The following is a 57415-nucleotide window of genomic DNA, read 5'->3' as shown; positions in this document are numbered from 1 at the left end:
TAGCCCTCGCTGCCGTCCTTGGTCGCAACGGAACGTTTCGTGGCCTGCAGCAGCGGGTCGGCCGGCCGCGCCGGTGTCCGAGCCGATTGGGGCTGCTTTTCCAGATTGCCGAAAAGATCGTTGTTGTCGTCCATGCCTGCCATAGAATCCGGTGCCGCGAATCACCCGTCGATACTGCCACGCTTTTCGGCGCCAAGCGACGGAAGTTCCTGTTACGTTCGGGGATTAAACCCTTCTTATCCTAAAACCTTTCGATAACCAAGCCGGCGGAAATAGGTCCTGCGAGAGCGGCCGCGATTCCTGAATCTTTAACAAAGCGGCCTAGCGTCGCCTCAACAAAACAAAAGACCACGAATGTCAGGGGTTGGTTGTGAGGGGCAAGGCCATAACGATGATTGGCATCGCTGCCGTCTTCGGCGCGATTTCAATCTTTGCCGCGGATTTCTGGGTGAAAAGCCAGGCCAAGGCCGATGCCGAAGAGAAAACGGCGTCGATCCCGGCGCCCGCCGTCCCCAAGGTCGTCTTCAAGACCATAGTGGTGGCCAACGCGCCGCTGCGTTACGGCATGGAGCTTGACCGGGCGCAGCTCAGCGAAATCCCATGGTCCGAGGATTCGGTGCCGCAGGGCGCGTTCACCACAGTCAATGCATTGCTCGCCGAAGGCAGCCGCGTGGTATTGTCGCCGATCGAGGTCAACGAGCCGGTGCTGATCAGCAAATTGTCGGGGCCGAACGGCCGCGCGACGCTATCAAACATGATGACGCCCGGCATGCGGGCGGTGACAATCCGCACCGACGAGATCGCCGGTGTCGGCGGCTTCGTCATGCCGGGCGACCGGGTCGACGTGGTGCTGACACGCGATGCGGGCGAAATCCAGGAAGTGGCCAAGAACGCACAGGGCGCTGCCGGATCGACCGTTACCTCCGAGATTGTCGTCTCCGACGCCAAGGTGCTGACCGTGGGGCAGGGCGCCGACGAGCGCCAGACCGCACCGCAGATCGCCAATTCCGTCACCATCGAGGTGACGACCGAAGGCGCGCAGAAAGTGGCGCTTGCCCGCACCGTCGGCACCTTGTCGCTGTCGCTCCGCTCGGCCGCAGACGGAGGGGCCGCCAAGGACGGCGTCACCACCATCTCGTCCTTCGGCGGATCGGTCGCCTCCGGCGTCCAGGCCGCTGCCGGCGCGCTGTTCACTGCCGCGACCAAGGAGCCTGAGAAGCCGAAATTCAAGACGATCATCGTGACGCGCGGCACGCAGGTCGAAGAATACCAGGTTCCTGCGCGGGACCAGCAATAACTGCCGGTGGGGACCGGGCGAGGGACGGGACAGATGTCGGGACTTCATGCATTTCGAACTACGAAAGGGCTGCGCCCAATGCGGGCGCTTGCGGTGGGGGCTTGCCTGGCCGCGGCCGCAATGCTCGGCCTCAGTGCGCCAGCCAAGGCCGACAACGATATCGTCCATGTCTCGTCCACAACGAATGCGTCGATCAAGGTAGCCAAGGGCAAGCCGAAGACGGTCATGACCAATGCCGCCTTCTACCAGATCGTCATCGGCGATCCGGAGATCGCCAACGTCAATCCGCTGACCGACAAATCCTTCTATGTGCTGGGCAACAATCTCGGCACCACCGGCATCGCGCTGTTCGACGAGAACAAGCAGTTGGTCGGCACCGTCGACATCGAGGTGACGCTGGACACCGACCAGCTGGCCAGCACCATTCGCGCCAGCGTGCCGGACGCCAAGATCAAGGTCGGCTCGGCCAATGGCCGCGTCGTGCTGTCGGGCGAGGCCGATGACGCGGTCGCCGCCGAGAAGGCAAGCAAGATCGCCAGCCGCTTCTCCGGCAATGAAGAAGTGATCAATTCGGTCAACATCTCGTCCTCGCAGCAGGTTCAGCTCAACGTCCGCTTCGTCGAGATCAATCGCCAGGCCGGACAGGATCTCGGCGCCAAATACAGCGCCAATTTCGCTTACGGCATTGGCGGGCGCGACGTCACCCTCGATCCTGGCACGGTGCCGGGAGCCGGCAATGGCGAGATCATCGGCCGGCTGCTGTCCAACGGCCTGTCGATCGACGTCGCCATCAAGGCGCTGGAGGAACGTGGTCTCGCCAGGCGGCTGGCCGAGCCGAACCTGATCGCCCGCTCGGGCCAGACGGCAAGCTTCCTCGCCGGCGGCGAGTTCCCGATCCCGGTCTCCGAGGACAATGGCAAGATTTCCGTCAGCTACAAGAAATACGGCGTCAGCCTCGACTTCACGCCGACGGTTCTCAAGGACGGGCTGGTGAGCCTCGACATCGCGCCGGAAGTGTCCTCGATCGACGCTTCGGCCTCCTACAATATCGGCAATATCTCGGTCCCGGGCTTTATCGTGCGCCGCGCCAAAACATCCGTCGACCTGAAGAATGGCCAGAGCTTCATGATCGCCGGCCTGCTGCAGTCACAGAACGACATTACCACATCGCGTCTACCCGGCCTCGGCAAGCTGCCGGTGCTCGGCTCGCTGTTCTCCTCCAAATCCTATCAGCGGCGCGAGACCGATCTGGTGATCATCGTCACCCCCTATCTGGTCAAGCCGGTCGATCCGTCGAAGAAGCTGCTCGAGCCGACCGACGGCACGCAGCCGGCCAGCAATGTCGACTATTTCCTCAACAACACCGAGGAAGTGAAATCGTCCGAAGCCAATCGTGCAGTGGCAATGGCCAGCGGCAGTACGGCACAGCCGGCCGCGGTCACCACCGTCGGGCATTTCCTCGACCTGCCGAAGGATTGAAGCCATGCGCGTGGAATCATGCATCGCCCTGCTGATCGCCGGCCTCGCCGGCGGCTGCACCAGCGACGACTATGTCCGCTCCGAGGGACCGACGATTGCCGCCGGCAACGCACAGGCCGCCAATACGGCCATGCAGATGGTCGATCCCTGGAAATACGGCGTCCAGAACACCAGGCTGCTGGTGCCGGCGCAGCGCAGTGAGGCGGCAGTCAACGCCGCCGACCAGGCTGCTGCTGCCAAGGCCGTGCAACCGACAGCGACAACCGATTGATTTGCCCCGGTGATTTGACCGGGAATGACCTGACAGGCTGACAAAATGGCAAGCGGCATCAAGACCAAGAAGATCCTGCTGGTGTCCAGCGACCGGACCTTTGCGCAGGATACGCGCACCGCGTTCGCGGCCTCGGAGGTGATCCAGCTTTCGACCGTCGAGAAGAACATTACCGAACTGCGCGGCGAGGTCCAGGAAGCCGATTTCGGCGCGCTCATCGTCGACATGGATGCGGCAAAGCTGGAAGAGATCGAGTCGCTGCAGCGCATCATGCGCCGGCTTGAAGGCCGCGTTCCGGTGGTCGTCGTCACCCAGGAATTCAACGCAGCCGCAGTGCGTATCCTGGTGCAGCTCCAGGTCGCCGATTTCCTGGTCAAGCCGATCACCACCGCCGATCTGGTGCGGTCGGTCGTGCGCGCGCTGCAAGGGCCGGGGCGCGAGGAAAACACCGAGTCGCAGATCTATACCTTCATGCCGGCCGCCGGCGGCGTCGGCACCACGACGCTGGCGCTGCAGACCGCCTTCCAGCTGCATCATTCGGTGACGCGCGGCGCGTCGACCTGCGTGGTCGACCTCAATTTCCAGCAAGGCGCCTGCGCCGAATATCTCGACCTCGAGCCGCGCTTCGACATCACCGAAATCGAGAACCAGCCCGAGCGCCTCGACCGTCAGCTGCTGGATGTGATGCTGTCCAAGCATGCGAGCGGGCTCTGCGTGCTGGCGGCGCCAACGCATCCGTCGGAAATGCGCTCGTTCAAGACCGATGTCGTGGTGCGCATGCTCGATCTCGTCTCGGCCTATTTCGATAACGTCGTCATCGACATGCCGCGCACCTGGTTTCCGTGGACGGAGACGGTGCTGCTCGGCTCCAACAAGCTCTACATCGTCGCCGAAATGACGGTGCCATGCCTGCGCCACACGCAGCGGCTGATCCAGGCGGTCTACGAGACGGCCGGCAAGGAAGTGAAGCCGAACGTCATCGTCAATCGTTTCGAGCAGAAGATGTTCGACAACGGCATCAAGCAGGCGGATGTCCAGGAAATCCTGGGCGAGCATTTCGTCGGCGGCATCTCCAACAATTACCGGCTTGTGCGTGAAGCGGTCGACCGCGGCGTGCCGCTGCATGAGATCGACCCGAACGCCAATGTCGTCAACGATCTGAAGAGGATCATCCTGCCGGAAGAAGCCGTGGTGACGCCGGAGAAATCGCGCTCGCTGTTCGGCATCGGCAGGGGCCTCCTGAAGAGGAAAGCCGGATGACCAGCCGCTTCTCGACCCTGCAGAACCGTGACGTCCGCGCGCTGAAGCCGGCCGAGGCGGCGCCGGTCGCGCATCACGCCGTGGTCATCCCGACGAACCGCAAGGCCTTGCCGCCGAAGCCGGAGACAACACCGGGAAAAAGCGCCAACAAGGTGCTCGATGCCCGCGTGCGCATCCACCGGCTGCTGCTCGAGGAAATCAACCTGGTCGCGCTGGAGCGCCTGCCCAAGGATGAGATGCGCCGGCAGGTGCAGGAGTTCGTGTCGGAAAAGACCCGCCAGGAGCGTATGGCGATCAACACCGTCGAACTTGAAGCGCTGGTCGATGACATCGTCGATGAGATGGTCGGCCTCGGCCCGCTGGAACCGCTGCTCAAGGACCCCGACATCAACGACATCCTGATCAACGGCCACCAGAACTGCTTCGTCGAAAAACGGGGCAAGCTGCAGCAGGTCCATATCCCGTTCAAGGACGAGGCGCACCTGTTGCGCATCGTCAACAAGATCGTCGCCGCCGTCGGCCGCCGGGTCGACGAATCGCAGCCGATGGTCGATGCCCGCATGCTCGACGGCTCGCGCTTCAACGCCGCCATTCGCCCGGTCGCCGTCGACGGGCCGCTGGTGTCGATCCGCAAGTTTTCAAAGAACAAGCTCGGCCTGCACAAGCTGGTCGAGTTCGGCGCCATCACCCAGAACATGGCCGAGGTGCTGGCGGCTGCAGTCCACGCCCGCAAAACGACCATCATCTCGGGCGGTACCGGCACCGGCAAGACGACGATGCTCAACGCATTGTCAGCCTTTATTCCGGAAGACGAACGGTTGATCACCATCGAGGACGCGGCCGAACTGCAGCTGCAGCAGCCGCATGTCGCGCGCATGGAAACGCGCCCCGCCAACATCGAAGGTCATGGCGAGCTGAAGCAGCGCGACCTGGTCAAGAACGCGCTGCGCATGCGCCCTGACCGCGTCATCCTCGGCGAGTGCCGCGGCGAGGAGGCCTTCGACATGCTGCAGGCGATGAACACCGGCCATGAAGGCTCGATGGCGACCATCCACGCCAACACGCCGCGCGACGCCATTTCGCGCCTCGAGCAGATGCTGGGCATGACCGGCATGCCGATGACGGTGCAGTCGATCCGCAGCCAGATCGCCAGCGCGCTCGACCTTATCGTCCAGCTGACGCGACTGTCGGACGGCAAGCGCAAGGTGACCAGCGTCGCCGAGGTGACCGGCATGGAAGGCGACGTCATCCAGATGCAGGAGATATTCCGCTTCGTGCGCACCGGCATGGAAGCCGACGGCAAGATCCTCGGTCACTACGAGGCGACCGGCATTCGCCCGCGTTTCCTCGAGGACCTGCGCAATATGGGCATTGAATTCCCCGGCAAATATTTCGAACCCGGCCGGCCGCAGGAGTAGCCGGGTGTTCGAGAATTTCAGCCCGATCTATGTCGTGTATGCCGCGGCAGCGCTGACCGGCATCATGATCGCCGAAGGCTGCTATCTGCTCTATGCCGGCCGCAGCGACAAGCGCCTGGCTATCAACCGGCGCATGAAGCTGCAGGAAAACAAGATCAGCCAGGAACAGGTGCTGATCCAGCTGCGCAAGGAACGCGGCCTCGATTCCGGCACGTCATTCTTCTCGCCCGACCGTTTTCGCGCGCTGCGCACGCAGTCTGGCATGGTGATGCCCTTGCCGAAATTCCTGACGATGACGACGGGCGTGGCGCTGGCGATGATGCTCGTCGCGCTCTGGTACGGCCTGCCGCTGTTGCTCGCCATTTTGCTGTTTGTGGTGCTGACAGCGCTGCTGCCGGTAATTGTGCTGCGTTCCAAGCGTGCCCGGCGGGTGAAGCGTTTCGGCGTGCAGTTGCCGGAGGCGCTGGAATTGATCACGCGCGGCTTGAAGGCCGGGCATCCGGTTCCGGTGGCGATCTCCATGGTGTCGCGCGAGATGCCCGATCCGATCGGCACCGAATTCGGCGTTATCTCCGACGAGGTGACTTATGGTTCCGACCTGGTTTCGGCGTTGAATTCACTGTTTGATCGCGTCGGCCAGGAGGATCTGCCGCTGTTCGTCACCGCGGTTTCCATCCAGACGAGTTCGGGCGGCAATCTGCGCGAGATCCTCGACGGGCTGTCGACGACGATCCGCGAACGCGGCAAGCTGCGCCGCAAGGTGCGCGCCATTTCGACCGAGGGTCGTATGTCGGCCTATATCCTGACGGCGGTGCCGGCGCTGCTGTTCGCCGCCATCATGGTGATGATGCCGCAATTTTATCAAAGCGTCTGGGATGTGCCGAAGACCTGGTATCTGCTGGGCGGTTCGGTGACATGGCTGATGCTGGGCAACATCATCATGTTCAAGATGTCGAACTTCCGGTTCTGAGATGGAGCAGGTGATCCAGTTTCTTGCCTCGCTGGCGCCGACGTCGCTGATGCCGGTAGCCGCGATGCTGCTGGCATTGGGCGGCAGCGCGGTGGCATGGCCGCTGGTGGTGGCCAAAGGCGACCGCAACGATCTCAAGCGCCGGCTCAAGATCGACGACAGCAAGACTCCCCAACAGGCCGAGGTGGCGCCGAAGAAGAACCAGAGCGTCGTGCGCGAGAAGGCGGTGAAGCGGGCGCAGGAATTCTACGCCAAGAGCGATCCGGAAAATGTCGCCCGGCTGCGTATGAAGCTGATCCAGGCGGGCTATATGGAGCCGCGCGCGGTCGGCACATTCTTCCTGATCCGCTTCGCCTGCCTGGTGGGCGCAGCGATCGGCGCGTTCCTGGTCAACCATTGGATGGGCAGCGCCGATTCCACCGCGACCAGCCGCTGGACCTTCATCATCCTGTCGGGAGCCGCCGGCTATTTCGTGCCCGGCCTGGTGCTCAGCCAGAAGGTGCGGGAAAAGATGCGCGAATACCGCAACGGCTTTCCCGACTTCATGGATTTGATGATCGTCTGCTCCGATGCCGGCATGAGCATGGAGGCCGGCATCGAGCGCGTCTCGAAGGAACTGGCCAAGACCTATCCGTCGCTGAGCCAGAATCTGCAGCTGGTGTCGCTGGAACTCAGGGCCGGCCGCAGCCTCGACGATGCATTGAAGGCGCTCGCCGACCGCCTCAGCCTGGACGAGGTGCGCTCCTTCGCCACGCTCTTGCAGCAGTCGAAGGAACTCGGCACCAGCCTCGCCGGGGCGCTGCGCGTGTTCTCTGACGAAATGCGCCACAAGCGCATGTCGTTGGCCGAGGAGAAGGCACATGCCTTGCCGGCCAAGATGTCGGTGCCGGTGGTGGTGTGCATCCTGCCGGTGGTGCTGATGATCGCCGTCATCCCGATCATCGTCAAAATGACGGCGGTTCAGTAGATACCAAGGCAGTAGATACCAAGTGGCCGCCCGGCGGCTTTCTGCGGTTACTCACTTCAACTACGCTTCGCCTGGATGTCATATCCGGCCGGTTTGGCCGCTCTCCTTCGGCAAAATCCGAAAAAAGCAAAATGAGTGAGCCGTCCATGCGAATAGTCTTGTGCACCGCCTTCCTCGGCCTCGCCGCGGCCAGTCTGTCGCCGGCCTCGGCCGCGGCCGACGATTGCGGCGACGCTGCCGCTCTGGTGCAGCAGGCATATCCCAAGGCCCAAAAGAGTGCCGATGGCGCCTCCTTCACGCTCGAACCTCATACCAGCATCGCCCAGACGCTTTGGGATGGCGATGCGCCATTCGGCGTGGTCTGCAAGATCTGGCCCGCCCATGACGACCTGTTGTTGGTCGCCGTGCCGCTGATCGACAGCTCCCAATCCAGCGACGACGGGCATGTCGGCGATGTCGAGCTTCTGGTCGTCGACAGGAAGACCCGGCAGGTGCGCCAGCGCCTGCTCCAACCCGGGCTGATGACCGATGATGCCGTCGGCATCCGCGGGATCGACTTCGATACCGGGCGCTACAGATTGGCGCCCGATGTCGGCGCCTTCGGCCTGCGCATCGACATGGCAAACCATTCGCAGCCGAATCCTTTCAGTGAAACCGACCTGCGGCTCTATGCCCTTGACGGCGGTGCTCTGCGCCTGGTGCTCGACGGCATCATCGTGGCCGGCTTTGGCGGCGAAGGCGACACCAATTGCGCAGGATCCTTTCAATCCAGCCGGGTCAGCCTGGCGATGAGCCCGGCGAGACATCACGGCTATCACGACATCACAGTGTTCGAGCGGTTGGACACCGACAATCCGTCTGTCGACAAGAATGGCGAGTGCCAGTCCCATCCCGGCAGGTCCATGAAACGAACCTACCGGCTGCGCTACGACGGCAGGCGCTATCAGTTTCCGGCGGGGCTCAAGGCGCTGGAGCCGGAATAGGCTTCGGTTGGTTAATGGCTTCTGTGCCCGAAACCAAATTTTAGGCGCGTTTCCGCACTGAAGTTTAATCGCCCTGTTGTAGTCTGCTTCCTCAGAGAACGACCCGGTAAATCGGGCGATTGGGGCCAGGGGCATGCGTCACAGAAGTTTCACGGCAATGGCCGCGCTAGCGGCGGTCTTGATGGTCGGCGGCTGCACGACCGACAACGTCGACAAGACCAAGACCACATCGATCCAACCGGTGGCAAAAGACGTCAGCACCTCCGACCTTGCGCAAGGCAAGGCGCAGTTCCGCGAGGCCAATTACGGCCTTGCCGAACAGCATTTCCGCAAGGCCGTGGAACTGAAGGCCGACAGTGCCGAGGGATGGATGGGGCTTGCCGCCTCCTATGACGAACTCGGCCGCTTCGACTTCGCCGACCGCGCCTACGACCAGCTTTTGAAGGTTGCCGGGCGCAAGCCGCAGATTGTCAACAATATGGGCTATTCGCAGCTGCTGCGCGGCAACAAGAAGAAGGCGAGGGCGCTGCTCATGGAAGCAAGGGCCGGAATGGCCGACCCGAGCGTGATCAACGCCAATCTGGCGCTGCTCAACAAGGGCTGAGACTAGGGACACTCGCGTGCCGAGCTTCGCGGGACGGCAGTCGACGCTTTGTAAACCCTGTCGGCAGCTTGCTTTGAAAACCGGCCGAAAACGGTATCTCCGGCCGGTTGCATGCCTATGATGCGCCACAAATCGATGATCCCAAAGGTTGCCGCTCATCCATGCTGGATTTCAGTTCGCTATTGCTGGCGGCTGCGCTGTCGGGCACATGCCTGAGCGTCACCATGTTTGTGATCTGGTTCACGGCGCCGCGTGGACGCTTCGTGCTGACGGTGGCGTGCGGCATTCTCGTCCTTGTCGCCCACGTCATCGTCTTCTGGCGCTACACGAGGGAGCCCAGTCCGTTGCTTTGTCAGGCAGCGTTGGCGCTGCTCAGCCTCGGTTTCCTGGCGCTTTCACTTTCGGCCATGCAATATCTTGGTGTGCGCAATTACAGCCGCCCTGTCCTGCCGGCCATGCTCGCGATCGCTGTCTGCGCCGGCGTGACCTATCTCGGTTTCGATGGTGTCGGCTTCATCCTCACCTATACGACGGTAACAGTGCTGCTCGCCTCGATCGGGGTGATGTTCTGGATCAAGGGCGGTCAGGATCGCGGCATTCTGCTGGTCTTTTCGGCGCTAAGCGGCGTCTGCGGCGTATCCTTCGGGCTCTGCGGCGCCGTGCTTCTGGTCAAGGGCCAGTGGGTGCTCGGCGTCGCACCCGACAATTGGGCCGAGCGGTTGAATTCGGTCGTGGCGGTCGCCTGCATGACGGCTCTCGGCGCGCTGACGCTGTCGCTGCATCATCTGCAGGCACAGATCGAACTGAAGGCCGAGACCCTGACCGACCCGTTGACCGGTCTGATGAACCGGCGGGCTTTGAACTCGCTCTATCGCGAGCGCGTCTTCGGCCCGTTCATGTCGGTCGCCATGTTCGACCTCGACCACTTCAAGCGAACCAACGATGTCTATGGCCATCCCGTCGGCATCGGGTGCTCTGCCGTTTCGCCCCAGTCATCAAGAAGTATGACAGGGTTGGCGTCGACGCCTTCCGGCTGGGCGGCGAGGAGTTCGCGTTGGTCATGTCTCGGATGACCGAAGACAAGGCCTACGATTTCGCCAGCAGGACCGGCGTCGCCTTCGGCACGGAAGTGGTGCCGACGCCGCGCGGGCCGTTGCGCAGCAGCGTCAGCGGCGGCATTGGCTTTGGCAAGGAAGACGGCAGCAGCCTGGATGAAGTGCTGGCCGAGGCCGACCGGGCGCTCTACGCGGCCAAGAACGCCGGGCGAAATCGCGTGCTTGTCCTCAACGGCAAAGCCGACGGACCGGCCCTGCGCTCAGCCTGACAGGCCAGAGTGTTATTCGGCGGCGCCGAGATATTCCGACAGCGGCGGGCAGGAGCAGACGAGGTTGCGGTCGCCGGCGACATTGTCGATGCGCGAGACCGGCGGCCAGTATTTGGCCGCTGTATCGACATCGCCGGCGGGGTAGGCCGCTTCCAGCCGCGAATAGGGGTGGGTCCACTGGCCGGCAAGGGTTTCGGCCGCCGTGTGCGGGGCATTGACCAGCGGGTTGTCCTCGAGCGGCCATTCACCCTTCGCCACTTTCGCTGCCTCGCCGGCAATGGCGATCATCGCCTCGCAGAACCGGTCGAGTTCGCGCTTGGGCTCGGATTCGGTCGGCTCGACCATCAGCGTGCCGGCGACAGGGAACGACATGGTCGGCGCGTGAAAACCGTAATCGATCAGCCGCTTGGCGATATCGTCGACGCTGATGCCAGCGCTCTCCTTGAGCACGCGCGTGTCGAGGATGCATTCATGCGCGATGCGATCGTGCCTGCCTTTGTAGAGAAGCGGGAAGTGCGGCGCGAGCCGCGTCGCCACATAATTGGCCGAGATGATCGCCGTCTCCGTCGCCTGCTTCAGGCCGGCGGCGCCCATCATGCGGATGTACATCCAGGTGATCGGCAGGATGGAAGCGCTGCCGAACGGGGCAGCGGACACGGCATGCGCCGAATCTTCGGTGACATGACCCGGCAGATAGGGTTTCAGATGCGCCCTGACGCCGATCGGACCGACGCCCGGACCGCCGCCGCCATGCGGGATGCAGAAGGTCTTGTGCAGGTTCATGTGGCAGACATCGGCGCCGATATCGGCGGGCCGCGCCAAAGCAACCAGGGCGTTAAGGTTGGCGCCGTCGAAATAGACCTGGCCGCCATGCTCGTGAATGAGAGCGCACAGGTGGCGCGCGCCTTCTTCGTAGACGCCGTGCGTCGAGGGATAGGTGAACATCAGGGCTGCGAGATTCTTCGAATGCTCGTTGGCCTTGGCCCGCATATCGTCCATGTCGATATTGCCGTCCTCCAGGCAACGCACGACGACGACGCTCATGCCGGCCATCGCCGCACTCGCGGGATTGGTGCCATGCGCGGACTGGGGGATCAGGCAGATGGTGCGATGGCCTTCGCCACGCGAACGGTGAAAGGCGCGGATGGCGAGCAGGCCGGCATATTCGCCTTGGCTGCCGGCATTGGGCTGCAGGCTGACGGCGTCGAAGCCGGTGATCTCCGCCAGCCAGCCTTCCAGCTCGCCGACCATGGCGCGATAGCCGGCCGAATGGCTGGCCGGCGCGAAGGGATGGAGGTTGGCGACAACAGGCCAGCTGACCGGCATCATTTCGGCCGCCGCGTTGAGCTTCATGGTGCAGGAGCCCAACGGGATCATGGTGCGGTCGAGCGCCAAATCCTTGTCGGCTAGCCTGCGCAGCAGGCGCATCATGTCGGTCTCGGAGTGGTTTTCGCGGAAAACCGGCTGGGTCAGAAACTCCTTGCCGCGCGGCTTGCCGGGCATCGCGCCGGCCTCAGTAGCGCCGGACTTGGCGCCGAACAGGGCGGCGATAGCCTCGAGATCCGCCTCGGTCGAGGTTTCGTCGAAGGCGATGCCGATGCGGTCGGCATCGACGACGCGCAGCAGCCGGCCACCTTTTTCAGCGGCAGCGGCGATCGAAGCTGCCTTGCCCTTCACTTCGGCCGTCACCGTGTCGAAACGGCTTGAGCCGAGCACGGAAACACCAGCGGTTTTCAGGCCTGCTGCGAGGCCGTTGGCGAGCTCATGAATTCGGGCTGCGATCGCCTGCAAACCAGTGGGCCCGTGCCAGATCGCGTATGCGGTCGCCATGTTGGCAAGCAGCGCCTGCGCGGTGCAGATGTTGGAGGTCGCCTTGTCGCGGCGGATATGCTGTTCGCGCGTCTGCAGGGCGAGGCGATAGCCGGGACGGCCTTTGCTGTCTATCGACTGCCCGACGAGGCGGCCGGGCATCAGCCGGGTCAGCTTGTCGGAGACGGCGCAATAGGCGGCGTGCGGGCCGCCAAAGCCCATCGGCACGCCAAAGCGCTGCATCGCGCCGACGGCGATGTCGGCGCCAAGCCTGGCCGGCGCGTCGGTCAGCGTGAGACCAAGCGGATCGGCGATGAAGACGACCACGGCGCCGGTGGCGCGAGCCTTCTCGATCGCCGCCTTGTGGTCGCCATAGACGCCAAACGTGTCCGGCCAGGAGACCAGCAGGGCGGCGGTGTTGTCGTCGATGGTCTCGCCATCGATCTCGATGCCGAGCGGCTCGGCGCGGGTGCGCACGACGTCCAGCGTCTGCGGATGCGGCGTGCCGGCCAGCGCTACCTTGGTGCGCTTGTCGCGATGATGGCGCAGCGCGATGCCGACCGCTTCGGCCACCGCCGTCGCTTCGTCGAGCAGGGAAGCCGAAGCCACCGGCAGGCCGGTCAATTCGGTGACCAGGGTCTGGAAGTTGAACAGCATTTCCAGGCGGCCCTGGCTGATCTCGGCCTGGTAGGGCGTATAGGCGGTGTACCAGGCCGGGTTCTCGAACAGGTTGCGCTGGATGACCGGCGGCACGTGGACGCCGTGATAGCCGGCGCCGATGAAGCTCTTCAGCACCGTGTTTTTTGCCATGATCGCCGACAATTCGGCCAGCGCTTCGGCTTCGCTCGCCGGCGCGGGAAGGGTCAGCGGCAGATCGAGGCGGATCGACTGCGGCACAGCCTGGCTGATCAGCGTCTCGACAGAGGGAACGCCGATCACGGCAAGCATGGCTCTGACATCGTTTACATCAGGACCGATGTGGCGGGCCGAGAAGGGGGTAAGTGCTGCGCTCATGGCAATAGGTCCTGATATCAACCGATATGGGCTTTGTAGGCGGCCTCATCCATGAGGCCTGCGAGTTGGCCTTCGTCGGCGAGCATCATCTTCCACAGCCAGCCGTCGCCGGTCGCAGCGGAGTTGACCAGCGACGGGTCCGAGGACAGCGCGCCGTTGGCGTCGGTGATCTCGCCATCAACCGGCGCATAAACATCGGATGCCGCCTTGACGGATTCGACGACCACGGCGGTGTCGCCCTTACTGAGTTTGGTGCCGATTTGAGGCAGTTCGACGAAGACGAGATCGCCAAGCTGTTCCTGCGCATAGTCGGTTATCCCGACGGTGGCGATGCCTCCCTCGACGCTCAGCCATTCGTGATCTTGTGTGAAATAGGTTTTTGCCATCGGAATTATCCTTTGCGGTAGCGATGAGGAGTGAAGGGCAAGGAACTGATATCGACCGGGATTTTCGTCCCGCGAACGTCGGCGAACAGTTTCGTGCCCGGCTTGGCCAAGGCCGTTGACACATAGCCCATGGCGACGGGATGGCCGGCCGACGGGCCGAAGCCGCCTGATGTCACGTAGCCGGCCGGATCGCCGTCGGCATCGAACAAAGCAGCGCCGGCGCGCACCGGCTGGCGGCCGTCCGGCTTCAGGCCGACGCGCTTTTGCGACGGCCCGCGCTCCAGGATGGACCGCAGCGCATCGGCGCCGATGAAGGACCCGCCGGCGCGGAGATCTTTGGGGATCGCCCACATCAGGCCGGCACTCGCCGGATCGATCTCCGGCGTGATGTCCTGGCCGTGCAGGCACAGGCCGGCCTCCAACCGCAGCGAGTCGCGGGCAGCAAGGCCGATCCACAACACACGCTCGTCCTCGAGCAGTTTCGTGACCAGAGCGCGCGCATCCGCCTCCGGCAGGCCGATCTCGAAGCCGTCCTCGCCGGTGTAGCCGGAGCGGCTCATGAACCAGTTTTGCTTCGGCTCGATGCCATGCATGAACAAGAGTGAGCCGGTCTCGATGCCGGCGCGGGACAAGGCAGCCCAGGCTTCCGGCCCCTGGATCGCCAGGAAGACGCGGTCGAGCGCATCGACTTTGACGTCGAAGTCCGCGGCCAGCGCACGCAAATGCTTCTCGTCCTCGACCGCATTCCCGGCGTTGGCGACCACCATGAAGCGCTCGGCGCCGAGCCGGGTGACGATCAGATCGTCGATGATCCCGGCGGCCTCGTTGAGGAAGAAACTATATTTGGACTGTGAAATCTCAAGCGCGCCGGCATCGAGCGGACTGGCGCGGTTGAGCAGTGCCGCAGCGCCCGGTCCGCTGACAGCGAACAGCTTCATATGCGAAATGTCGAACAGGCCGGCATGTTCGCGGGTGTGAAGGTGCTCCTTCATCACGCCGGCCGGATAGGTCAGCGGCATCGACCAGCCCGCAAAGGCGCCAAAGCGTGCGCCGGCGGCGGTGTGCAGATCTTCGAGAGGAAGGTGTTTGGTGTCGTCGCCCGTCATGTCATCTCCAGAGTCGCACGCAATCGGCCGCTGCTGGCGACCAGTCCGTGCCCCTCTGTCTGAAGCCTGAGAGACTCGCGCAACCGGAACTCTGTCGGCGACGCTTACACCTTCGGCGCGGGGGCAAGCCCCGACTTTCCAGAGTGTCTTTCCCGTCTACGGTTCTTTTGCCTGAGAGATTTCGGGCGATTTCCCCTTCGGCGGCAGCTCGCGCTGCTCTCTCCCGCAAACAGGTAGGACTCAAAACTTAAGCCCTCGACGCGCCATCCATAGCTTGTCGGCGACACCTTGTCACCTGCCAGCGACACGTAAAGCGCGTCGTCTTTACAGTCTTCGTTAACCACGCCGTTTGCCGGTTTTTCAAGACAATGGCGATATTCTGGGCTGACGGTTTGGCCGGCAATTGCGTTGGGCACGGCGGATGGGGATTGACAGATGGGCGAACGGATCGGGAGCGCGCCGGTGGCGGGGCTGGCCTCGAAGGACCGCATCACGGCGGAAGATGTCTTGCTGCGTCGCGAAGTGTTCGCTGACGGCGTGGTGACGCGCGGCGAGGCTGAAGCACTGTTCGCGCTCGATGCGACAGCGACGGACAAATGCCCGCAATGGCCTGAATTCTTCGTCGAGGCCGTTACCGACTACATCGTCTACCAGGAAAAGCCGGCAGGCTATATCTCTGAAGACAATGCCGGTTGGCTGATCCAGACCATCTCGCGCGACGGAATGGTCGACAGTGTGACCGAACTGGAGCTGCTGGTGCATGTGCTGGAAAGGGCGAAATCATCGCCCGGCCGGCTCTCCGCCTATGCGCTCGAGCAGGTCGCCAACGCGGTGGTCGACGGCAAGGGACCACTGATGCTCGGCGGCGCGCTGGTTCCCGGGCTGGTCGCCAAGGCAGAGGTCGATCTGTTGCGCCGCATTCTCCATGCCTATGGCGGCGACGGTAACATCGCCATCACACGGGTTGAGGCCGAGGTGCTGTTCCAGATCAACGAGCAGACCGCAGCGGCCCACAACGACCCGTCCTGGAACGACCTGTTCGTCAAGGCGCTCGCCAATTTCGTCATGTGTTCGGCCGGCTACGAAGCGCCGACGCGCGATGTGGCGCTGCGTCGTGACAGTTTCTTGGACCAGGCCGAGCCCGAAATTGGTGGCTTCTTCAGCCGCATGGTGTCGGGCGGACTGGCCGGCATCATGGAAGCCTATCGTTCGCCCGGCGATATCGAGGCCGAATGGGAGTCGAAGAACCGTGCCGCCGAGGCACTCGCGCGCCGTGCCGAGACGATCGACGCCAGCGAGGCGAAATGGCTGGCCGATCGCATCGGCACAGACCGCCCGCTGCACGAGAACGAACGCGCCCTGCTGGCGCTCATCATACACGCGTCGCCGGAGATACATCCGGCGCTCAAGCCGCTGCTCGACAAGGTTGCTTAACCCGCGCCGTTTTCTGCGACCGTTTTGCAGAGGACGATATTGGAGTGTCTTCAGGCCAATCGCCAAGTTCGGCCACGCGCTCGAAACCGGCTTCCTCAGGCAAGCTCGGTTCGGTCGGAGTCAGATCGTGCTCGGTCAGAATGCGAGGCCTATCAAATCCCGCCATACCAGTCATAGCCATTGTCTTCCCAATAGCCGCCGTGGCCGCCGCCGATATTGCCAAAACTGTCGACGAGCTCGATCTTGTAGAGATACTTCGGCATCTTGTAGCCGAGCTGTCGTTCGACGCGCACGCGCAGCGGCGCGCCGTTTTCGACCGGCAGCGGCTTGCCGTTGAGGCCGTAGGCGAGGATCGTCTGCGGGTGGCGGGCATCGATCAGGTCGATGGTGCCATAATATTTGATTTCCCCGGAGAGGCTACGATCGATCGTGTCGAGGCAGTGGAACATGACATAGCGGGCCTGCGGCTTGACCACAGCCTGGTCGAGCACCAGCGACAGCGGGGTGCCGGTCCATTTGGCGATGCAGCTCCAGCCTTCGACACAGTCGTGGCGGGTGATCTGCGTGCGGCTCGGCATGTTCTCCAACTGCTCGCGGCTGAGCGACAGCGGCTTTTCGACCAGGCCCGTTACCTCCAGCCGCCAGTCGGCGAAATTGTTGGCGAGCAGGCCCTTGTAGGTGTCATCGTCGGGCGCGGTGACGCCGTTCGGCCGCTGCGGCTGGCGGATGTCGGCCTCGGTGAATTCCGGCGCCAGAGCATCGCGGCCGGCAAGCCAGCGTTGCGCGCGGTAGGTCAGGCCATTGGCGTTTTCGAGGAAACTGCGCAGGCCGTCGCCCATGCCGAGCTGGCTGTCGAAGGCATCGCAGCCCGACAACATGATGCCGGAAACGCCGAGGCCGGCGCCCGTCAGGAACTTTCGGCGGCTGATCTGGAATTTGGCCATCTCACGCACTCCTCTCGGTGTCGCCATGCCTTGGCGGATCGGTGCGGTACCAGCCGGTGATGATCGAGCGCAGTTCGTTGATCGGGCCGGCGGCGAGGATCATCATCATATGGACGATGAAAAAGCCGACCAGCAGCACCATCACCGTGAAATGGATGGTGCGCGCCGTCTGCCTTCCGCCGAGCAGTTCGTTGAGCCAGGGCAGCACCGAGTTCATGCTCGGCGACATGGCAAGGCCGGTGATGATCATGAGTGGCAACAGCACGAACAGTACGCCGCCATAGGCCATTTTCTGCAGCGTGTTGTATTCGCGTGTGTGGTGGAACCTGAGCTTGGCGTGCTCGATGATGTCCTGCGGCAGCCGCTTGAGATCGTCAAGGCGCGGCGCCAGATCGCGGCGCAGATGGCCGTTGACCAGGCTGGCGACCAGCCAGACGACCAAGGTGGTTGTCAGTATCCAGGCGAAGAAGAAATGCACAACGCGGGCGGTGCCGAGATCGTAATAGGACGGGATTGTCGCCCAGGACGGGAAGGCACGCGACGTTTGCTGCCGGGCCGGGCCCGACCAGCCGAGCACGCCTGTGGTGTCGAAGCGATGGCCGAAGATTTCGGTATAGCCGCGCGGGCCGGTGGCGGTGTTTTCGGCGCCGATGGCAAAGACGGTGTTGTTGTACTCGAAGCCGGATTGCTTGCCGATGTAGAGCTGCGGCCGGGCATTGAAGATCTGCAGGCCGGACAAAAGCAAGAAGAACAGCGAGATCGCCCACAGCCAGTGCGTCAGGCGGGTCCAGCGCGATTGCCGGTAGATCAGCGTCGCATCCTTCGTTGAGGCGGCATCGACGCCTGCGCCGGGCTGACTCATGGTAATGGTTTCCATCTTTTCCTCGCCTCCGGCTGCGCGATCCTGGGATGGCCGCGCTCGTCCTTGTCCTCCCAATACGTCGCTATCGAAAGCGATGTTTCATGCGGTCACGTTTTTATTACGGGCACGGGTTTATCGCGGGCACGGATACTCAATTGCCGAGGCTCACCGCGAGATTGACGACGGCGGCGACGATGACGGCGTTGAAGAAGAACGACAGGATCGAATGGACAAGCACCACGCGGCGCATATGCGAGGTCGTGATCGCGGTGTCGGCGGTCTGCGCGGTCATGCCGATCACCGTCGCGAAATAGAGAAAGTCCCAACCGTCCGGCCGTTTGCTGCCGGGAAAATCGAGGCCGCCGACCGGTATCTTCTTCTTGGTTTCGGCATCGATCGCGTCGCCGTCCATCCAGTAGACATGCGCATAGTGGAGGGCGGCCATGGCATGGATGGTGAACCAGCCAAGCGGGATCGACAGCATGGCGAAGCCGAGTTCGATGGGGTCGCGATCCTTGTGATTGATCAAAAGGAACAGCAGGACAATGGCCATGGCGACGATGCCGAGCGTGATGGCAAAGATGCCCAGCACTGGGAGGTCCAGTTCGCGCGCGTTCTTGCTGAGATAGCGGCCGGACAGCAGCGGCATCTTGGCGATGACGAGCGCGATGAAGACGACGAAGAAGGAATCGGCGGCAATCGAGATCGAATAAGCAAGCCGCGTGGAGACGGGGAGCGATCCAATCAAAGGCAATACCGCGGCAAATACGACCAGACCGACGGCTAGCGACACAAAGAACTGCTTGTGCCGCTGCAAGGGGTTATTCGGCGATGTGTCGGCCATAGCCCGACCTCGGATGATGCTTCACGTCTGGTCGGGTGTGACGGATTTCAGAGCCCGCCGCAAGATACGGTCGAGCTCACCCAGGAAACGCGAGCGATCCTGTGGCGCAAAGCTGGCATTGTAGCCCTTGCTCTCGCCGGTTTCGCGCAGATGCTGCTTCAAATCGCGCATTGCAACCGCCATGCCGATGGTCTCCGGCGTGAACGGCCGGCCGGTTGGCCCAAGCACATGCGCGCCGAGCGCCACGGTGCGAGCGGCAAGCGGGATGTCGGCGGTGATCACGATGTCGTTGGGTTTTGCGTTCTCGACGATCCAATCGTCAGCGGCATCGGCGCTTTTAGAGACGACGACGTTGCGAATCATCGGATCGCGCGACGGACGCAGCCCGCCATTGGAGACGTAGGTGACGACCACGCCATGGCGCTCGGCGACCTTCTCGACCTCGGCTTTCACCGGGCAGGCATCGGCGTCGACGTAGATGGCGGGTGCCGGCATTATCTCTCCAAAACGGACATGGGGCCGGCATGTTACCCGGCCCCATGCCAGAAATCTCGTACTGTCAGGCCGGCCGCGCGCCCGACTTCTTCGCCGTCCAGGTGGCAATGTAATCCATCAGGCCGGGGTTGAGACAGTCATAGGGCTCGAGGCCCATCGACTTCAACTGGCCGCGGATGCCGTCCATGCGCTTGGGGTCGACACCGGATTCGATGATCGACGAAACGAAAGCGGTGAAGCCCGGCGGTGACCAGCCGTCTTCCTGGAAGCGCTCGGGATGGATGAAGGACAGACCCTTGAACGGATGGTCGCGCTCGACCGGTCCGTGCATGTGGACGCCGCAACCGGTGCAGGCATGGCGCTGGATCAGCGCCGAGGGGTCGACCACCTTCAGCTTGTCGGCATTCTCGGTCACGGTGACATCGCCGGTGCCGGCGACCGCCACGACCGAGAACACCGCGCCGTCTGGCTTCCAGCATTTGGTGCAGCCACAGGCATGGTTGTGGGCGATCTGGCCCTTGACCTTCACCTTCACCGGCTTGCTGGTGCAGGCACAGACCAGCGTGCCGCCGGCAAAGCTTGCGCTTTCCTTCGGCAGGCCATTGTCGATTTTCGGATGCAGTTTCTCAGGCATTATCTTCCTCCCTTGTTGAACCTGTGCAACTTCAGTCGCTGGCCCTTCGGTCGGCGGCTTGTTCTTCCTCCGTTTGGTGTGCGATCGGACGCAAAACCGGGCGCCACTTTTGCTGATCGCACTTAGTAAACGACGACGCTCCTGATCGACTTGCCCTCATGCATAAGGTCGAAGCCCTTGTTGATGTCTTCCAGCTTCAGCAAATGGGTGATCATCGGGTCGATCTGGATCTTGCCGTCCATGTACCAGTCGACGATTTTTGGCACGTCAGTGCGGCCGCGTGCGCCGCCAAAGGCGGTGCCCATCCAGGTGCGGCCGGTGACCAGCTGGAACGGCCGGGTCGAAATCTCCTGGCCGGCGCCGGCCACGCCGATGACGACCGACTTGCCCCAGCCGCGATGCGAGGCTTCCAGCGCCTGGCGCATCACCTTGGTGTTGCCGGTGCAGTCGAATGTGTAGTCGGCGCCGCCGATCTGGTCGGCGCCGCGCTTGGTCAAGTTGACGAGGTGAGGAACGATGTCGCCGTCGATCTCCTTCGGATTGACGAAATGCGTCATGCCGAAGCGCTCGCCCCATGCCTTCTTGTCGTTGTTGAGGTCGACACCGATGATCATGTCGGCGCCGGCGAGCTTCAGGCCCTGGATGACGTTGAGGCCGATGCCACCGAGACCAAAGACGACAGCAGTCGCGCCTTGCTCGACCTTCGCGGTGTTGATGACCGCGCCGATGCCGGTGGTGACGCCGCAACCAATGTAGCAGATTTTGTCGAAGGGCGCGTCCGGGTTGACCTTGGCGACGGCGATCTCGGGCAAAACGGTGAAATTGGAGAAGGTCGAGCAGCCCATATAGTGGAAGATCTTGTCCTTGCCGATCGAGAAGCGCGAGGAGCCATCGGGCATCAAGCCTTGGCCCTGCGTGGCGCGGATGGCGGTGCACAAATTGGTCTTGCGCGACAGGCAGGATGGGCACTGCCGGCATTCCGGCGTGTAGAGCGGGATGACGTGGTCGCCCTTCTTGACCGAGGTGACGCCCTTGCCGACATCGACGACAACGCCAGCGCCTTCATGGCCGAGGATTGCCGGAAACAGGCCTTCGGGATCAGCGCCCGACAGGGTGAACTCGTCGGTGTGGCAGATGCCGGTCGCCTTGATCTCGACCAGCACCTCGCCTTCGCGCGGTCCGTCGAGGTCGACCTCCATGATTTCCAACGGCTTTCCGGCGGCGACAGCGACAGCGGCGCGGGTTTTCATTAGGCAATTACTCCCAAGGCGATTGGTCTTCAGGCTTTCAGGGTTTTTATACTGTTTCAACCCGATTTGGCGACCAAATATGGCGCAAATCTTGGCCCAGTCGTCGGCGAGCCCAACCTTCGCCCCTCGGCACGGCCCTGGCGGGCAGGGAGTGTCTTGATGGGTGCGCTGCCGGCGGTGCTTGAGCCCGGCTGCCGAAGCCCATAAGAAGGACGAAAGACCGAGGAAACGCCTTCGATGTTCACGAAAATCCTGATCGCCAATCGCGGCGAGATTGCTTGCCGCGTCATCAAGACGGCGCGCAGGATGGGGATTGCCACCGTAGCGGTCTATTCCGACGCCGATCGCGACGCCGTGCACGTCGAAATGGCCGACGAAGCCGTGCATATCGGGCCATCGCCTGCCGCGCAAAGCTATCTTCTGCCTGAAAAGATCATCGCTGCCTGCAAGGAGACGGGCGCGCAGGCCGTGCATCCCGGCTACGGTTTTCTGTCGGAGCGGGCCGCCTTCTGCGACGCGCTTGAGGCTGAGGGCATTGTCTTCATCGGTCCGAAACCCAAGGCTATCAAGGCGATGGGCGACAAGATCGAATCGAAGAAGTTCGCCAAGGCCGCTGAGGTGTCGACGGTTCCCGGCTGGCTTGGTGTCATCGAAAATGCCGACCATGCCGAAAAGATCGCCGGCGAGATCGGTTATCCCGTGATGATCAAGGCCTCGGCCGGCGGCGGCGGTAAAGGCATGCGCATTGCCTGGAGCCAGTCGGAAGTGCGCGACGGCTTCGACCGGGCGCGCTCGGAGGCGAAAAGCTCGTTCGGCGACGACCGCGTCTTCATCGAAAAGTTCGTCGTCGATCCGCGTCATATCGAAATCCAGGTGCTGGCCGACGCGCATGGCACCGCCCTCTATCTCGGCGAGCGCGAATGCTCGATCCAGCGTCGGAACCAGAAGGTGGCGGAAGAGGCGCCGTCGCCATTCCTCGATGCCAGGACGCGCAAGGCGATGGGCGAGCAGGCCGTGGCGCTGGCCAAGGCGGTCGACTACCAGAGCGCCGGCACCGTCGAGTTCATCGTCGATGCTGAAAAGAACTTCTATTTCCTTGAAATGAATACACGATTGCAGGTCGAGCATCCGGTGACGGAGCTTGTTACCGGCATCGACCTGGTTGAGCAGATGATCCGCGTCGCCGCCGGCGAAAAGCTCGGCATCAAGCAGAGCGACGTCACGCTGAACGGCTGGGCGGTGGAAAGCCGGCTCTATGCCGAGGATCCCTATCGCAATTTCCTGCCCTCGATCGGCCGGTTGACGCGCTACCGGCCGCCGGAGGAGGGCACGTTCGGCGATGTCGTCATCCGCAACGACACCGGCGTCACCGAAGGCTCCGAGATTCCGATGTTCTATGATCCGATGGTGGCAAAACTCTGCACCTGGGCGCCCACGCGTATCGAGGCCATCGATGCCATGTCGGAAGCGCTGGACAGTTTCGTCGTCGACGGCATCGAGCACAACATCCCGTTCCTGGCGGCGCTGATGCAGCATCCGCGCTGGCGCGAGGGGCGGATATCGACGGGCTTCATCGCCGAGGAATATCCTGACGGCTTCGCGCCGATCGTGCCCAATGGCGATGAAAAGGCAGTGCTGGCGGCGATCGCCACCGCGGTCGAGCTTCTGCGCCGCGATCGGCTTGACCGGCTGGGCGGGCGGCTGGCGCCGCATTCGGGCGCACTCAAGCGCGATTGGGTGGTGAAGCTCGGCGACGACTATCTCCAGGCTTCGATCATCGAGGGCATGATCTCCATTCCGATGGAAATCGATCTGTCGGTCGATGGCGGCAAAGCGCTGACCGTGGCGTCCGACTGGCGGCCGGGCGACCTCATCTGGCGCGGCACTGTCGGTGCCCGCAAGGTCACGGCGCAGATCAGGCCGCTGCCGAACGGCCTGCGCATCGCCTGGAAGGGCATGTCGGTGACGGCGCGCGCCATGCTGCCGCGAACGGCGGAGCTGGAAAGGCTGATGCCGGAGAAGGTGGCGCCGGACACGTCCAAGATGCTGCTTTGCCCGATGCCGGGCCTGGTCGTGTCGATCGCGGTTGCCGAGGGGCAGGAGGTCAAGGCCGGCGAGACGCTGGCCGTGGTCGAGGCGATGAAGATGGAAAACGTGCTGCGCGCCGACCGCGATCTTGTCGTGTCGAAGCTCAACGCCAAGCCGGGTGACAGCCTGGCTGTCGATGCGGTGATCATGGAGTTCGCCTAGAGATTGTTTGGAAATTCTACTCCGGCGGCCATCTGAAGGTGGTTTCTGCGCTTCCCGTGCTCACGGACCAATGGCCGCTGCGCTCCGGTTCTCGGAACCACCATCATATGACTCGAATTTCGAAACAATCTCTGAGCCGTGCGGCTGGGTACGGAAGCCTGTGGTCGGTGGTCATTTGTGCTGGACTGGCATCGCCCGGTCCGGGACAATACATCTCCATCGACTCAAAGCCCTTCGAGCAATTTGAAACATCATGGCGGATGACAAACTTCCACGCGATCCCCTGAGGCGCGAAGCAGCGCTCGCTGCTGCGCGCCCGGAGGCGCCGGCGCGGCCGTTCATCCATCTGCGGGTGCATTCGGCGTATTCGCTGCTCGAGGGCGCCTTGCAGGTCGCCGCCGTTGTCGGTCATGCCGTCAAGGACGAGTGCCCGGCAATCGCAGTCACCGACACAAACAATCTGTTCGGCGCGCTGGAATTTGCCCAGAAGGCGGTGAAGGAAGGCATCCAGCCGATTATCGGTTGCCAGATCGATCTCGCCTTTTCCGGCGAGACCAGCGACGCGCAGCGCGACCGCCGCCGCCATGGTCCGGAGATGCACGCCGTGGTGCTGCTCGCCGCCACCGAGGCCGGCTACAGCAACCTCGTCAGGCTGGTCAGCCAAGTCTATCTGGAGACGCCGCCGGGCGAGCCCGTGCATCTGACGTCAGCAATGCTGGAAGGCCATAGCGATGGCCTGATCTGCCTCAGCGGCGGGCCGCGCGGCCCGATCGGCCGGGCGCTGAAGGAGGATCGCCGAGATCTTGCCGAGACGCGGCTTCTGGCACTCAAGGCGCTGTTCGGCGACCGGCTCTATGTCGAGCTGGACCGTGTTTCCGGTTATGACCGCGCTATCGAGAAATCATCGGTCGACCTTGCCTATATCCATGATCTGCCGCTGGTCGCCACGAATGAGGCGTTCTTCGCCGCCCGCGACGACTATGACGCGCATGATGCTCTGATCGCCATTGCCGAGGGTTCGGTGGTTGCCGCCGACAACCGTCGCCGGCTGACTTCGGACAATTTCCTGCGCAGCCAGGCGGATATGGCGCGGCTGTTCGCCGACCTGCCGGAAGCGATCGACAACACCGTCGAGATCGCGCTGCGCTGTTCCTATTATCCCAAGACCCGCAATCCGATCCTGCCACGCTTTACCGGCGGCGATGTCGCCGACAATGAGGTGGCGCTGAAAGCGGAGGCCGATGAACTGCGCCGGCAGGCCCATGAAGGTCTCGACGCCCGGCTGGCGGCGCATGGACCCACCGCCGGCTACACGGTCGAACAATACCGCGAGCGGCTCGATTTCGAGCTCTCCATCATCGAGAAGATGAAATTTCCCGGTTACTTCCTGATCGTGGCCGACTTCATCAAATGGGCGAAGGCGCAAGGCATTCCGGTCGGGCCGGGCCGTGGTTCGGGCGCCGGATCGCTGGTCGCTTATTCCACCACCATCACCGATATCGATCCGCTGCGCTTCTCGCTGCTGTTCGAGCGCTTCCTCAATCCGGACCGCGTGTCGATGCCCGACTTCGACATCGACTTCTGCCAGGATCGGCGCGAAGAGGTCATCCGCTACGTCCAGCAGAAATATGGCCGCGACCAGGTGGGACAAATCATCACCTTCGGTACGCTGCAGGCGCGCGCGGTGCTGCGCGACGTCGGCCGCGTGCTGCAAATGCCTTACGGCCAAGTCGACAAGCTCTCCAAAATGGTGCCGCAGAACCCGGCCAATCCGGTCAAGCTGGCGGATGCCATCGCCAACGAGCCGCGCTTTGCCGAGGAGGCCGAGAAGGAGCCGATCGTGCAGACGCTGCTCGATATGGCGCAAAAGCTGGAAGGGCTCTACCGCCACGCTTCGACGCACGCCGCCGGCATCGTCATCGGCGACCGGCCCTTGTCGGAACTGGTGCCGATGTACCGCGATCCGCGCTCCGACATGCCGGTCACCCAGTTCAACATGAAATATGTCGAGCAGGCCGGGCTCGTAAAATTCGACTTCCTCGGCCTGAAGACGCTGACGGTGCTGGAGACGGCGGTGAAGCTGATCCGCCGGCGCGGCATCGAGATCGACCTGGCGACGATCCCGCTCGACGATCCTGAAACCTACGCCATGCTGTCGCGCGGCGAAGTGGTCGGTGTGTTCCAGGTGGAAAGTGCCGGCATGCGCAAGGCGCTGATCGGCATGCGGCCCGACTGCATCGAGGACATCATCGCGCTGGTGGCGCTCTACCGTCCCGGCCCGATGGAGAACATCCCGACCTACAACGCCAGAAAGCATGGCGAAGAGGAGATGGCATCGATCCATCCCAAGATCGACCATCTGGTGAAGGAGACGCAAGGCGTCATCGTCTACCAGGAACAGGTGATGCAGATCGCGCAGGAACTGTCGGGCTATTCGCTCGGCGAAGCCGATCTGCTGCGTCGCGCGATGGGCAAGAAGATCCGCGCCGAAATGGACAAGCAGCGCGAGCGTTTCGTCACCGGTGCGGTCGAACGCGGCGTCGGCAAGCCGCAGGCCGACTTCATCTTCGACCTTCTGGCCAAGTTCGCCGACTACGGCTTCAACAAATCGCACGCGGCCGCCTACGCCGTCGTGTCCTACCAGACCGCCTATCTCAAGGCGCATTACCCCGTCGAGTTCCTGGCGGCGTCGATGACGCTCGACATGGGCAATACCGACAAACTCGCCGATTTCCGCCAGGATGCGCTGCGTCTCGGCATCGAGGTGGTGGCGCCGTCGGTGATGACCAGCTTCCGCAATTTCGAGGTCGGCGAGAACCGCATTTACTATTCGCTGGCGGCCCTCAAGGGCGTCGGCGACGCTGCGGTCGAGCACATCGTCGCCATGCGCGGCGAAAAGCCGTTCAAGAATCTCGCCGATTTCTGTGAAAGGGTCGATCCCAAGATCGTCGGCAAGCGCGTCTTCGAAAGCCTGATCATGGCCGGCGCGCTCGACTGCTTCGGCCACGACCGCGCCCAGATGATGGCCGGCGTCGAACGGATGATGGGGCTGGCTTCGCTGGCGCAGCAGAATGCCATTTCGGGCCAGCACGACATTTTCGGCGCGTCGCTCGGCGCGCAGCAGCAGGCGCTCAATTTGCCGCAGACCGATCCGTGGCTTGCCGCCGACCGGCTGCACCGTGAATTCCAGGTCGTCGGCTTCTATCTTTCGGCGCATCCGCTCGACGAGTACAAGGCGGCCCTGCAGAAGATGCGCGTGCAGAACTGGGGCGAGTTCTCGGCTGCGGTCAAACGCGGTGCCGCCGCGGGCCGGCTCGCCGGCACCGTCACCACCAAGCAGGAGCGCAAGACCCGAACCGGCAACAAGATGGGCGTCATCGCCTTTTCCGACACATCTGGCCAATATGAAGCCGTGCTGTTTTCGGAAGGGTTGGCGCAGTATCGCGATCTGCTCGAGCCCGGACGTTCGGTGGTGATCACCGTTTCGGCTGAGGATAGGCCCGAAGGGGTCAATCTGCGCATCCAGACGGTGCAGTCGCTGGAGGATGAGGCCAGCCGTATCCAGAAGGCGCTGCGCATCTTCGTTCGAAATGACGGGCCTGCGTCGGCGATTTAATCGCAGCTTACCCAGCGTGGGGAAAGTCAGGTAAGCATTATCGTCATCAAAGAAGAGGCGCAGGGCGAGATCGAGATCGAATTGCCCAACCGCTACCGCATCTCGCCGCAGATCGCGTCGGCCATGCGCGCGGTGCCGGGTGTGGTCGAAGTCGAGCTCGTCTAGGCTGCGCTGATATACACGGCAATCCCATCGACGTCGGCCAGTGCATGACGGCATAAAGATGCTCTGGGCCTGACATTGCAGCCGATAGGGCCAGCGTGCGGGGCGTGGTTGACCTGACCTTCCTTTGAACCACATGCGTTGAGCAGAAACTTCACAGGAACGCACAATCATGCCCAGCCGCGAACGCGTCGAAGCCTTCCTCAAGGAGGTGGTCGAAGGCAGCCACGTCAAAGCGATCGCCGACTTCTACCATGACGATGCCACCATGCAGGAAAATCTCGGCGTCCCGCGGCGCGGCAAGGAAACACTGATGGCGCATGAGCAGGCAGCACTCGACCGGATCGAGAAGATGCACACCCATCCTGTCCAGACATTCCTGGTCGATGGCGACAATGTCGCCATCCGCTGGACCTTCGACCGTGTCGACAAGGCCGGCACCGTGCGCCGGCTGGAAGAGGTGGCCCTGCAGCGCTGGCGTGGTGACCGGATTGCGGAGGAGCGGTTCGTCTACGACACCGCCTCGGCCTGGCGCCTCGTCGGGCCGGACGGCAAGGTGGTGGAGGGCTGACGGTCACCGGGGCCACTAGATCATGATGAGATTTGGTTGAAATCTCATCATGATCTAACCCTTTGTTGGAGCATGATCTTTTCCAAAAACCGGCACCCACTTTTTGGGATCATGCTCTAGACGGCCCCGGCTGGGACAGTTACGCACTTGGTGATGAAAGCAGCCGAGAAGGACGGATTGCAGCAAAGCTCAGCGATGGCGCGGCTGCGTGACCGGCTGCGCAAGCTCTATCACGGACGCACGCCGGCGGCGTTCCGGTTTCAGCTGGTGGCGGTCATCATCGACCTCGCCATCATCGCCTTCTTCGTTGCCACGCCGGTGCTCCAGGACAAGCCGTCATTCCTGTGGCTCGACTATACCGTCGCCGCATTGGTCGCCGCCGACCTGATTGCCCGGCTGTTAGCCTCCAACGACATGCTGCGGCTGATGAAACAGCCGACATCCTGGGTCGATGTCTTCATCCTTCTGACGCTGCTGATGCCGACGGCGCTGGCAAATCTGGCGTTCCTGCGCATCCTGCGGCTGTGGTCGCTGTCGCGCAGCGGCTCGCTGTGGCGGCATTTCGAGATGCGCGGGCTAAGGCCATGGCGCGAGGCGAGCCAGGCGGTCATCAACCTTTTGACGTTTCTCTTCGTCATCACCGGTTTCGTCTACACCTTCTTCTTCCGCTCCGGCGCCGGCCTCGAAAACTATGTCGATGCGCTTTATTTCACCGTTGCCACGGTGACGACGACCGGTTTCGGCGACATCGTGCTGCCGGGAATTGCCGGCAAGCTGACCGCAATCGTCACCATGATCATCGGCATCTCGCTGTTCGTCAGGCTGGCGACAGCGATCTTCCGACCGGCCAAGGTGCTCTTTCCCTGTCCACAATGCGGCCTGCAGCGGCACGAACCGGACGCCGTGCATTGCAAGGCCTGCGGGCATCTCCTCAACATCCCCGACGAAGGAAGCTGATTGGCGGCGGTGCTATGACGTAGCCACTTCCGCTGGTTGCGGCGCCTTGCGCTGCAGGTTGAGCAGGTTGCCCAGCAGGATCAGCAGGGCGCCGCCGGCGGTGAAGGCGTCGATCTGCTCGCTATAGAGCAGCCAGCCGATCAGCGCCGATAAAGGCACGCGCAAGAAGTCCATCGGCGAGATGACGGTCGCGTCGGCATAGGCGAGTGCGCGGGCCATGCAGAAATGCGAAGACATGCCGGTGAAGGCAATCAGCAGGATCCATGGCCAGAGTTCGAGCGGTGGGTTGCGCCATTCATAAAGCGCCGGGATCAGGCCGACCACTGACTGGATGATCAGCATCCAGAAGATGATGCGCACGACGCTGTCGGTGCGTGTCAGCGACTTGACCATGACCACCGAAATGCCGAAGCAGACAGCGGCGCCGAGCACGATCAGGTGCCCCGGATCGACGGCGCCAACGCCGGGCCGCACGATGATCACCACGCCGATCAGCCCCAGCGCGATCGCCGCCAGCTTGGGTCGGGAGAGCCTTTCGCCGAGGAAGGCCACCGCCAGCAGGGCCGTCCAGATCGGCGTCGTGAATTCGATCGAAATCAGCACGGCCAGCGGGATCAGTGTCAATGCGTAAAGCCATGCCGCCTGGCCGGTATAGTGGATGACATTGCGGGCGAGATGGGCGACGGGGCGCTGCGTGCGCATCGCCGCAAAGCCGCCGCTCACAATCACCAGCGGCAGCAGGATGAAAAAGCCGATCACCGAGCGCAGTTCCAGCACCTGGAACACGTTGAGCTCCGCGGTCGTGGCGCGGCCGGCGACCGACATCGCCAGGAACGAGGCGATCGACAGCGCCATCCAGAACGCGGCTTTGGGGATCGATGGGGAAGGTGCCATAGGCGCTATGTCGCAAGCCGGGGCTTCCATCGCAACCGCTAGGCGACGCATTCGACTGGGCCAGACCCGTTGCAAAACAGCCATGCTGGAAGTGGAACCTGACGCAACGGCAGGCGTTGGTTCCCGGTATTGGCCAATTGCTGGACGCATCGTTTCTTAAACATCAACGGGGGAGAGATTCCGATGAAATCATTCGCGCGGTTTCTGCTAGCCGGCTGCCTGCTAACTGCAAGCGCCGCGGCCCATGCCGACGAGGCGAATTTTCTCAGCTCCTTGCAAGGGAATTTCTCCGGCAAGGGGACAGTCAAGGTCACCACCGACGCACCGACGGTGAATGTGTCCTGCACCTTCAATTCCGACGCGACCTCGAGCTCATTGTCGCTTGACGGCAATTGCCGTGGTCTTGTCGTGGTGACGCGCGCCATCAGCGCCAATCTGAAAGCCAGCGGGGCGAAATACACCGGCGTCTATGTCGGATCGCGCACCGGGCCCGCGCAGCTCGCCGGCAGCCGTTCCGGGAACGCGATCAGTCTCGGCATTCGCTGGGCGGCGGAGGTCAATGGCGATCGCAAGGCGCGGTTGACGGTCGAGAAAACCAGCGGCGACGGAATGCGGTTGACCGTTACCGACGTCGATCCGAAAACCGGCAACAACGTGGTGACGAGCCGCATCGATCTCAAGCGTATCTAAGCCGTCTCACTCCTCGATCGGCTCCGGCGGGTTGGCGTTGCGGCCTTTACCGAAGGTGTAGCCGGTTTCCACCGCCTTCTTGCCGAACTTGTCGCGCAGCGTATCGATGGCGCTTTCGGCCATGGCGCGCTTGCGCGAGCCGACGTCGACGAGATCGGGCGGATCGGCCTTCTCGTCATCCGAGAGATCGCTGACACCGATGCCAAGCAGCCGGTACTTTGTCCCGTCCGCCTCCTTGCGCAACAGCTCGAGCCCGGTCTGGAAAATGCGGTCGGCCAGCCGGGTCGGATCGCCGAGCTGGCGGTTGCGGGTACGCAGCTTGAAATCCTGCGTCTTCAGCTTCAGCACCACGGTGCGCCCGGCAATGCCTGACTTCTTCAGCCGCGCCGAGACCTTTTCCGACAATCCCCTCAGCACTGGAACCAGTTCGCCCATTTCAGCTATGTCGGTGTCGAAAGTGGTTTCGGCCGACACACTTTTCGCATCCTGGTCGGGATCGACACGGCGGTCGTCCTGGCCGCGCGAGAGATGGTAGAGCCGCGTGCCCATCACGCCATAGCGGCGCATAAGATCGGCGCGCTCCATGCGCTGCAACTGGGCGATGCTGCGGATGCCGTCGCGTTCGAGCGTTGCGGCAAAAGCCTTGCCGACGCCCCAGATCAGCGTCACCGGCTGTTCGGCCAGGAAACCCAGCGCCTCGGCTTCGCCGATCACCGAAAAGCCGCGCGGCTTGCGGAAATCGGAGGCAACCTTGGCCAGGAACTTGCAGTAGGAAAGGCCGGCCGAAACGGTGATGCCGATTTCCTTTTCGACGGTCTGCGCAAAGCGCGCCAGCACCACCGCCGGCGGCATGCCGTGCAGGCGCTCGGTGCCGGCAAGGTCGAGAAACGCCTCATCGATGGAGAGCGGTTCGACCAGCGGCGTGAGCGCCTGCATCAAGGCGCGGACATCGCGGCCGACGCGGACGTATTTCTCCATATTGGGCGGGATGACGACCGCTTCCGGACAGGCTTCGAGCGCCTTGAACATCGGCATTGCCGAGCGCACCCCCTTGATGCGGGCGATGTAGCAGGCGGTGGAGACGACACCGCGCTTGCCGCCGCCGATGATCAGCGGCTTGTCCTTCAGCGCCGGATTGTCGCGCTTTTCGATCGCCGCATAGAAGGCGTCGCAATCGATATGCGCCAGATGCAGCTGGTAGAGCTCGGGATGGCGGGTGAGTCGAGGGCTGCCGCAACGCTCACAGCGCCTGGTATCGCTGCGCTGAAAGGTCAGGCAGTCGCGGCAAAAACCGTGCTCGGGATTGTTGACAGGGGCCGCCATCGCTGCGAACATAAAGAGAACAGATGCAATGGTACGTCAGGACGGAAGCCGCCACAAGCGGTTAGCCGGGAGAGAACTCATGAGCACCACCATAGCGCCGCTGGCGCCTGACCTATGGGCGGATTTCGAGGATCTTTTCGGCAAGCAGGGCGCCTGTTACGGCTGCTGGTGCACGCATTTCCGGATGGCGCCGGCGGTCCGACGGGCCAGCGACAAGCAGCGCAACAAGGATCATATCAAGGCGCGTATCGAGGCCGGGCCGCCGCCGGGGCTTTTGGCCTTCGAGGACGGCCAGGCGGTCGGCTGGATGCAGATCGGTCCACGCGCCGACGTGCCCGAATGGAACAATCGGGGCCGGGGCTCGGCGCCGGTCGATCCAACCGACGCCGTAGATCCCGGCGTCTGGGCCATCTCCTGCTTCTTCATCCGCGCCAGCGCGCGCGGCCGGGGCGTCAGCCACCGCCTGGTCGAGGGCGGCATCGCTTTTGCCCGCCAGAACAAGGCGCGGCTGGTCGAGGCGTGTCCGATCGACGTGTCGCGCGATTCGCGTTCGATCGGGCTGTTCGTCGGCTCGTCGCGTGTGTTTGAAAAGGCCGGCTTCGAGCGGCTTGTCGAACGCAAGGCCGGACGGCCGCTGATGCGGCTGGTGTTGTAGTCAATTACCCGTCGGCGTTTGTTGATGTCCTGTGGAAGCTGTAGGTTGGTGTCATAGCAGACGAACGAAGCGTTCCTTTTTGGTCAAATGGAGAATTTTGTGAACCGTGTCTTGCCGCTTGCTTTCCTTCTCGCCCTCAGCGCTCCTGCCTTTGGCCAGGCTGTCGATGCCCAAGGTGCCAAGCAACTTTCCGATGAGCTCTCTCGCTATGTCGGCAAACAGGCGCTCAATGAAGGCATTTTGAAGATCTCAGCCGAGGAGGGTGCCTACAAGATCACCTTCGATGTGAAGGCGCTTGTGGCGAAGATGCCGAAGCAGGATCTGAAGCGGTTCGATTTCCCGCCCGTCACGCTGCGGGTCAAACCGCGCAGCGACGGAGGCTGGGATGTCGCCTCGGATTTCTCTACGACTGGGTCCATCGAGGTAAATGGCCCAAATGGCCTGAACACCGGGCAAATCGTTGTCAAGGATGGCAAGTTCACGGGCGTCTATGACCCGGAACTGGCGGCATTTACCAGCGGCACCAGTTCGATTGCGGGCATGACGATGACGTCGCGCCAAGTCAGTCAATTGACCGATTTGAGCGTGGGGCTGGGCTCTTCCAAAATTGACGCCAGGAAGTCGGCCAACGGCGGCGTCGATCTTAATTTCACACAGGCGATGGCGGACTTCGTCGAAACGGTCAAAATCGATGACCGGTCAATCGCAGCGCTCCGGGCACCGGAGCTCGCTGTGAACGTGACCGCTAAGGCCATTCAGACCAAGCCGCTTCTGGATCTTTTGGCGTTCGCCGTCGCCCATGAGGACGAGGCCCGGCTGAAGGCCGATCAAGCAGAGTTCAAAACGCTTCTGCTCGGTGCGCTGCCGCTATGGGAACGGATCGATGGGACCTACGCATTCAAAAACCTTGCCATTGAAACATATGCCGGCAATTTCGGCGCGGCGCAGCTGAACACCGTTGTCGGCATGGACGGCATCAGCAAGGACGGCAAGATCAGCTACGCATTCAAGGTTTCCGGCCTGACAATACCGCAGCAGATGCTGCCCAGTTGGACCGTTGCGTTGCTGCCGACGGATCTCGACCTGAATTTCGGCGGCGCCAACATCGATCTCGACAGTATGGCCAGGAAAACCATCGACACCCTCGATTTCAGCAAGGATCCACCGCTGCCGCCAGATTTCGGCGACGAGATTTCCGCCAATTTCCTGGCCAAGATACCAAAATTCGTTCTCGGGCACAGCACGGTGAAGAACGGCGACATCGAGGTCGCCATGGAGGGCGAAATGACGTTCCCCGGCAAGAAGCCGGATGCGAGCGTGACCGTCAACGTAACCGGCTACGACAAGATCGTTGAAACCTTGCAGGCGGCGGCTAAATCTGACCCGGAGGCCTCGCAGGCTTTCACAGGGGCGCTTGCGATTAAGGGATTCGCCAAGACGCTGCCGGACGGCCGTATCGAATGGGTGATCAACGCCAGGCATGATGGGTCGGTGACGGTCAACGGCGCGATGCTGAAGGGGCCTGATCCGGTCGGGGAAGACAACGCCGATCCGGATGCGATCCCTGGGACAGCAACGAAGCCTTGAGCACTGACCTCGGGGGCGGCTAACTCAGAGTCCCAGCGCGCTAGCAATCTTTGGCGCGGCCTCGTGCCAGTCCTCGACGGAGATGATGTCGTCCGGCACCGGCGGCAGGAAGGCGCGCAGCGAATTGTCGGCCATCAGGTGGAAGAGATGGGCGTCGGCAACCGAGTTGCGTGCCGAGATGAGGTTGGCGGGCTGGTCGTCGACAAAGGCTACCGGCCGGCCTCTGCTACCACGCAATTTGGCCACCGCTGGTCCCTTGGCCATTTCGGTGGTCAATAGCGGATAGGGCAGACCGAGCGCATCGAGATGGGCGCGGCGGGCGGCGCGATGCCGGTGCGGCATGGCGGTCAAAAGGACGATCTCGACGCGGTCGCTGAGGCTGGCAAGCGCTTGTTCGGCACCGTCGGTAACGCTCTGCCAGTCGGCCTGCGTATCGAAGAAATCTCCGAGAAGTGCCGTCACCTCCGGCTGTTCGATCAGCCGGCCGCTCGCCGTTTCGGCAATGTTGCCGGTGAGGCGGAAGGAGGCCAGCGTCAGGCCGAAGCCGCGCGATTTCAGGAAATGCGGAAACGGCCGGATGAATTCGAGCACAACATCGTCGACATCGAGGATCAGCAGAGGCCGGTCGTCGGCTGCAAGTTCGGCGATCTGGCGTGCCGTCTCGGGATCGTCGCTCATATCGAATGCTCATGGTCGTCGCCGCCAAGAGGCAGCGCGCGCAACGCCTTGCCGACTGAGGCCGGCGGAGTGTCGGTTTCCTCAGCAAAGCGCAGCAAGGTCGGCTCGTGGGCGAGGATGAACTGCAGCACGCCGGCAAGGAATCCCGGTTCGGCCGCGGCGCGGCGGATGGCGGACGCCTCGATGCCGGTGATGGCCAGGAAGCGCGGCAGGAGTTCGGGGTCGGCGGCGACGAAGCCCAGTGCCTTCACGGCAATGGTTTCCGCTTCCTCGCGCATTGACGCTGCGTTTGCCATCACTACTTTCTCGTTGCGGAAATGAGTCTCTTTTCCGCAGTAATCGCAAGCGTCGCCTGCGGCAAGCCACAGCCCCGATCCAATGTGGTTTTCGAGGTGGAATCCGAATGGCTTTTGCCGCTTCGGGTTTGCATTTCGTCAATCATATTGCCTTAAGAGTGAGCGAGGGTTTGGTGTGCTTCGACAAAGGCGCATAGCGGCAGGGCTTCGGGCAGAAGCCTGGCCGGGACGGGAAATCGATGCCTAAGAAGGTCATGATCGTCGAGGACAACGAGCTCAATATGAAGCTCTTTCGCGACCTCATCGAAGCCAGCGGTTATGAAACGGTGCGCACGCGCAACGGGCTCGAGGCGCTCGATCTGGCGCGCCAGCACAGGCCCGACCTGATCCTGATGGACATCCAGCTGCCCGAAGTGTCGGGGCTGGAAGTGACGAAATGGCTGAAGGAGGACGACGACCTCCATTCCATTCCGGTCATCGCCGTCACCGCCTTCGCCATGAAGGGCGACGAGGAACGCATTCGCCAGGGCGGTTGCGAGGCCTACATCTCCAAGCCGATCTCGGTGCCGCGTTTCATCGAGACCATCAAATCCTATCTCGGTGATGCCTGATGCCTTCAGCCGGAGCCTTGTGACATGACCGCGCGGATCCTCGTCGTCGACGACATCCCTGCCAATGTCAAACTTCTCGAGGTTCGGCTGCTGGCCGAATATTTCGAGGTGTTGACGGCCTCCAACGGGCCGGACGCGATCGAGGCCTGCGAAAACGGCAAGGTCGATGTCGTGCTGCTCGACGTGATGATGCCCGGCATGGACGGGTTCGAGGTCTGCAAGCGGCTGAAAAGCGATCCGGCGACCGCGCATATACCGGTGGTCATGGTGACCGCGCTGGGCCATGTTGCCGACCGGGTGCGCGGCCTCGAGGCAGGCGCCGACGACTTTCTCACCAAGCCGGTCAACGATCTGCAACTGACGACGCGGGTGAAGAGCCTGGTCAGGCTGAAGTCGCTGACCGACGAGCTGCGGCTGCGCGCATCGACCACCCGCAACATCGGCATCGAGGCGCTGTTGAGCCGCAGCTTCGCGTCGGAGGACGCCACGCCGAAGGTGCTGTTGATCGACGAGCGCAAATCGTCGGTTGAGCGCATCCAGAACATGCTGCGCGGCAGCGCCGAGCTCGACATTGCCACCGATCCGCATGCCGGCTTCTTCCAGGCCGCCGAGGCGCCCTATGAGTGCGTGCTGATCTCGACCGGTTTTACCGATTTCGATCCGCTGCGGTTGTGTTCGCAATTGCGTTCGCTCGACCGCACCCGCTTCCTGCCGATCATCCTGATTGCCGACGAAGGCGAGGAGGGCCGCATCATCAGAGGCCTCGAACTCGGCATCAACGACTATCTGATGCGGCCGATCGACCAGCAGGAGCTGACGGCGCGGCTGCGCACGCAGGTGCGCCGCAAGCGCTACAATGACCAGCTGCGCGCCAGCGTCACCCAGACCATAGAGATGGCGGTGACCGACGCATTGACCGGGCTGCACAACCGCCGCTACCTCGACAGCCATTTGCAGACGCTGTTCGACCGCGCCGTGGCGCGGCGGCGGCCTCTGTCTGTGATGATCACCGATCTGGACCGCTTCAAGACCGTCAATGACTCGCATGGCCATGATGGCGGCGACGATGTGTTGCGCGAGTTCGCAAGGCGGCTGCGCAAGAACGTCAGGGGCATCGACCTTGCCTGCCGCTTCGGCGGCGAGGAATTCGTCGTTGTGATGCCGGACACGGACGGCGCGGTGGCGGAGAAGGTTGCCGAGCGCATTCGCGCCGAAATCGCCCAGCTGCCCTTTGCCATCGGCCCTGAAGGCAAGGCGATCGAAGTCACGGTCAGCGTCGGCGTGTCATCGGTTCTGAAGGGCGCGGACACGGTCGCGGCGTTGATGAAACGTGCCGACGTGGCGCTCTACGAAGCCAAAAGTGGCGGCCGCAACCGGGTCGTCGCCAAGGCAGCGTAGGCTAGGCCACCGATTATGCAGTCAATCGGACAGGGTTAGGAATTTACCTTAATCCAAGCGATTCGGCAGGCTTGGTTAAGAAACTATTGATTTTCAAACATTGTTGCGCAAATGTGCGGTGCAAGAACAAGGGCGATGCGGGCACGAGGGTAGACAGCCGCATCGCTTCGCCGAATACCCCATGATGCTCAGGTCCGCCGCATCTCCTGGGTCCGTGGGGTCGGCCGGCCGGCGCTGGCACATAGTGGCCTCCTCGTACCGCTGCCATACGCCGACCGGCCCCCTTTTTTGCCAAAAAATGAGATGAGCACTTCGCGCCAAACAGCGGAGGGTTCTGGCTTTTCGGGGCCTTGAATCAAAAACGCCGCCCGAAGGGGCGGCGCTTTTGACAGAGCGTATGAAAACCAGATTACTTGATCTTGGTTTCCTTGAACTCGACATGCTTCTTGGCGACCGGGTCGTATTTGCGGAACGACAGCTTGTCGGTCTTGGTACGGCTGTTCTTGCTGGTCACGTAGAAGAAACCGGTGTCGGCGGTCGACAGAAGCTTGATCTTGATGTTTGCGGCTTTGGCCATTGTATCAGTCCGTTATGTTCGTGGGGTTTTGGCCGCTGGAGCGGGGGAAAACACCCGGACGCGGGAAACTTGGCGCGACACATAAAGAACGTGCCCGGAAAGTCAAGCCCAACGCCTTGCCTGTGTCGTAAGCACATGAGTTGTCCGGATTAGGTAGCACATGGTTGTCCGGTTTTATCACCGGCTCGATGGAGGCTGAGGCTCAGGGCGTTCGAATCTTGAAAAGCCAAGCAATTGGCTTTTCGTCCGCTACGAGGCCGCTTCTCACCCCACAAGGAGAGAAGGTAAGGTCGCTGTTGCTCGCCCTCAGCGGGGCCGGATTTCTAGGCTTCTTCCTTAACTGGAAGCGCTTTCTTCCAGTCCCCGGTCGTGTTCCACCAGCGATTCGGATTGGCGCGGTCGTCCAGGCCCTTGGAGCGGCTGGCGAGGATTGGCTGGATGCGGATCACCGGCTCCTGGTAGGAATGCGCCTGGAAAATTGCCTCGACGACGCGGGCGGCGAGCACCTGGTCGTCGGGCAACTCGAACGAGACCTCGACGGTGCCGGGGCGGCGGCGCAGTTCGGTTTCGACCCCGGCGGCTGCACCTTCCAGCGGTCGGTAGCGTTCGATGCCGTGCGCCGTTTGATAGGCGTTGCGGTCGTATTTGCCCATTGCCAGCGGCGCGATCGCGACCACGGCGTCCATGATGCGGTCGACATCGGCTGCCGGGGCCTGGAAGCTGACAAGCAGCAGAAGCGTCATGCGCAGAGATGTGGTTTCAAAGCCGCTGTCGATCATCGCCGTATCCTCAAACTCGGGTTTTTTGGGACACCCTTTTAGCTGAGGTCTCCTGACACGGTTCTGTCAGCAGGGGCGACATCCGGTCAGGATTGCGCAGGCTGCGGCGGACAGGCTACCAGATCTTGCGGATCAGCCTGGCGCTGACCAAGGCGATATAGGCGGCAAAGAACAGGCCGAGCGACCAGCCGAAGCCGGAGGGCCCGAAGGCATCCATGCCGATGCCGATCGCCTGCGGGCCAAGCACCATGCCGACGCCGTAGCAGAGCACGAAGGCGGCGTTGGCCGAGGCCAGTTCATGGCCGGAGAGCTGCGAGCCCAGATGGGCAAGGCCGATCGTGTACATGGCGGCCACCACGCCGCCCCAGACGAACAGAAGCGCCGCCATCAGGTGCCAATTGCCGGCGAAGAACGGCATGAAGATGGTGCCGGCAAGTCCGACCGTGGCGCAGGCCAAAAGCAGATAGCGGCGGTCTGAGACGCGGTCGCTGATCATACCGATAGGGATCTGCAACAGCACGTTGCCGAGGCCGATCATGGTGAGCAGGAGGGCTGCATCCGCCTCGGAATAGCCGATGCGGTTGCCATAGACGGGGAACAGCGCAAAGCCGCCGGTCTCGACAGCGCCGAACACCAGCACGGCGGCGGTAGCTGTCGGCACCAGCCAGATATAGCGCAGGAAGTTGCTGGTTTCGCCGTCAACCACGATTGTGGGACTTTCATTCCGTGCGGCCAGCACCGGGATTGCGGCCAGCGCGACCAGGACGATGATGACGCCGAACGGCAAGAAGCCGGTGCTGCCGATATGGGCGAAGATCCATGGCCCGGCGGCGAAGCCGAGCGACAGCACGGTGGCGTAGATGCCGAGCACCAGGCCGCGCCGTCGCGGCGGCGCCGAGGTGCTGATCCAGAATTCCGACAGGATGAACAGCACCGTCAGCGCGATGTGCAGCACGATGCGTAGTGGGAACCACATCCAGAAGTCCGGCGCGAAGTGGAAGCCGACAAAGGCGAGCGCGCCGGCGGCGATCATGGCGATCATCGTCCAGGCGACGCCGAAGCGCATCGCCAGCGGCGTGGCCAGCGGGGCGCCGGCGATCGAGGCGAGGCCGGCGACCGCGGTGTTGAGGCCGATCATCGATGCCGAGTGGCCGCGGCTCTCGAGAATAACGCTGAGCAGCGGCATGCCGAGGCCTATGGCGATGCCGACGACGCTGATCGACGAGATCGCGGCGATCATCGGTAGCCAATGTACGCGCTCGTCGCCCTCTTGCTGGGTATCGACCGTCATGTGATGCCTGAATACTCTGTCTGTTTGATATTGCGTAATTCCGGACGGAAAACCGCGTCACACTTTTCCTGGAATTGCTCTAAAGAATTTCGCGAACGAAGCGGTTGCGGACAAGCCGGTAGAACGGCACGGACCCACCGGGTCGCAGGCGCGGATCGCCGGCAAGCCGCGTCTCCAGCTCCTGCAAGATCGTTCGGGTGATGTCGGGGATATCGGCCTCTCTGGCCTTGGCGAGCGGCAGCCAGACCAGTTCTTCCAGCTCATTGGTCGGGCCGCCACCCGGCAGTTCCACGGCGACATCGCTGCGCCAGGCGCTGAAGAAGCGGGTGTCGAAACGACGCACGCGATTGGGCGGGGTGATGGCGCGGGCAATGAAGCGCAGCGGCGCCAGCGAAGGCTGGACGCCGTGCTCGACAAAGCCCTGCCAGTCGCGTTTGTCGGTTGCGAACGAGCCTTTGTGGCCGATGAGCAGGCCGGCTTCCTCATAAGTCTCGCGGATGGCCGAGAGCGCGATGGCACGGGCCCGCGACGGGCTGATGCGGCCGACGCCGGCGGTCAGCCTGGCTTCTTCCTCCGGAAGCAATGGGGTGGCAACGGCAATGCGGCTGTCGGCCGAATCGGTGCGGCCGCCGGGAAAGACGAACTTGCCGGGCATGAAGGCGTGGCCTGCATGGCGCCGGCCCATCAGCACCAGAATCTCGTCGCCCTCGCGGTCGAGCAGGATCAGGGTGGCGGCATCGCGCGGGCGTATGGGCAGGCCGCTGTGGGCGGCTGCGCCACGGTCCATCCTGCTGACTTCCGCCTTGGTCATACCTTCCATGCGCAGGACCTAGCGGAAACTTCTGGCAAACGAAAGTGGCCTTTCACGGTCGGCATGTTGCGCCAGGCGACATTGCCCTGACGCAAACTAGGTTCCGGGATGCGGCTCGGTGCCGTCTTTTTCGCCGCCGAAGCCGTGCATATAGAGCGCCCATTGCAGTCCGATGACGGCGCCCTTGACCGGTTGCAGCAGAGCGACCGACAGCACGATGGTCAACGGCACCCAAATGGCGATGTGCTGCCACATGGAGAGCGTCGACGTCGCCTCGACGCCCATGAAGGCGCCGAGAACGATGTGGCCGACGATGACGATGACGAGATAAGCGGGCAGGTCGTCGGCGCGGTGGTGGTGGAACTCCTCACCGCACGCGGCGCATTTGTCGACGCTTTTGGTGAAGCCGGCGAATAACCTGCCTTCGCCGCAATACGGGCAGCGGCCAAGGGCGCCGCGCTTCATCGCCGTCCACAGCGGGCGGGCGACTCGGCCCGAATGATGTTCGCCGCCGAAAACCTGCTTCTGGATTCCCATTTCGCTTGCCATTATCGTCTCCTGCCGCGCGACCCCGGGCGCGATTGCGACGCGCGGGCGCGGCCTTTTGCCTTGTGAAACGACCGTTTGGAGCCGGGCAGGGGCTTCGGGTCGGTCAGCATCTCGAAACGCATCGCGCCGGCCATAGGCGCCACCTCGATCAGGCGAACCTCGACGCGGTCGGCAAGCTGATAGCCCTTGCCGGTGCGTTCTCCGAACAGCGATCGCGCGGTTTCGTCATATATATAGTAATCGCCATCCAGACTTGACACCGGGATGAAGCCATCTGCGCCAAACTGCGGCAATTGGACAAATAGTCCCGATTTGGTGACGCCCGAAATGCGGGCGTCGAAGCGGTCGTCGATGCGCTCGGCGAGGTAGGCAGCGATCAGCCGGTCGACGGTGTCGCGCTCGGCCGCCATGGCGCGGCGCTCGGTGCCGGAGATCAGCACCGCGACGTCTTCCAGCCGCGTCTCTTCGTCCTGCGTCAGCCCGCCAGGGCCGAGCCCAAGTGCGGCAATCAGCCCGCGATGCACGATCAGATCGGCATAGCGGCGGATCGGCGAGGTGAAATGCGCGTAGCGCTTCAGGTTGAGGCCGAAATGGCCGATGTTCTTGGGCGAATATTCGGCCTGACTCTGCGAGCGCAGCACCACTTCGTTGACCAGCCCCTCATTGTCGGCGCCACGCACGCGCTCGAGAATGCCGTTGAACTGGGCGGGTCGCATCTGCGCGCCACGCGCCAGCGACAGGCCGAGCGTCTGCAGGAACTCGCGCAGCGATTCCTGCTTGGCCAGCGACGGCGCATCGTGGACCCGGTAGACCAGCGCCTGCTTCTTCGCTTCCAGCGTTTCGGCGGCGGCGACATTGGCCTGGATCATGAATTCTTCGATCAGCTTGTGGGCGTCGAGCCGCTCCGGGACGATGACGCGGTCGACGGTGCCGTCCGGCTTGAGCAGGATCTTGCGCTCCGGCAGATCAAGCTCGAGCGGCTGGCGGCCATCGCGGCCGCGCTTCAGGATGGCGTAGGCGTCCCACAGCGGCTTCAGCACCGTATCGAGGATCGGGCCGGTCTTGTCGTCAGGAAGGCCGTCTATCGCGGCCTGGGCCTGCGGATAGGCGAGCTTTGCCGCCGATTTCATCATGACGCGGTGGAAGGTGTGACGCAGCTTGCGGCCATCGGCGGCAAAAATCATGCGCACGGCAAGCGCGGGACGGTCCTGGCCTTCGCGCAGCGAGCACAGGTCGTTGGAGATGCGCTCTGGCAGCATCGGCACGACGCGGTCGGGGAAATAGACAGAATTGCCGCGTTTCAGCGCCTCGCGATCGAGTGCGGTGCCATAGCGGACATAGGCTGCAACATCGGCGATCGCCACCGTGGCGATCACGCCGCCGGGGTTCTTCTCGTCGAGGTCGGGCGTGGCGAAGACGGCGTCGTCATGGTCCTTGGCGTCGGCCGGGTCGATGGTCACCAGCGGCAGGTCGCGCCAGTCCTCGCGGTGAGCAAGCGTCGCCGGTTTTACCGCCTCGGATTCGGCGATGACGTCGGCCGGGAAGATATGCGGAATGTCGTGCGCGTGGATGGCGATCATCGAGACCGCCTTTTCGCTGGTCAGCGAGCCCAGCACCGCCAGCACTTTTGCGCGCGGCAAACCATACCGGGAGGCCCGCGCGGGCTCGACCTCGACAAGGTCGCCGTTCCTGGCGCCGTTCTGGAATTCCTTGTCGACGATCAGTTCGGGCTGGCGACGTTCGACCGGCTCGATGCGGAAGGTGCCGTCCCTCAGGATCCGGAAGACGCCCAGCACGGCATCTGTCCGCTTCTCGAAAATCTTCATTACGCGGCCCGTATAGGCAGGCCCGGTCGCCTCGTCGGTCGGGAAGGTCTTGGCCAGCACACGGTCGCCAATGCCAGGCTGCGGGCCATTGCCGCCGCGCGAGACGCGGATCGAGACGACGGGCGGTTCGCCGGTGCCGACGGCCTCCGCCGGATGCGCCAGCAGAATACCGTCGCCGTCGCGGCCGAAAATGTCGAGCACGGCGACATGGGGCAGGGCGCCGACACGGGCCAGCCGCTTGCGCTCCTTGGTCAGGATGCCTTCGTCCTGCAGGTCGCGCAGAATGTCCTTCAGCCAGATGCGGTCGTCGCCGCGCAAGGCAAACGCCTTTGCGATGTCGCGTTTTCCCGCGCGGTCGGGGTTCTCGGCGATGTAGCGCAGGATTTCGTCACGCGAGGGCCTGTAGTCGTCCTTGACCTTGGCCCTCGTGTCGGCGGTGCGCGGATCGCCGTGGCTTCTACCGGTGATCCTGCGCGCCACGCTGCTATCCCTTTTTCTTCGCCGCCGGCTTCTTGGTCGCCGACTTCTTGGCTGTGGTTTTCTTGCCAGTGGTTGTTTTGGCAGTGGTTTTCTTGGCTGTGGGGGCTCTGGCGGCTGCCGCCTTGCGGAACGGCTTCTTGCCGCCGCCCTTGGCTTCCTTCTCGGCAATCAGCGCCACCGCGTCCTCGACGGTCACCGACTGCGGATCCTTGCCCTTGGGCAGTGTCGCGTTGACCTTGCCGTAGTTGACATAGGGCCCGTATTTGCCATCGCGCACGACGATCTTGCCGCCGCCATCGGGATGGTCGCCGAGTTCCTTCAGCGCCGCCGCAGTGCCGCCATTGCGGCCGCCCTTGCCCTTCAGCTGCCTCTCGGCGATCACGGTGACAGCGCGGTTGAGGCCGATCGAGAACACATCCTCTATGCTGTCGACATTGGCATAGGTGCCATCATGCAAAACGAATGGACCATAGCGGCCAAGCCCGGCGGAGATCATCTTGCCGGATTCAGGATGCTTGCCGATATCGCGCGGCAGCGACAGCAGCGCCAAGGCCTTTTCATGGTCGATCGAGTTGGGCGTCCAGCCCTTGGGCAGGCTGGAGCGCTTGGCTTCCTTGCCGTCGCCGCGCTGGATATAAGGACCGAAGCGGCCTGAGCGCAGCGTGATTTCCTCTGCCGTGTAGGGATCGTTGCCGAGGACCTTGGTGCCGTCCTCGCCGCCGCCATTCTCGCCATTCGGGTTGGCGGCGTCGCCGAGCTGGCGGGTAAAGGAACATTCCGGATAGTTGGAGCAGCCGACGAAGGCGCCGAACTTGCCGAGTTTCAGCGACAGATTGCCGGAGCCGCATTTCGGGCAGATGCGGGGATTCGAGCCATCCTCCCGCGCGGGGAACACCAGCGGCGCCAGTTCCTCGTTCAGCGCATCGAGCACGTCGGTGACGCGCAGTTCCTTGATGTCGGCGACGGCGCCGGAAAAATCTTTCCAGAAGTCGCGCAGCACGTCCTTCCAGGCGAGCTTGCCGTCGGAAATCTCGTCAAGTTTTTCCTCGAGTGAGGCCGTGAAGTCATATTCGACATAGCGCTCGAAGAAGCTTTCGAGGAAAGCCGACAGCAGCCGGCCCTTGGCCTGCGGCACCAGCCGGCGCTTGTCGATGGTGACGTAGTCGCGGTCTTCCAGCGTCTTCAGAATCGCGGTGTAGGTCGACGGACGGCCGATGCCGAGCTCTTCCAGCTTCTTGATCAGCGAGGCCTCGGAATAGCGCGGCGGCGGCTCGGTGGTGTGCTGGGTGGCATTGATCGCCTGACGGGCCAGCTGCTCGCCGGCGCGGATCTCGGGCAGGCGGCGGTTTTCCTCGTCTTCCGCGTCGTCTTCCTTCTGGTCGGTGTAGGCGGCGATGAAGCCGTCGAAGCGCACGACCGAACCGACGGCGCGAAGCTCCGCGGTGCGGGCGCCGTTGACTGCCTCGATCTCGACCGTGGTGCGCTCGATCTCGGCCGACTGCATCTGGCTGGCGATGGCGCGCTTCCAGATCAGCTCGTAAAGCCGCAGCTGGTCTGAATCGAGATACTGCTTCACCGATGCCGGCGTGCGCATGAAATCGGTCGGGCGGATCGCCTCGTGCGCTTCCTGGGCATTCTTGGCCTTGGCTGTGTACTGGCGCGGCTTTTCCGGCAGGTATCTTGGGCCGAATTCCTTGGCGATGGCGTCGCGGGCGGCGTCGATCGCCTCCGGCGCCATCTGCACGCCGTCGGTTCGCATATAGGTGATCAGGCCGGTGGTCTCGCCGCCGATCTCCATGCCTTCATAGAGGCGCTGCGCCACCTGCATGGTGCGCGTCGCCGAAAAGCCGAGGCCCGACGATGCCGCCTGCTGCAGCGTCGAAGTGGTGAAGGGCGGGCCAGGATTGCGCCTTGTCGGTTTGGCTTCCACCGACAGAGCCTTGAAGGTCGCGCCTTCGAGCATGCCCTTGATGTCGTCGGCCTGCGCCTTGCTGGCGATGTCCAGCTTCTGCAGCTTCTTGCGCTCGAACGCGGTCAGCCGCGCCTCGAAGCTGTCGTTACGTGGCGTGCCGAGGAGGGCAGCGATCTGCCAGTATTCCTCGCGGATGAAACGCTCGATCTCGGATTCGCGGTCGCAGACCAGGCGCAGCGCCACTGACTGGACGCGGCCGGCCGAACGGGCGCCCGGCAATTTGCGCCACAGCACCGGCGACAGCGTGAAGCCGACGAGATAATCGAGTGCGCGGCGAGCCAGATAGGCATCGACCAATGGTGCATCGATCTGGCGCGGATTGGCCATCGCTTCCAGCACCGACGACTTGGTTATGGCATTGAAGACGACGCGGCTGACCGGCTTGTCCTTCAACACGCGCTTCTGCTTGAGCACCTCCAGCACGTGCCAGGAAATGGCTTCGCCCTCGCGATCCGGATCGGTGGCGAGGATCAGGCCATCGGCATCCTTGACCGCGTTGGCGATGTCGGTGAGACGCTTTCCGGACGCGGTGTCGACCGCCCAGGACATGGCGAAATCCTCGTCGGGACGCACCGAACCATCCTTGGCCGGCAGATCGCGGACATGGCCGAACGAGGCCAGAACCTTGAAGTTCTTGCCGAGATACTTGTTGATTGTCTTTGCCTTGGCCGGCGATTCGACGACGACGACGTCCATGAGGTCTCATATCAGCTGTGGGGCGGCAGAAGAATTCCGCTGCGTGACGCATTCAATTGGTCGCTCACATGGCCGCGCTTTTGCGATCGGTCAAGGGCAAGCGGCCAAAATGCGGAGGCGTGTGCCGCAATACACTCTTAGAGTGTATGGAGAAGATCACAAAATTTTTGTCTGGGAGGGTTCGTGTTTCGAGCCACCGGGAAAGGCGCCGCGACCAGTTCGTGCTGCCCGTAAATGCCGAACTGGTCGCCGGGTCGCTTGGAGCCGGCGGCCAGCCGAGTCCCGCCGATGGGGTGCGGGATAGAGGTTCGGACGATCAGTCGGCCTTGACGATGTGCCAGACTTCGCCGACACCGTCGCCGGTGATGTCACCGGCCTTCTTGTCCTTGATGAAGGTGTAGACCGGCTTGCCGTCATAGGCCCACATCTTGGTGCCGTCGGTGCGTTCGACGATGGTCCATTCGTCGTCCGCCTTGGCGCCATCCTCGGCCTTCAGCGGCGGCCAGTTGGTGGCGCATTTGTCATAGCAGTTGGTCTTGCCCTTCTCGTCCTTGTCATAGGTATAGAGCGTCATGCCGTTGGCATCGGTGTAGATCTTGGTGCCAGCGACTTCCGCTTCCTTCCACGCTTCGGCGGCGAAGGATGCGGCGGTGCTGAGCAGAAGGGCGGCCAGGCCGACGGTGATCGTTTTCATGGAAATCTCCCTGGTGATCCGACGAAGCGCGCAGAAACCGCGGCTTCGCTCTGTGAACGTTCGGCGAGGGACATTTCTTCCCCGGCTTGGTCAACTTGGGATTGGCCGACAACAATTCGTCCGGCCGGATCGTATCTGTAGCCAAATTCCACACGATGGTGATTGGCGAACACGATTTTGCGTCGCTATATCGGCGCCAAGGAATCTGGAGTTCTGGAATGCCATTGGACATCGGCTATGTCAGCGCGGTCGGAGCGGGGGCGATCTCGTTCCTGTCGCCTTGCGTGCTGCCGCTGGTGCCGCCCTATCTCTGCTACATGGCCGGCGTGTCGGTCGACGACTTTCGCGGTGGCGGTGCCGGCGTCGCGGCCAAGGCCGGCGCCCGCGGCGCGCTCATCTATTCCTCGCTCGCCTTCGTACTCGGTTTCTCCACGGTATTCGTGGCGCTCGGCGCCGGCGCCTCGACCATCGGCCATTGGCTGCGCGTGTGGCAGGAGCCGCTGGCGATGGCTGCCGGGGTGCTGATCATCCTGATGGGGCTGAATTTCCTCGGCATCCTGCGCATACCACTTTTGTCGCGCGAGGCGCGCTTCCAGTCGCAGGGCAAGCCCGCCAGCATGGTCGCCGCCTATGTCATGGGGCTGGCCTTCGCCTTTGGCTGGACGCCGTGCATCGGCCCGGTGCTGGGGCCGATCCTGACCTTGGCCGGCGGCCGCGAGACGGTGGGCGAGGGGGCGCTGCTGCTCGCCGCCTATTCGCTTGGCCTCGGCATTCCGTTCCTGATCGCTGCCCTGTTCTCCGGCGCCTTCATGCGCTTCCTCGGCAGGTTCCGCGTCCATCTCGGTCGCGTCGAAAAGGCGATCGGCGCGCTGCTGGTCGTCGCCGGGGTGTTCTTTCTCACCGGCGGCGTGCAGACGGTGTCCTACTGGCTGCTCGAGAATTTTCCGGTGCTGGGCCGGCTGGGGTAGCGATCCGCTGATCGAGAGTGAACTGCCTCATCACCTCACCGGAATTTAACCGCATTGGTGCAGCATGCGCCAGATGCTACCACTCTCGGATTCCTGATCCCTTTTCAGATGGTTGTCCTTCCATGAGCCAGAGATCCTGCCTGTCCGTCATCCTCGCCGCCGGTGAAGGCACGCGCATGAAGAGCGCGACGCCGAAGGTGCTGCACCAGATCGCCGGACTGCCGATGGTCGCCCATGTGGTGAGGGCGGCAGAGGCCGCCGGCGCCCGCAGCCAGGCGCTGGTGATCGGCCATGGCGCCGAGGATATGCGCAAGGCAGCGGCGAAGTTCGCGCCCAAGGCCGAGACGTTCGTGCAGGAGAAGCGGCTCGGCACCGCGCATGCGGTGCTGGCCGCACGCGGTGCAATATCAACGGGTTATGACGACATTCTCGTGATGTTCGGCGACACGCCGCTGATCGATGCTGAAGCCCTGGTGACCGCGCGGCAAAAGCTTGCCGATGGCGCGGCCGTCGTGGTGATCGGTTTCCGTCCGCCCAGCCCGGCCGGCTATGGCCGGCTGATCGAAAAAGGTGGCAAGCTCACCGCCATCCGCGAGGAGAAGGACTGCTCCGCCGAGGAAAAGAAGATCGGCTTCTGCAATGCCGGCATGATGGCGGTGGCCGGCGCTCATGCGCTCGAACTGCTCGACAAGGTCGGCAACAAGAACGCCAAGGGCGAGTACTATCTCACCGACATCGTCGAGATCGCCAGTGCGAAAGGGCTCGATGTCGTCGCCACCGAAACGAGCTTCGAGAGCGCGCTCGGCATCAACAACAGGGCCGAGCTGGCGCAGGCGGAAGGCATCTGGCAACAGCGTCGTCGGGACGAGGCGATGCTGTCGGGCGTAACGCTGATTGCGCCGGACACCGTGTATTTCTCGCACGATACCGAAATCGGCGCCGACACCATCGTCGAGCCCAATGTCTGGTTCGGCCCGGGCGTGAAAATCGCCGGCGGCGCCAAGATCCACGCCTTCAGCCACATCGAAGGCGCGACCGTCGCTGCCAATTGCGACGTCGGTCCGTTCGCACGGCTCAGGCCAGGCGCCGATCTCCGCGAGAAAGCCAAGGTCGGCAATTTCTGCGAGGTCAAGCAGGCGGTCATCGAGGAGGGCGCCAAGGTCAATCATCTGACTTATATCGGCGATGCCCGTGTGGGCGCGGGGGCCAATATCGGCGCCGGCACCATTACCTGCAACTATGACGGCTACTCGAAGTTTTTCACCGACATCGGCGAGGGCGCCTTCATCGGTTCGAACTCGTCGCTGGTGGCGCCGGTTACGATCGGCAAGGGCGGCTACATCGCCTCGGGTAGCGTCATAACCGAAAGCGTGCCGGACGATGCGCTGGCCTTCGGCCGCGCCCGCCAGAAGACCATTCCCGGCAAGGGCAAGGAATTGCGCGAGCGCTTCGCGTCTGCCGCAGCGGCGAAGAAAAAGGCCGGCACCGGCCATTAACCGCCGAAGCAATTGAACAACCGAGGAATTGCGGTAACCGGATTGCAAGAGCGGTGTGTCATGGTGCATCGGGTTGAGAAGCGTTCCGTTACAGCAGACGAAACGCAAAGTGACTTTCGCGGCGGGCCGGCAATCCCTAGATAGCGCTGGTTTTCCATCGGGACTGGTTTTCCAGGTGAATCGGGGGCAGGCGCATGTGCGGTATCGTCGGAATTGTCGGCCAGAGCCAAGTCGCGCCGCTCATCGTCGATGCTTTGAAGCGGCTGGAATATCGCGGCTATGACTCGGCCGGTGTCGCCACGATCGAGCATGGCCGGCTTGGCCGCCGCCGCGCCGAAGGCAAGCTGATCAACCTCGAACGCCGGCTGAAGGACGAGCCGCTCGATGGCACGATCGGCATCGGCCACACGCGCTGGGCCACACATGGCGTGCCCAACGAGACCAACGCCCATCCGCATTTCTCCGACGGCGTCGCCATCGTTCACAACGGCATCATCGAGAATTTCGCCGAGTTGCGCGATGAGCTGATCCGCGACGGCTATTCCTTCTCGTCGCAGACCGATACCGAGGTCGTAGCGCATCTGGTGGCGCGGCAGCTTGCCAAAGGGCTGAAGCCGATCGAGGCGGCGCACCAGGCGCTGAAGCGGCTGGAAGGCGCCTTTGCTCTGGCCATCATGTTCACCGGCGACGAGGATCTCATCGTCGGCGCCCGCAATGGCCCGCCGCTGGCCGTCGGCCATGGCGATGGCGAGATGTTTCTGGGCTCCGACGCCATCGCGCTGGCGCCGTTCACCAATTCCATCACCTATCTCGAAGACGGCGACTGGGCGGTGGTGCGCCGCGATGGCGTCACCATCTTCGACATCGACGGCAAAGAGGTTGCCCGCAAGCGCCAGCAATCACTGTCGACCAGCTTCATGGTCGACAAGGGCAACCGCCGCCATTTCATGGAAAAGGAAATCCATGAACAGCCCGAAGTGATCTCGCATACGCTGGCGCACTATGTCGATTTCGTCTCTGGCGTGTCGAAGCCGCTGGAACTGCCGTTCGACTTCGCTAAGATCGGCCGGCTGGCGATCTCGGCCTGCGGCACCGCCTATCTCGCGGGGTTGATCAGCAAATACTGGTTCGAGCGCTATGCGCGGCTGCCGGTCGACATCGATGTCGCCTCGGAATTCCGCTATCGCGAAATGCCGTTATCGGCTGATGATGCTGCCTTCTTCATCTCGCAGTCCGGCGAAACCGCCGACACGCTGGCCTCGCTGCGCTATTGCCGCAAGGCGGGCATGAAGATCGGCGCCATCGTCAATGTGCGCGAATCGACCATGGCGCGCGAATCCGACGTCGTGCTGCCGACGTTGGCCGGGCCGGAGATCGGCGTCGCCTCGACCAAGGCTTTCACCTGCCAGCTTTCGGTGCTGGCCTCGCTGGCGGTGCGTGCGGGTGTGGCCCGCGGCACGATCTCGAAGGACGAGGAAAAGACGCTGGTGCGCGCTCTTTCGGAGGCGCCTCGCTACGCCAACCAGGTGCTCAAGCTCGAGGAGCAGATCGAGCGCATCGCGCGCGAAATCTCGCGCTACAAGGACGTGCTCTATCTCGGCCGCGACACCAATTTCCCGCTCGCCATGGAAGGCGCGCTGAAACTCAAGGAAATCTCCTACATCCATGCCGAGGGTTATGCCGCGGGCGAACTGAAGCATGGCCCGATCGCACTGATCGACGAAAACATGCCGGTCATCGTCATCGCGCCGCATGACCGCATCTTCGAAAAGACTGTGTCGAACATGCAGGAGGTGGCGGCGCGCGGCGGCAAGATCATCCTGATCACCGACGCCAAGGGCGCGGCTCAGGTGAGCTTGAAGACGATGGAGACGATCATCCTGCCTGACGTGCCGGAAATCATCTCGCCGATCATCTATGCGCTGCCGATCCAGATGCTGGCCTACTACGCCGCCGTGTTCATGGGGACGGACGTCGACCAGCCGCGCAATCTGGCGAAATCGGTGACCGTGGAGTAGTCGGCGCTCATCGGGGGTCTAAAAAACTTCGCAGTTCCAAAGCGCCGTCCGCTTCACTAGTGTGGCGCTGCAACCCGCATCCCCGGTGAACCATGTCCGATGCTCCCAGAACTTCCGGCATGACCCGGCTGAGGAACTATTTCCTCACAGGCTTTATCGTCTGCGCGCCGCTGGCGATCACCGCCTATATCGCCTGGTCGTTCGTCGGCTGGGTCGATTCCTGGGTGAAGCCGTACATTCCGGCGCGCTACAGCCCCGACACCTATTTGCCGTTTCCGGTGCCCGGCTTCGGCCTGATCGTGGCGCTCGTGCTGATCACGCTGATCGGCTTCATGACCGCCAACATCGTCGGTCGCGCCATCGTCAATTTCGGCGAACGGCTGCTTGGCCGTATGCCGCTGGTGCGCGGCATCTACGGTTCGCTGAAGCAGATTTTCCAGACGGTGCTGTCGAACAAGGGCGATATGTTCCGCCAGGTCGGGCTGGTCGAATATCCGCGAAAAGGCGTCTGGTCGCTGGTCTTCGTCGCCAGCGAGAAGGAAACCGAGATCAACCAGAAGCTCGACCATGCAGGCGACCCGATGATCGCCGTGTTCATGCCGTGCACGCCGAACCCTACCACCGGTTTCCTGATGTACGTGCCGAAATCCGACATCGTGCTGCTCGACATGACGATCGAGGACGGCGCCAGGCTGATCGTCTCGGCCGGGCTGGTGGCGCCCGAAGTCAAGCCGAAAATGGTGACGATGAACGGCCAGCCGATCGACGGAGATCTCGCCAACCCGCCGCTTGGCGGGCTGATCGCCGAGGGCGCTCAGCCGGCGCGCAAGAGCCGTACGGCCTCGTCGCGGCCGAACAAATAGAGCAGCAGGCGCAGCGCCTCGCCGCGCTCAGACTGTAGTTCCGGGTCGCGCGACAGGATCAGCCTTGCATCGTCGCGGGCTGCTTCGAGCAAGTCGGCGTGCACCTCGATGCGCGCCACCTGGAAGCCCGGCGTGCCGGACTGGCGGGTGCCGAGCAATTCGCCTTCGCCGCGCAGCTTCAGATCCTCTTCGGCGATCAGGAAACCGTCCTCGGTCTCGCGCATCACCGACAGCCGGCGCTTTGCCGTCTCGCCGAGCGGGTCCTTGTAAAGCAGCACGCAGGAAGAAGGCTTGTCGCCGCGCCCGACGCGGCCGCGCAGCTGGTGCAGTTGCGCCAGGCCAAAACGCTCGGCATGCTCGATGACCATGATCGTGGCGTCCGGCACGTCGACGCCGACCTCGATAACGGTGGTGGCGATCAGGATGCGGGTTTCGCCGGCCTTGAAGGCGCGCATCGCCTCGTCCTTTTCGGCACCCTTCATGCGGCCGTGGACGAGGCCGATGCGATCGCCGAACAAGGGCTGCAGCGAGGCAAAACGGTCCTCGGCCGACATCAGCTTGATCTCTTCGGATTCCTCGACCAGCGGGCAGATCCAGTAGATCTTCTGGCCGTCGGCAACCGCGTCCAGCATGCGACCGACCAACTCGTCCAGCCGTTCCAGTGGCAGCGTGACGGTGCGGATCGGCTGGCGGCCGATCGGTTTTTCCGTCAGCTTGGAGACGTCCATGTCGCCGAAGGCGGTCAGCACCAGAGTGCGCGGGATCGGCGTCGCCGTCATCACCAGCATGTCGGGGGCGTCGCCCTTGGCGGTGATGGCAAGCCGCTGGTGGACGCCGAAGCGGTGTTGCTCGTCGACCACGGCAAAGACGAGGTCGTGATAGGTCACCGTTTCCTGGAACAGCGCATGGGTGCCGACGACGATGTCGATCTCGCCGCTGGCGAGACCTGATAGCGTTTCAGTGCGTTCGCGGCCCTTTTCGCGGCCGGTCAGGATAGCGACGCGCAGGCCGGCCTGTTCGGCCAAAGGCGTGATCGTCGCCAGATGCTGGCGCGCCAGGATCTCGGTCGGCGCCATCAATGCCGCCTGGCCACCGGCCTCGACTGCGCGCCCCATGGCCAGCAGCGCCACCACCGTCTTGCCGGAGCCGACATCGCCTTGCAGCAGGCGCAGCATGCGCTCGGGGTCGGCCAGATCGGCATTGATTTCGGCAAGCGCGAATTCCTGGCTGCCGGTCAATGAATAGGGCAGGGCTGCGCGCAGTTTCTCAACGATGCGACCGTCGCCGATGAGCGGCCGGCCCGACAGGCGGCGCACTTTTGCCCGCACCAATGCCAGCGAGACCTGGCCGGCGAGAAGCTCGTCATAGGCAAGGCGGCGCCATGCCACCCCCTCGATGGCGACATCGATCGGGTCCGCGGGATAGTGGATGCGGGCGAGCGCGTCGGCGAAGGCGGGGAAAGTCTGCTTGCGCATGAAGGCGCCGTCCTGCCATTCCGACAATTCCGGCAGCCGGCCGAGCGCCTGGCCGATGGCGCGGCGCAGCACCTTGCCCGACAGGCCGGCGGTCAGCGGATAGACCGGTTCGACCAGCGGCAGTGTTTCCGCCTCGCTCACCAGGGCGATATGGTCGGGATGGACCATGGTCGGGCGGCCGTTGAACCACTCCATGCGGCCGGAGACGACGACATGCTCGCCCACCGGCATCGCCTTTTCGAGATAGGCGGCATGGGCGTGGAAGAAGATCAGGCCGATCTCGCCGGTGTCGTCATGGGCATAGACGCGGTAAGGCACCGACCGGTTGCCGCGCGGCGGCGGCTGGTGGCGGTCGATGCGCACGTCGAGCGTGACGATGGCGCCGGCCGGCGCAAGCGCGATGCCGGGACGATTGCGGCGGTCTATGACGGTGTGCGGCAGAACGAACAACAGGTCGCCGGCGCGCGCCGGCCGTTCGCCGAGATCGGCCGCCACCACCTTCTCGATCAGAGCGCCAACCTTGGGGCCGACGCCGGCAAGCGAAGTGATCGGGACGAAGAGAGGGTCGAGGAGGGAGGGGCGCATGGCTTCACTCTCCCCCCTGTGGGGAGGGTCGATCCTCGAAGCGGAGCGGGATGGGGGTAGGTGCGCGGCTAACTTTCGAGGAAGTCGGTAGGTCAGCGCCGCACCCCCACCCCGTCTCACTCGCTTCGCTTTGCGAAGCGTGCTCGCCGACCCTCCCCACAAGGGGGAGGGTGAAGTGCGGGCGGTGTCCGGCACCAGCGTTGTCAGGAGTGTTCTTCACACCAGGGATGTTTAGCCGCCCACCCGTGCGTTGCAAGGCTGACACCGCCCTCTATCCACGCTATATGCGCCGCACCAAGCAAGGATGCGGCACGATGACCGGGACGAAACGATCAAGCGAGGGGCTGGATATCAGGCGCCGCAAGCTGTTGTTCCGCTCCTGGCATCGCGGGATGCGCGAGATGGACCTTATCCTCGGTACGTTTGCCGACAACGAGATCGGCGCCTTGACCGGCGATGAAATCGACCAATATGAAAGGCTCCTCGACATCCCCGACACCGAATTCCTGCCCATGGTCACCGGCGAACGCCCGGTTCCCAGGAATATCGACTGTGCCGTCCTGCAAAAGATCCTGGCATCGCGCCGGACCATGACATTTTAAACGTGCAACCATGAGCCTCATTCCCAAAATCGGTCTGCCGAAAGGCCGTGCCGGCCAGTTCATCGTCGACGGCGTTGCCGATGGCTACGAAGCCTTTGCGCTGGTGCAGGCGATCCATGAGATTGCGCCTGACAAACCGGTGCTGTTCGTGGCGCGCGACGGCCAGCGCCTGCCGTCGATCATCGAGGCGCTGACCTTTGCCGCCCCCGGCCTGCCGGTGCTGGAGTTGCCGGCCTGGGATTGCCTGCCCTATGACCGCGTTTCGCCAGGCTCCGATGCCGCCGCCAAGCGGCTCGACGCCCTGACGGCAATGATCGCGCTGGCAAAAAAGCCGCATCGCGCGGTCATCCTGACCACTGCCAATGCGCTGCTGCAGCGCATTCCGCCGGCCGATCTGGTCGAAGCGCAGACTTTCCACGCAAAGCCCGGCAACCAAATCGACATGAACGCGCTGGTGTCCCGGCTGGAGATTTCCGGCTTCGAGCGAGTGCCGACGGTGCGCGGTATCGGCGAATTCGCCGTGCGCGGCGGCATCCTCGACCTCTACGCACCCGGCTGGACGGAAGCACTGCGGCTCGATTTCTTCGGCGACACGCTGGAATCGATCCGCGTCTTCGACGCCGCCACGCAGCGCACCACCGGCCAGCGCAAGTCGATGGCGCTGCAGGCGATGAGTGAAGTGGCGCTGACCCCCGAAACCATCAGCCGCTTCCGCCGCTCCTATATCGAAGCCTTTGGCGCGCCGCAGCGCGACGACGGCCTTTATGCGGCGGTGAGCGAAGGGCGGCGCTTTGCCGGCATGGAGCACTGGCTGCCGCTGTTCTACGAGCGGCTGGAGACAGTGTTTGATTATCTGCCGGATGCGCCTGTCATCTTCGACCATCTGGCGCACGAAGCGCTGGCTGAGCGTCACACGCTAATCCTCGACCACTACGAAGCGCGCCGCAAACAGGCCGACGCCGCGTTGAAGGACGCCGTGCCCTACAAGCCGGTGGCGCCGGACCTGCTCTATCTCTCACCGGAAAACCTCGTGGCGTCGCTCGGACCGCGCGAAGCCATCGACTTCACCGCCTTCGACGCGCCCGATGTCGGGGCCAAGAAGGTCTTCCATGGCGGCTCGCGCCATGGCCGCAGCTTTGCCGAGGAACGGGCTGACCCAAACATCAACGTCTTCGATGTCGTCGTAAAACACATCGCTGACGAGCGCGCGGCGCGCCGCCGGGTCATCGTCGCCGGCTGGACCGAAGGCTCGCTCGACCGGTTGGGCCAGATCCTGGCCGAGCACCATCTCGGCAATCTCGTGCCGGTGGCGACGCTGGCCGAGGCGGAAAAGCTCGAGCCGGGGCAGGCGGTACTCGCCGTGCTGCCGCTGGAATCCGGCTTCGAGACCGAACAGCTGGTCGTCGTCGCCGAGCAGGACATTCTGGGCGACCGGCTGATCCGCCGCTCGAAGCGCAAGAAGCGCGCGTCGGATTTCATCGCCGAGGCCTCGTCGCTGTCGGCCGGCGACATCGTCGTCCACGCCGATCACGGCATTGGCCGCTTCATCGGCCTGCGCACCATCGAGGCGGTCGGCGCGCCGCATGACTGCCTGGAAATCCACTATGCCGGCGACGACCGGCTGTTCCTGCCGGTGGAAAACATCGAGCTTCTGTCGCGCTACGGCTCTGACACAGCCGAGGCGACGCTGGACAAGCTCGGCGGCGGCGCCTGGCAGTCGCGCAAGGCGCGGCTGAAGAAGCGCCTGCTCGACATGGCCGGACAGTTGATCCGCATTGCCGCCGAGCGCCAGATGCGTACCGCGCCGCCCATGGTGCCGGCGGAAGGGCTTTACGGCGAATTCTCGGCGCGCTTTCCCTATGAGGAGACCGACGACCAGCAGGGCGCGATCGATGCCGTCGTGGACGATCTCGGCGCCGGCAAGCCGATGGACCGGCTGATCTGCGGCGATGTCGGCTTCGGCAAGACCGAAGTGGCGTTGCGCGCCGCCTTCATCGCGGCGATGGAAGGGTTCCAGGTCGCGGTCGTGGTGCCGACGACGCTGTTGTCGCGCCAGCATTTCAAGACTTTTTCGCAGCGCTTCTCCGGCCTGCCGATCCGCGTCGGCCAGGCCTCGCGGCTGGTCGGCGCCAAGGAACTGGCGGAAACCAAGAAAGCCATCGCCGAGGGGCAGGTCGACATCGTCATCGGCACCCATGCACTGCTCGGGTCGGCGATCTCGTTCAAGAATCTCGGCCTGCTGATCATCGACGAGGAGCAGCATTTTGGCGTCAAGCACAAGGAACGGCTGAAGGACCTCAAGACCGACGTCCACGTGCTGACGCTGTCGGCGACGCCGATCCCGCGCACGCTGCAGCTTGCCTTGACCGGCGTGCGCGAACTGTCGCTGATCGCCACGCCGCCGGTCGACCGCATGGCGGTGCGCACCTTCATCTCGCCTTTCGACCCGCTGGTCATCCGCGAGACGCTGCTGCGCGAACGCTACCGCGGCGGCCATTCCTTCTATGTCGTTCCGCGCATCAGCGATCTCGCCGAAATCCATGATTTCCTGCGCGAATCCGTCCCCGAGCTGAAGGTGGCGGTGGCCCATGGCCAGATGCCGCCGGGCGAACTCGACGACATCATGAACGCCTTCTATGACGGCCAGTACGACGTGCTGTTGTCGACCACCATCGTCGAATCCGGGCTCGACAT

Annotated in this window: 49 protein-coding genes, 1 pseudogene and 1 riboswitch (2 of these 51 running past the window's edge); of the genes and pseudogenes, 27 read left to right on the top strand and 23 right to left on the bottom strand. The window is 63.2% G+C overall.

The features are described from left to right. Positions 1–134, bottom strand: the 5' end (the start) of a protein-coding gene (gene parE, locus AC3EMP_RS23365) for a DNA topoisomerase IV subunit B (RefSeq protein ID WP_352711446.1). 1921 nt of this gene lie to the left of the window's left edge; 134 of the gene's 2055 nt are visible here — the first part of the coding sequence; the start codon lies at positions 132–134; the stop codon falls past the left edge of the window. Positions 135–391: 257 nt separating this feature from the next. Between parE and cpaB the strand changes: the two genes are divergently transcribed. The 11 genes from cpaB (at position 392) to AC3EMP_RS23310 (ending at position 10573) form a co-directional block, all read left to right on the top strand. Then, positions 392–1297 carry a Flp pilus assembly protein CpaB gene (gene cpaB / locus AC3EMP_RS23360; protein ID WP_023701208.1) on the top strand — a complete coding sequence of 302 codons (906 nt, stop codon included), beginning with the start codon at positions 392–394 and terminating at the stop codon, positions 1295–1297. A gap of 78 nt (positions 1298–1375) precedes the next feature. Next, positions 1376–2776: a type II and III secretion system protein family protein gene (locus tag AC3EMP_RS23355; protein ID WP_031197419.1), complete on the top strand. Its 1401-nt coding sequence runs from the start codon at positions 1376–1378 to the stop codon at positions 2774–2776. A gap of 4 nt (positions 2777–2780) precedes the next feature. Further along, positions 2781–3047: a hypothetical protein gene (locus AC3EMP_RS23350; RefSeq protein WP_023667602.1), complete on the top strand. Its 267-nt coding sequence runs from the start codon at positions 2781–2783 to the stop codon at positions 3045–3047. 45 nt (positions 3048–3092) lie between these two features. Then, positions 3093–4307 (top strand): CpaE/TadZ family protein, encoded by a 1215-nt coding sequence (locus tag AC3EMP_RS23345; RefSeq protein ID WP_023667601.1) that lies wholly within the window; start codon positions 3093–3095, stop codon positions 4305–4307. Beyond that, entirely contained in the window at positions 4304–5725 is a 1422-nt protein-coding gene (locus AC3EMP_RS23340; protein ID WP_023667600.1) for a TadA family conjugal transfer-associated ATPase, read from the top strand. The genes AC3EMP_RS23345 and AC3EMP_RS23340 overlap by 4 nt, the downstream gene beginning before the upstream one ends. Before the next feature lie 4 nt (positions 5726–5729). Then, complete coding sequence (locus tag AC3EMP_RS23335) at positions 5730–6695, top strand: type II secretion system F family protein (protein ID WP_023688292.1); 966 nt, start codon at positions 5730–5732, stop codon at positions 6693–6695. Between the two features lies 1 nt (position 6696). Continuing rightward, positions 6697–7662, top strand: a complete 966-nt coding sequence (locus tag AC3EMP_RS23330) for a type II secretion system F family protein (RefSeq protein ID WP_023725707.1) — start codon at positions 6697–6699, stop codon at positions 7660–7662. Continuing rightward, positions 7593–8645, top strand: a complete 1053-nt coding sequence (locus AC3EMP_RS23325; RefSeq protein ID WP_352497758.1) for a PA3715 family protein — start codon at positions 7593–7595, stop codon at positions 8643–8645. The genes AC3EMP_RS23330 and AC3EMP_RS23325 overlap by 70 nt, the downstream gene beginning before the upstream one ends. A gap of 133 nt (positions 8646–8778) precedes the next feature. Then, the gene (locus tag AC3EMP_RS23320; RefSeq protein ID WP_023667596.1) at positions 8779–9249 is read left to right on the top strand and encodes a hypothetical protein; all 471 of its coding nucleotides are present in this window, start codon (positions 8779–8781) and stop codon (positions 9247–9249) included. Between the two features lie 161 nt (positions 9250–9410). After that, positions 9411–10322: a GGDEF domain-containing protein gene (locus tag AC3EMP_RS23315; protein ID WP_352711442.1), complete on the top strand. Its 912-nt coding sequence runs from the start codon at positions 9411–9413 to the stop codon at positions 10320–10322. Continuing rightward, a complete protein-coding gene (locus AC3EMP_RS23310) occupies positions 10220–10573 on the top strand; it encodes a GGDEF domain-containing protein (protein WP_280791131.1) in 354 nt (117 codons plus the stop codon). Before AC3EMP_RS23315 ends, AC3EMP_RS23310 begins: the two co-directional genes overlap by 103 nt. Positions 10574–10585: 12 nt before the next feature. Here AC3EMP_RS23310 and gcvP read toward each other — a convergent pair whose 3' ends face one another. From gcvP to gcvT, 3 genes are read right to left on the bottom strand one after another with little or no spacing between them, the layout of a single operon-like run. Next, on the bottom strand, positions 10586–13396 hold the full coding sequence (gcvP, locus tag AC3EMP_RS23305; protein ID WP_023830641.1) for an aminomethyl-transferring glycine dehydrogenase: 2811 nt from the start codon (positions 13394–13396) through the stop codon (positions 10586–10588). A gap of 17 nt (positions 13397–13413) precedes the next feature. Continuing rightward, entirely contained in the window at positions 13414–13782 is a 369-nt protein-coding gene (gcvH, locus tag AC3EMP_RS23300; protein ID WP_023725711.1) for a glycine cleavage system protein GcvH, read from the bottom strand. A gap of 5 nt (positions 13783–13787) precedes the next feature. Next, on the bottom strand, positions 13788–14888 hold the full coding sequence (gene gcvT / locus AC3EMP_RS23295; RefSeq protein WP_023691145.1) for a glycine cleavage system aminomethyltransferase GcvT: 1101 nt from the start codon (positions 14886–14888) through the stop codon (positions 13788–13790). Positions 14889–15037: 149 nt separating this feature from the next. After that, positions 15038–15124, bottom strand: a riboswitch (glycine riboswitch). 199 nt (positions 15125–15323) lie between these two features. Here gcvT and AC3EMP_RS23290 point away from each other — a divergent pair. Further along, positions 15324–16322, top strand: coding sequence for a hypothetical protein (locus AC3EMP_RS23290; protein ID WP_023725713.1), 999 nt, complete (start codon positions 15324–15326; stop codon positions 16320–16322). A gap of 152 nt (positions 16323–16474) precedes the next feature. On the opposite strand, the gene AC3EMP_RS23285 is transcribed toward AC3EMP_RS23290, so the two are convergent. The 6 genes from AC3EMP_RS23285 to AC3EMP_RS23260 all read right to left on the bottom strand — a co-directional run bounded on the left by AC3EMP_RS23285 (position 16475) and on the right by AC3EMP_RS23260 (position 21351). Further along, a complete protein-coding gene (locus AC3EMP_RS23285; protein WP_352596563.1) occupies positions 16475–17266 on the bottom strand; it encodes a molybdopterin-binding protein in 792 nt (263 codons plus the stop codon). 1 nt (position 17267) lies between these two features. Further along, positions 17268–18143: a cytochrome b/b6 domain-containing protein gene (locus tag AC3EMP_RS23280; protein WP_023691148.1), complete on the bottom strand. Its 876-nt coding sequence runs from the start codon at positions 18141–18143 to the stop codon at positions 17268–17270. 136 nt (positions 18144–18279) lie between these two features. Continuing rightward, positions 18280–18972, bottom strand: coding sequence for a DUF1345 domain-containing protein (locus AC3EMP_RS23275; RefSeq protein ID WP_023688301.1), 693 nt, complete (start codon positions 18970–18972; stop codon positions 18280–18282). Between the two features lie 21 nt (positions 18973–18993). Beyond that, complete coding sequence (locus tag AC3EMP_RS23270; protein ID WP_023695438.1) at positions 18994–19467, bottom strand: YaiI/YqxD family protein; 474 nt, start codon at positions 19465–19467, stop codon at positions 18994–18996. A gap of 64 nt (positions 19468–19531) precedes the next feature. Beyond that, positions 19532–20101: an S-(hydroxymethyl)glutathione synthase gene (gene gfa / locus AC3EMP_RS23265; RefSeq protein ID WP_023688303.1), complete on the bottom strand. Its 570-nt coding sequence runs from the start codon at positions 20099–20101 to the stop codon at positions 19532–19534. A gap of 122 nt (positions 20102–20223) precedes the next feature. Beyond that, positions 20224–21351, bottom strand: a complete 1128-nt coding sequence (locus AC3EMP_RS23260; RefSeq protein ID WP_023681583.1) for an S-(hydroxymethyl)glutathione dehydrogenase/class III alcohol dehydrogenase — start codon at positions 21349–21351, stop codon at positions 20224–20226. A 237-nt stretch (positions 21352–21588) separates the two neighbouring features. Here AC3EMP_RS23260 and AC3EMP_RS23255 point away from each other — a divergent pair, with 237 nt between their 5' ends. The 4 genes and pseudogenes from AC3EMP_RS23255 to AC3EMP_RS23240 all read left to right on the top strand — a co-directional run bounded on the left by AC3EMP_RS23255 (position 21589) and on the right by AC3EMP_RS23240 (position 28907). Then, positions 21589–23601 (top strand): acetyl-CoA carboxylase biotin carboxylase subunit, encoded by a 2013-nt coding sequence (locus AC3EMP_RS23255; RefSeq protein ID WP_023815379.1) that lies wholly within the window; start codon positions 21589–21591, stop codon positions 23599–23601. A 253-nt stretch (positions 23602–23854) separates the two neighbouring features. Next, a pseudogene (dnaE, locus tag AC3EMP_RS23250) lies at positions 23855–27382 on the top strand (DNA polymerase III subunit alpha). Positions 27383–27551: 169 nt separating this feature from the next. Then, a complete protein-coding gene (locus AC3EMP_RS23245; RefSeq protein ID WP_023667583.1) occupies positions 27552–27950 on the top strand; it encodes a nuclear transport factor 2 family protein in 399 nt (132 codons plus the stop codon). A 153-nt stretch (positions 27951–28103) separates the two neighbouring features. Next, positions 28104–28907, top strand: coding sequence for a potassium channel family protein (locus AC3EMP_RS23240; protein ID WP_023695434.1), 804 nt, complete (start codon positions 28104–28106; stop codon positions 28905–28907). Positions 28908–28919: 12 nt separating this feature from the next. On the opposite strand, the gene AC3EMP_RS23235 is transcribed toward AC3EMP_RS23240, so the two are convergent. Beyond that, the gene (locus AC3EMP_RS23235; RefSeq protein ID WP_023695433.1) at positions 28920–29801 is read right to left on the bottom strand and encodes a DMT family transporter; all 882 of its coding nucleotides are present in this window, start codon (positions 29799–29801) and stop codon (positions 28920–28922) included. A gap of 183 nt (positions 29802–29984) precedes the next feature. On the opposite strand from AC3EMP_RS23235, the gene AC3EMP_RS23230 reads away from it, so the two are divergent. Continuing rightward, entirely contained in the window at positions 29985–30491 is a 507-nt protein-coding gene (locus AC3EMP_RS23230; RefSeq protein WP_352842698.1) for a hypothetical protein, read from the top strand. Positions 30492–30497: 6 nt separating this feature from the next. Here the strand turns inward: AC3EMP_RS23230 and AC3EMP_RS23225 are convergent, their stop codons facing one another. After that, positions 30498–31826, bottom strand: a complete 1329-nt coding sequence (locus AC3EMP_RS23225; protein ID WP_023734461.1) for a DNA polymerase IV — start codon at positions 31824–31826, stop codon at positions 30498–30500. 67 nt (positions 31827–31893) lie between these two features. Between AC3EMP_RS23225 and AC3EMP_RS23220 the strand changes: the two genes are divergently transcribed. Then, a complete protein-coding gene (locus AC3EMP_RS23220; protein WP_023681576.1) occupies positions 31894–32469 on the top strand; it encodes a GNAT family N-acetyltransferase in 576 nt (191 codons plus the stop codon). Between the two features lie 99 nt (positions 32470–32568). After that, entirely contained in the window at positions 32569–34056 is a 1488-nt protein-coding gene (locus AC3EMP_RS23215; RefSeq protein WP_023681575.1) for a hypothetical protein, read from the top strand. Positions 34057–34080: 24 nt separating this feature from the next. Here AC3EMP_RS23215 and AC3EMP_RS23210 read toward each other — a convergent pair whose 3' ends face one another. Both AC3EMP_RS23210 and AC3EMP_RS23205 read right to left on the bottom strand, forming a co-directional pair. Next, entirely contained in the window at positions 34081–34734 is a 654-nt protein-coding gene (locus tag AC3EMP_RS23210) for a hypothetical protein (RefSeq protein WP_023681574.1), read from the bottom strand. Then, the gene (locus AC3EMP_RS23205) at positions 34731–35030 is read right to left on the bottom strand and encodes a DUF3572 domain-containing protein (RefSeq protein ID WP_023688310.1); all 300 of its coding nucleotides are present in this window, start codon (positions 35028–35030) and stop codon (positions 34731–34733) included. The genes AC3EMP_RS23210 and AC3EMP_RS23205 overlap by 4 nt, the downstream gene beginning before the upstream one ends. 239 nt (positions 35031–35269) lie before the next feature. Between AC3EMP_RS23205 and AC3EMP_RS23200 the strand changes: the two genes are divergently transcribed. Then, on the top strand, positions 35270–35641 hold the full coding sequence (locus tag AC3EMP_RS23200; protein ID WP_023667574.1) for a response regulator: 372 nt from the start codon (positions 35270–35272) through the stop codon (positions 35639–35641). A 24-nt stretch (positions 35642–35665) separates the two neighbouring features. Continuing rightward, a complete protein-coding gene (locus AC3EMP_RS23195) occupies positions 35666–37039 on the top strand; it encodes a PleD family two-component system response regulator (RefSeq protein WP_352711435.1) in 1374 nt (457 codons plus the stop codon). Between the two features lie 409 nt (positions 37040–37448). Here AC3EMP_RS23195 and rpmG read toward each other — a convergent pair whose 3' ends face one another. The 8 genes from rpmG to AC3EMP_RS23155 form a co-directional block, all read right to left on the bottom strand. Further along, positions 37449–37616 (bottom strand): 50S ribosomal protein L33, encoded by a 168-nt coding sequence (gene rpmG, locus AC3EMP_RS23190; protein ID WP_006201775.1) that lies wholly within the window; start codon positions 37614–37616, stop codon positions 37449–37451. 323 nt (positions 37617–37939) lie between these two features. Continuing rightward, positions 37940–38395, bottom strand: coding sequence for a YqfO family protein (locus AC3EMP_RS23185; protein WP_023688312.1), 456 nt, complete (start codon positions 38393–38395; stop codon positions 37940–37942). Positions 38396–38510: 115 nt separating this feature from the next. Continuing rightward, entirely contained in the window at positions 38511–39686 is a 1176-nt protein-coding gene (locus tag AC3EMP_RS23180) for an MFS transporter (RefSeq protein WP_023688313.1), read from the bottom strand. Between the two features lie 79 nt (positions 39687–39765). Further along, a complete protein-coding gene (locus tag AC3EMP_RS23175; RefSeq protein WP_023688314.1) occupies positions 39766–40506 on the bottom strand; it encodes an NUDIX hydrolase in 741 nt (246 codons plus the stop codon). Between the two features lie 87 nt (positions 40507–40593). Further along, positions 40594–41046, bottom strand: coding sequence for a DUF983 domain-containing protein (locus tag AC3EMP_RS23170; RefSeq protein WP_031196518.1), 453 nt, complete (start codon positions 41044–41046; stop codon positions 40594–40596). Continuing rightward, positions 41046–43352, bottom strand: a complete 2307-nt coding sequence (rnr, locus tag AC3EMP_RS23165) for a ribonuclease R (RefSeq protein ID WP_352711432.1) — start codon at positions 43350–43352, stop codon at positions 41046–41048. Before rnr ends, AC3EMP_RS23170 begins: the two co-directional genes overlap by 1 nt. Positions 43353–43356: 4 nt before the next feature. Next, positions 43357–46020: a type I DNA topoisomerase gene (gene topA, locus AC3EMP_RS23160; RefSeq protein ID WP_488494681.1), complete on the bottom strand. Its 2664-nt coding sequence runs from the start codon at positions 46018–46020 to the stop codon at positions 43357–43359. Positions 46021–46336: 316 nt separating this feature from the next. After that, a complete protein-coding gene (locus AC3EMP_RS23155; RefSeq protein ID WP_023691167.1) occupies positions 46337–46714 on the bottom strand; it encodes a COG4315 family predicted lipoprotein in 378 nt (125 codons plus the stop codon). A 218-nt stretch (positions 46715–46932) separates the two neighbouring features. Between AC3EMP_RS23155 and AC3EMP_RS23150 the strand changes: the two genes are divergently transcribed. From AC3EMP_RS23150 to AC3EMP_RS23135, 4 genes are all read left to right on the top strand, one after another. Beyond that, positions 46933–47682, top strand: a complete 750-nt coding sequence (locus AC3EMP_RS23150; protein WP_023688319.1) for a cytochrome c biogenesis CcdA family protein — start codon at positions 46933–46935, stop codon at positions 47680–47682. Between the two features lie 122 nt (positions 47683–47804). Then, positions 47805–49178, top strand: a complete 1374-nt coding sequence (gene glmU, locus AC3EMP_RS23145; RefSeq protein WP_023667564.1) for a bifunctional UDP-N-acetylglucosamine diphosphorylase/glucosamine-1-phosphate N-acetyltransferase GlmU — start codon at positions 47805–47807, stop codon at positions 49176–49178. 194 nt (positions 49179–49372) lie between these two features. Next, positions 49373–51196: a glutamine--fructose-6-phosphate transaminase (isomerizing) gene (glmS, locus tag AC3EMP_RS23140; RefSeq protein ID WP_352444069.1), complete on the top strand. Its 1824-nt coding sequence runs from the start codon at positions 49373–49375 to the stop codon at positions 51194–51196. Between the two features lie 92 nt (positions 51197–51288). Further along, positions 51289–52059: a DUF502 domain-containing protein gene (locus tag AC3EMP_RS23135; RefSeq protein ID WP_031193123.1), complete on the top strand. Its 771-nt coding sequence runs from the start codon at positions 51289–51291 to the stop codon at positions 52057–52059. On the opposite strand, the gene recG is transcribed toward AC3EMP_RS23135, so the two are convergent. Further along, positions 52011–54119 (bottom strand): ATP-dependent DNA helicase RecG, encoded by a 2109-nt coding sequence (recG, locus tag AC3EMP_RS23130; protein WP_027050382.1) that lies wholly within the window; start codon positions 54117–54119, stop codon positions 52011–52013. The two genes, AC3EMP_RS23135 and recG, sit on opposite strands and share 49 nt — an antisense overlap. Positions 54120–54433: 314 nt before the next feature. Here recG and AC3EMP_RS23125 point away from each other — a divergent pair, with 314 nt between their 5' ends. Then, positions 54434–54721, top strand: a complete 288-nt coding sequence (locus AC3EMP_RS23125) for an FAD assembly factor SdhE (protein ID WP_023681561.1) — start codon at positions 54434–54436, stop codon at positions 54719–54721. Between the two features lie 10 nt (positions 54722–54731). Next, on the top strand, positions 54732–57415 hold the 5' portion of the coding sequence (gene mfd / locus AC3EMP_RS23120) for a transcription-repair coupling factor (protein WP_023691172.1). It continues 808 nt past the right edge of the window; the window shows 2684 of its 3492 coding nt (coding positions 1–2684); the start codon lies at positions 54732–54734; its stop codon lies beyond the right edge, outside the window.

The sequence above is a fragment of the Mesorhizobium sp. P160219 genome (genome assembly GCF_057786095.1).
Note: the sequence above shows the minus strand (reverse complement) of the source record. Positions and strands in the feature narration are given on the sequence as shown.

Excerpts from the sequence above, each read along its gene's own strand:
- cpaB (WP_023701208.1), top strand. The coding sequence starts at position 392 with ATGATTGGCATCGCTGCCGTCTTCGGCGCGATTTCAATCTTTGCCGCG.
- AC3EMP_RS23150 (WP_023688319.1), top strand. The coding sequence starts at position 46,933 with ATGCCATTGGACATCGGCTATGTCAGCGCGGTCGGAGCGGGGGCGATC.
- AC3EMP_RS23170 (WP_031196518.1), bottom strand. The coding sequence starts at position 41,046 with ATGGCAAGCGAAATGGGAATCCAGAAGCAGGTTTTCGGCGGCGAACAT.
- AC3EMP_RS23340 (WP_023667600.1), top strand. The coding sequence starts at position 4,304 with ATGACCAGCCGCTTCTCGACCCTGCAGAACCGTGACGTCCGCGCGCTG.
- AC3EMP_RS23280 (WP_023691148.1), bottom strand. The coding sequence starts at position 18,143 with ATGGAAACCATTACCATGAGTCAGCCCGGCGCAGGCGTCGATGCCGCC.
- AC3EMP_RS23200 (WP_023667574.1), top strand. The coding sequence starts at position 35,270 with ATGCCTAAGAAGGTCATGATCGTCGAGGACAACGAGCTCAATATGAAG.
- AC3EMP_RS23355 (WP_031197419.1), top strand. The coding sequence starts at position 1,376 with ATGCGGGCGCTTGCGGTGGGGGCTTGCCTGGCCGCGGCCGCAATGCTC.
- AC3EMP_RS23175 (WP_023688314.1), bottom strand. The coding sequence starts at position 40,506 with ATGGAAGGTATGACCAAGGCGGAAGTCAGCAGGATGGACCGTGGCGCA.
- glmS (WP_352444069.1), top strand. The coding sequence starts at position 49,373 with ATGTGCGGTATCGTCGGAATTGTCGGCCAGAGCCAAGTCGCGCCGCTC.
- AC3EMP_RS23255 (WP_023815379.1), top strand. The coding sequence starts at position 21,589 with ATGTTCACGAAAATCCTGATCGCCAATCGCGGCGAGATTGCTTGCCGC.
- topA (WP_488494681.1), bottom strand. The coding sequence starts at position 46,020 with ATGGACGTCGTCGTCGTCGAATCGCCGGCCAAGGCAAAGACAATCAAC.
- AC3EMP_RS23275 (WP_023688301.1), bottom strand. The coding sequence starts at position 18,972 with ATGGCCGACACATCGCCGAATAACCCCTTGCAGCGGCACAAGCAGTTC.
- AC3EMP_RS23220 (WP_023681576.1), top strand. The coding sequence starts at position 31,894 with ATGAGCACCACCATAGCGCCGCTGGCGCCTGACCTATGGGCGGATTTC.
- AC3EMP_RS23205 (WP_023688310.1), bottom strand. The coding sequence starts at position 35,030 with ATGGCAAACGCAGCGTCAATGCGCGAGGAAGCGGAAACCATTGCCGTG.
- glmU (WP_023667564.1), top strand. The coding sequence starts at position 47,805 with ATGAGCCAGAGATCCTGCCTGTCCGTCATCCTCGCCGCCGGTGAAGGC.
- AC3EMP_RS23210 (WP_023681574.1), bottom strand. The coding sequence starts at position 34,734 with ATGAGCGACGATCCCGAGACGGCACGCCAGATCGCCGAACTTGCAGCC.
- AC3EMP_RS23285 (WP_352596563.1), bottom strand. The coding sequence starts at position 17,266 with ATGGCCAAATTCCAGATCAGCCGCCGAAAGTTCCTGACGGGCGCCGGC.
- gcvH (WP_023725711.1), bottom strand. The coding sequence starts at position 13,782 with ATGGCAAAAACCTATTTCACACAAGATCACGAATGGCTGAGCGTCGAG.
- AC3EMP_RS23245 (WP_023667583.1), top strand. The coding sequence starts at position 27,552 with ATGCCCAGCCGCGAACGCGTCGAAGCCTTCCTCAAGGAGGTGGTCGAA.
- AC3EMP_RS23345 (WP_023667601.1), top strand. The coding sequence starts at position 3,093 with ATGGCAAGCGGCATCAAGACCAAGAAGATCCTGCTGGTGTCCAGCGAC.
- AC3EMP_RS23350 (WP_023667602.1), top strand. The coding sequence starts at position 2,781 with ATGCGCGTGGAATCATGCATCGCCCTGCTGATCGCCGGCCTCGCCGGC.
- AC3EMP_RS23230 (WP_352842698.1), top strand. The coding sequence starts at position 29,985 with ATGAAATCATTCGCGCGGTTTCTGCTAGCCGGCTGCCTGCTAACTGCA.
- gfa (WP_023688303.1), bottom strand. The coding sequence starts at position 20,101 with ATGCCTGAGAAACTGCATCCGAAAATCGACAATGGCCTGCCGAAGGAA.
- AC3EMP_RS23315 (WP_352711442.1), top strand. The coding sequence starts at position 9,411 with ATGCTGGATTTCAGTTCGCTATTGCTGGCGGCTGCGCTGTCGGGCACA.
- AC3EMP_RS23195 (WP_352711435.1), top strand. The coding sequence starts at position 35,666 with ATGACCGCGCGGATCCTCGTCGTCGACGACATCCCTGCCAATGTCAAA.
- AC3EMP_RS23155 (WP_023691167.1), bottom strand. The coding sequence starts at position 46,714 with ATGAAAACGATCACCGTCGGCCTGGCCGCCCTTCTGCTCAGCACCGCC.
- rpmG (WP_006201775.1), bottom strand. The coding sequence starts at position 37,616 with ATGGCCAAAGCCGCAAACATCAAGATCAAGCTTCTGTCGACCGCCGAC.
- AC3EMP_RS23260 (WP_023681583.1), bottom strand. The coding sequence starts at position 21,351 with ATGAAAACCCGCGCCGCTGTCGCTGTCGCCGCCGGAAAGCCGTTGGAA.
- AC3EMP_RS23290 (WP_023725713.1), top strand. The coding sequence starts at position 15,324 with ATGGGCGAACGGATCGGGAGCGCGCCGGTGGCGGGGCTGGCCTCGAAG.
- gcvP (WP_023830641.1), bottom strand. The coding sequence starts at position 13,396 with ATGAGCGCAGCACTTACCCCCTTCTCGGCCCGCCACATCGGTCCTGAT.
- AC3EMP_RS23125 (WP_023681561.1), top strand. The coding sequence starts at position 54,434 with ATGACCGGGACGAAACGATCAAGCGAGGGGCTGGATATCAGGCGCCGC.
- AC3EMP_RS23330 (WP_023725707.1), top strand. The coding sequence starts at position 6,697 with ATGGAGCAGGTGATCCAGTTTCTTGCCTCGCTGGCGCCGACGTCGCTG.
- AC3EMP_RS23270 (WP_023695438.1), bottom strand. The coding sequence starts at position 19,467 with ATGCCGGCACCCGCCATCTACGTCGACGCCGATGCCTGCCCGGTGAAA.
- AC3EMP_RS23135 (WP_031193123.1), top strand. The coding sequence starts at position 51,289 with ATGTCCGATGCTCCCAGAACTTCCGGCATGACCCGGCTGAGGAACTAT.
- AC3EMP_RS23235 (WP_023695433.1), bottom strand. The coding sequence starts at position 29,801 with ATGGCACCTTCCCCATCGATCCCCAAAGCCGCGTTCTGGATGGCGCTG.
- AC3EMP_RS23240 (WP_023695434.1), top strand. The coding sequence starts at position 28,104 with ATGAAAGCAGCCGAGAAGGACGGATTGCAGCAAAGCTCAGCGATGGCG.
- AC3EMP_RS23225 (WP_023734461.1), bottom strand. The coding sequence starts at position 31,826 with ATGTTCGCAGCGATGGCGGCCCCTGTCAACAATCCCGAGCACGGTTTT.
- recG (WP_027050382.1), bottom strand. The coding sequence starts at position 54,119 with ATGCGCCCCTCCCTCCTCGACCCTCTCTTCGTCCCGATCACTTCGCTT.
- AC3EMP_RS23185 (WP_023688312.1), bottom strand. The coding sequence starts at position 38,395 with ATGATCGACAGCGGCTTTGAAACCACATCTCTGCGCATGACGCTTCTG.
- AC3EMP_RS23180 (WP_023688313.1), bottom strand. The coding sequence starts at position 39,686 with ATGACGGTCGATACCCAGCAAGAGGGCGACGAGCGCGTACATTGGCTA.
- gcvT (WP_023691145.1), bottom strand. The coding sequence starts at position 14,888 with ATGACGGGCGACGACACCAAACACCTTCCTCTCGAAGATCTGCACACC.
- AC3EMP_RS23320 (WP_023667596.1), top strand. The coding sequence starts at position 8,779 with ATGCGTCACAGAAGTTTCACGGCAATGGCCGCGCTAGCGGCGGTCTTG.